Origin of the sequence: Hassallia byssoidea VB512170, from assembly GCF_000817785.2 — a bacterium.
GTDB classification, from domain to species: Bacteria; Cyanobacteriota; Cyanobacteriia; order Cyanobacteriales; family Nostocaceae; genus Hassallia; species Hassallia carrinoi.
This window is the reverse complement of record NZ_JTCM02000034.1, coordinates 1-57,671: the sequence shown is the minus strand read 5'-3', so window position 1 is coordinate 57,671 and position 57,671 is coordinate 1. Positions and strand designations below refer to the sequence as shown.

At 41.4% G+C, this 57,671-nt stretch carries 61 protein-coding genes (1 of these 61 running past the window's edge); 22 read left to right on the top strand and 39 right to left on the bottom strand.

All coding sequences use genetic code 11. The features are described 5' to 3' along the window. Positions 1-268, bottom strand: the 5' portion of a protein-coding gene (locus PI95_RS16515; protein ID WP_039741269.1) for a helix-turn-helix transcriptional regulator. The gene continues 422 nt to the left of window position 1, outside the view; 268 of the gene's 690 nt are visible here — the first part of the coding sequence; the start codon lies at positions 266-268; its stop codon lies off the left edge, out of view. A 400-nt stretch (positions 269-668) separates the two neighbouring features. Here PI95_RS16515 and PI95_RS16510 point away from each other — a divergent pair, with 400 nt between their 5' ends. Next, the gene (locus tag PI95_RS16510) at positions 669-1,094 is read left to right on the top strand and encodes a DUF6220 domain-containing protein (RefSeq protein ID WP_039741640.1); all 426 of its coding nucleotides are present in this window, start codon (positions 669-671) and stop codon (positions 1,092-1,094) included. After that, entirely contained in the window at positions 1,091-1,918 is an 828-nt protein-coding gene (locus PI95_RS16505; RefSeq protein ID WP_201280479.1) for a sulfurtransferase, read from the top strand. Before PI95_RS16510 ends, PI95_RS16505 begins: the two co-directional genes overlap by 4 nt. A 189-nt stretch (positions 1,919-2,107) precedes the next feature. Here PI95_RS16505 and PI95_RS16500 read toward each other — a convergent pair whose 3' ends face one another. The 3 genes from PI95_RS16500 to PI95_RS16490 form a co-directional block, all read right to left on the bottom strand. Next, positions 2,108-4,444: a molybdopterin oxidoreductase family protein gene (locus tag PI95_RS16500; protein ID WP_163518948.1), complete on the bottom strand. Its 2,337-nt coding sequence runs from the start codon at positions 4,442-4,444 to the stop codon at positions 2,108-2,110. 438 nt (positions 4,445-4,882) lie between these two features. Beyond that, the gene (locus PI95_RS16495) at positions 4,883-6,385 is read right to left on the bottom strand and encodes a NarK family nitrate/nitrite MFS transporter (RefSeq protein ID WP_039741275.1); all 1,503 of its coding nucleotides are present in this window, start codon (positions 6,383-6,385) and stop codon (positions 4,883-4,885) included. A gap of 205 nt (positions 6,386-6,590) precedes the next feature. Further along, positions 6,591-8,159, bottom strand: a complete 1,569-nt coding sequence (locus PI95_RS16490) for a ferredoxin--nitrite reductase (protein ID WP_039741277.1) — start codon at positions 8,157-8,159, stop codon at positions 6,591-6,593. 360 nt (positions 8,160-8,519) lie between these two features. Between PI95_RS16490 and PI95_RS16485 the strand changes: the two genes are divergently transcribed. From PI95_RS16485 to PI95_RS16475, 3 genes are all read left to right on the top strand, one after another. Beyond that, positions 8,520-9,815 (top strand): HEAT repeat domain-containing protein, encoded by a 1,296-nt coding sequence (locus tag PI95_RS16485; RefSeq protein WP_336507234.1) that lies wholly within the window; start codon positions 8,520-8,522, stop codon positions 9,813-9,815. A gap of 114 nt (positions 9,816-9,929) precedes the next feature. After that, complete coding sequence (locus tag PI95_RS16480; RefSeq protein WP_039741280.1) at positions 9,930-10,829, top strand: permease-like cell division protein FtsX; 900 nt, start codon at positions 9,930-9,932, stop codon at positions 10,827-10,829. A 129-nt stretch (positions 10,830-10,958) separates the two neighbouring features. Next, positions 10,959-11,774, top strand: coding sequence for a DUF3598 family protein (locus PI95_RS16475; protein WP_039741282.1), 816 nt, complete (start codon positions 10,959-10,961; stop codon positions 11,772-11,774). A 386-nt stretch (positions 11,775-12,160) separates the two neighbouring features. Here the strand turns inward: PI95_RS16475 and PI95_RS16470 are convergent, their stop codons facing one another. Beyond that, a complete protein-coding gene (locus PI95_RS16470) occupies positions 12,161-13,519 on the bottom strand; it encodes a pentapeptide repeat-containing protein (protein WP_039741285.1) in 1,359 nt (452 codons plus the stop codon). Between the two features lie 557 nt (positions 13,520-14,076). Then, entirely contained in the window at positions 14,077-14,652 is a 576-nt protein-coding gene (gene aat, locus PI95_RS16465; protein ID WP_039741287.1) for a leucyl/phenylalanyl-tRNA--protein transferase, read from the bottom strand. Positions 14,653-14,713: 61 nt separating this feature from the next. On the opposite strand from aat, the gene PI95_RS16460 reads away from it, so the two are divergent. Further along, entirely contained in the window at positions 14,714-15,043 is a 330-nt protein-coding gene (locus tag PI95_RS16460; protein ID WP_039741288.1) for a DUF8822 family protein, read from the top strand. Between the two features lie 161 nt (positions 15,044-15,204). Here PI95_RS16460 and rpsN read toward each other — a convergent pair whose 3' ends face one another. The 4 genes from rpsN to serS form a co-directional block, all read right to left on the bottom strand. Next, complete coding sequence (gene rpsN, locus PI95_RS16455) at positions 15,205-15,507, bottom strand: 30S ribosomal protein S14 (RefSeq protein WP_039741291.1); 303 nt, start codon at positions 15,505-15,507, stop codon at positions 15,205-15,207. 175 nt (positions 15,508-15,682) lie between these two features. After that, a complete protein-coding gene (gene nth / locus PI95_RS16450) occupies positions 15,683-16,363 on the bottom strand; it encodes an endonuclease III (RefSeq protein ID WP_039741293.1) in 681 nt (226 codons plus the stop codon). Next, the gene (gene rseP / locus PI95_RS16445; RefSeq protein WP_039741295.1) at positions 16,339-17,427 is read right to left on the bottom strand and encodes an RIP metalloprotease RseP; all 1,089 of its coding nucleotides are present in this window, start codon (positions 17,425-17,427) and stop codon (positions 16,339-16,341) included. The genes nth and rseP overlap by 25 nt, the downstream gene beginning before the upstream one ends. A gap of 287 nt (positions 17,428-17,714) precedes the next feature. Further along, entirely contained in the window at positions 17,715-18,995 is a 1,281-nt protein-coding gene (gene serS / locus PI95_RS16440; protein WP_039741298.1) for a serine--tRNA ligase, read from the bottom strand. A 60-nt stretch (positions 18,996-19,055) separates the two neighbouring features. Between serS and PI95_RS16435 the strand changes: the two genes are divergently transcribed. Further along, the gene (locus PI95_RS16435; protein ID WP_163518940.1) at positions 19,056-19,319 is read left to right on the top strand and encodes a hypothetical protein; all 264 of its coding nucleotides are present in this window, start codon (positions 19,056-19,058) and stop codon (positions 19,317-19,319) included. Here the strand turns inward: PI95_RS16435 and PI95_RS16430 are convergent. Then, positions 19,303-19,887, bottom strand: a complete 585-nt coding sequence (locus PI95_RS16430; RefSeq protein ID WP_039741300.1) for a DUF3611 family protein — start codon at positions 19,885-19,887, stop codon at positions 19,303-19,305. The two genes, PI95_RS16435 and PI95_RS16430, sit on opposite strands and share 17 nt — an antisense overlap. 555 nt (positions 19,888-20,442) lie before the next feature. On the opposite strand from PI95_RS16430, the gene PI95_RS16425 reads away from it, so the two are divergent. Together PI95_RS16425 and PI95_RS16420 are read left to right on the top strand one after the other, a co-directional pair. Beyond that, positions 20,443-20,790: a PadR family transcriptional regulator gene (locus PI95_RS16425; RefSeq protein WP_039741302.1), complete on the top strand. Its 348-nt coding sequence runs from the start codon at positions 20,443-20,445 to the stop codon at positions 20,788-20,790. 52 nt (positions 20,791-20,842) lie between these two features. Next, positions 20,843-21,370: a cofactor assembly of complex C subunit B gene (locus tag PI95_RS16420; protein WP_039741310.1), complete on the top strand. Its 528-nt coding sequence runs from the start codon at positions 20,843-20,845 to the stop codon at positions 21,368-21,370. A gap of 410 nt (positions 21,371-21,780) precedes the next feature. On the opposite strand, the gene PI95_RS16415 is transcribed toward PI95_RS16420, so the two are convergent. Further along, positions 21,781-22,098, bottom strand: coding sequence for a DUF3155 domain-containing protein (locus tag PI95_RS16415; protein WP_029633439.1), 318 nt, complete (start codon positions 22,096-22,098; stop codon positions 21,781-21,783). Between the two features lie 285 nt (positions 22,099-22,383). Here PI95_RS16415 and PI95_RS16410 point away from each other — a divergent pair, with 285 nt between their 5' ends. After that, entirely contained in the window at positions 22,384-23,712 is a 1,329-nt protein-coding gene (locus PI95_RS16410; RefSeq protein WP_039741314.1) for a GAF domain-containing sensor histidine kinase, read from the top strand. Here the strand turns inward: PI95_RS16410 and PI95_RS35260 are convergent. The 3 genes from PI95_RS35260 to PI95_RS16400 form a co-directional block, all read right to left on the bottom strand. Then, positions 23,681-23,824, bottom strand: coding sequence for a hypothetical protein (locus tag PI95_RS35260; RefSeq protein WP_201280477.1), 144 nt, complete (start codon positions 23,822-23,824; stop codon positions 23,681-23,683). The two genes, PI95_RS16410 and PI95_RS35260, sit on opposite strands and share 32 nt — an antisense overlap. Before the next feature lie 6 nt (positions 23,825-23,830). Continuing rightward, complete coding sequence (locus PI95_RS16405) at positions 23,831-25,072, bottom strand: S-layer homology domain-containing protein (RefSeq protein WP_039741316.1); 1,242 nt, start codon at positions 25,070-25,072, stop codon at positions 23,831-23,833. 755 nt (positions 25,073-25,827) lie between these two features. Beyond that, positions 25,828-26,496 (bottom strand): TraB/TrbI/VirB10 family type IV secretion system protein, encoded by a 669-nt coding sequence (locus tag PI95_RS16400; protein ID WP_039741320.1) that lies wholly within the window; start codon positions 26,494-26,496, stop codon positions 25,828-25,830. 888 nt (positions 26,497-27,384) lie between these two features. Between PI95_RS16400 and sbcC the strand changes: the two genes are divergently transcribed. The 3 genes from sbcC to PI95_RS16385 all read left to right on the top strand — a co-directional run bounded on the left by sbcC (position 27,385) and on the right by PI95_RS16385 (position 34,908). Further along, complete coding sequence (gene sbcC, locus PI95_RS16395; RefSeq protein ID WP_039741324.1) at positions 27,385-30,408, top strand: exonuclease subunit SbcC; 3,024 nt, start codon at positions 27,385-27,387, stop codon at positions 30,406-30,408. A gap of 610 nt (positions 30,409-31,018) precedes the next feature. Next, a complete protein-coding gene (locus tag PI95_RS16390) occupies positions 31,019-33,352 on the top strand; it encodes a sensor domain-containing protein (RefSeq protein WP_163518947.1) in 2,334 nt (777 codons plus the stop codon). Between the two features lie 287 nt (positions 33,353-33,639). Continuing rightward, positions 33,640-34,908: a WG repeat-containing protein gene (locus PI95_RS16385; protein WP_039741326.1), complete on the top strand. Its 1,269-nt coding sequence runs from the start codon at positions 33,640-33,642 to the stop codon at positions 34,906-34,908. Positions 34,909-35,178: 270 nt separating this feature from the next. On the opposite strand, the gene PI95_RS16380 is transcribed toward PI95_RS16385, so the two are convergent. Together PI95_RS16380 and PI95_RS16375 are read right to left on the bottom strand one after the other, a co-directional pair. After that, on the bottom strand, positions 35,179-35,970 hold the full coding sequence (locus PI95_RS16380; protein ID WP_039741328.1) for a hypothetical protein: 792 nt from the start codon (positions 35,968-35,970) through the stop codon (positions 35,179-35,181). A gap of 186 nt (positions 35,971-36,156) precedes the next feature. After that, the gene (locus tag PI95_RS16375; protein ID WP_039741329.1) at positions 36,157-37,698 is read right to left on the bottom strand and encodes a peptidoglycan-binding domain-containing protein; all 1,542 of its coding nucleotides are present in this window, start codon (positions 37,696-37,698) and stop codon (positions 36,157-36,159) included. 98 nt (positions 37,699-37,796) lie between these two features. Here PI95_RS16375 and PI95_RS16370 point away from each other — a divergent pair, with 98 nt between their 5' ends. Then, the gene (locus tag PI95_RS16370) at positions 37,797-38,054 is read left to right on the top strand and encodes a hypothetical protein (protein WP_039741331.1); all 258 of its coding nucleotides are present in this window, start codon (positions 37,797-37,799) and stop codon (positions 38,052-38,054) included. Between the two features lie 9 nt (positions 38,055-38,063). Here the strand turns inward: PI95_RS16370 and PI95_RS16365 are convergent, their stop codons facing one another. The 5 genes from PI95_RS16365 to PI95_RS16345 all read right to left on the bottom strand — a co-directional run bounded on the left by PI95_RS16365 (position 38,064) and on the right by PI95_RS16345 (position 42,000). After that, positions 38,064-38,294 carry a hypothetical protein gene (locus PI95_RS16365; RefSeq protein ID WP_163518946.1) on the bottom strand — a complete coding sequence of 77 codons (231 nt, stop codon included), beginning with the start codon at positions 38,292-38,294 and terminating at the stop codon, positions 38,064-38,066. A 171-nt stretch (positions 38,295-38,465) separates the two neighbouring features. After that, complete coding sequence (locus tag PI95_RS16360; protein ID WP_039741657.1) at positions 38,466-38,990, bottom strand: SH3 domain-containing protein; 525 nt, start codon at positions 38,988-38,990, stop codon at positions 38,466-38,468. Positions 38,991-39,083: 93 nt separating this feature from the next. Beyond that, positions 39,084-40,601, bottom strand: a complete 1,518-nt coding sequence (locus PI95_RS16355; protein ID WP_039741333.1) for a Ycf46 family AAA ATPase — start codon at positions 40,599-40,601, stop codon at positions 39,084-39,086. Between the two features lie 100 nt (positions 40,602-40,701). Further along, complete coding sequence (locus PI95_RS16350) at positions 40,702-40,893, bottom strand: hypothetical protein (protein ID WP_039741335.1); 192 nt, start codon at positions 40,891-40,893, stop codon at positions 40,702-40,704. Between the two features lie 729 nt (positions 40,894-41,622). Continuing rightward, positions 41,623-42,000 (bottom strand): hypothetical protein, encoded by a 378-nt coding sequence (locus PI95_RS16345; protein ID WP_039741336.1) that lies wholly within the window; start codon positions 41,998-42,000, stop codon positions 41,623-41,625. A gap of 117 nt (positions 42,001-42,117) precedes the next feature. Between PI95_RS16345 and PI95_RS16340 the strand changes: the two genes are divergently transcribed. The 3 genes from PI95_RS16340 (at position 42,118) to PI95_RS16330 (ending at position 42,996) form a co-directional block, all read left to right on the top strand. Further along, entirely contained in the window at positions 42,118-42,327 is a 210-nt protein-coding gene (locus PI95_RS16340; protein WP_039741339.1) for a hypothetical protein, read from the top strand. Between the two features lie 50 nt (positions 42,328-42,377). Continuing rightward, positions 42,378-42,590, top strand: coding sequence for a hypothetical protein (locus PI95_RS16335; RefSeq protein ID WP_039741341.1), 213 nt, complete (start codon positions 42,378-42,380; stop codon positions 42,588-42,590). A gap of 103 nt (positions 42,591-42,693) precedes the next feature. After that, positions 42,694-42,996 carry a hypothetical protein gene (locus PI95_RS16330; RefSeq protein WP_039741344.1) on the top strand — a complete coding sequence of 101 codons (303 nt, stop codon included), beginning with the start codon at positions 42,694-42,696 and terminating at the stop codon, positions 42,994-42,996. Between the two features lie 378 nt (positions 42,997-43,374). Here PI95_RS16330 and PI95_RS16325 read toward each other — a convergent pair whose 3' ends face one another. The 8 genes from PI95_RS16325 to PI95_RS16290 all read right to left on the bottom strand — a co-directional run bounded on the left by PI95_RS16325 (position 43,375) and on the right by PI95_RS16290 (position 47,662). Continuing rightward, a complete protein-coding gene (locus PI95_RS16325; RefSeq protein WP_039741660.1) occupies positions 43,375-43,881 on the bottom strand; it encodes a YceD family protein in 507 nt (168 codons plus the stop codon). A 208-nt stretch (positions 43,882-44,089) separates the two neighbouring features. Continuing rightward, positions 44,090-44,608, bottom strand: coding sequence for a Jag family protein (locus tag PI95_RS16320; protein ID WP_039741346.1), 519 nt, complete (start codon positions 44,606-44,608; stop codon positions 44,090-44,092). Beyond that, on the bottom strand, positions 44,608-45,753 hold the full coding sequence (yidC, locus tag PI95_RS16315) for a membrane protein insertase YidC (RefSeq protein WP_039741348.1): 1,146 nt from the start codon (positions 45,751-45,753) through the stop codon (positions 44,608-44,610). The genes PI95_RS16320 and yidC overlap by 1 nt, the downstream gene beginning before the upstream one ends. 91 nt (positions 45,754-45,844) lie before the next feature. Further along, positions 45,845-46,081 carry a hypothetical protein gene (locus tag PI95_RS16310; protein WP_163518945.1) on the bottom strand — a complete coding sequence of 79 codons (237 nt, stop codon included), beginning with the start codon at positions 46,079-46,081 and terminating at the stop codon, positions 45,845-45,847. Next, complete coding sequence (locus PI95_RS16305; protein ID WP_039741350.1) at positions 46,038-46,430, bottom strand: PH domain-containing protein; 393 nt, start codon at positions 46,428-46,430, stop codon at positions 46,038-46,040. The genes PI95_RS16310 and PI95_RS16305 overlap by 44 nt, the downstream gene beginning before the upstream one ends. After that, a complete protein-coding gene (rnpA, locus tag PI95_RS16300; RefSeq protein WP_039741353.1) occupies positions 46,420-46,836 on the bottom strand; it encodes a ribonuclease P protein component in 417 nt (138 codons plus the stop codon). Before rnpA ends, PI95_RS16305 begins: the two co-directional genes overlap by 11 nt. 27 nt (positions 46,837-46,863) lie before the next feature. Continuing rightward, positions 46,864-46,998: a 50S ribosomal protein L34 gene (gene rpmH / locus PI95_RS16295; protein ID WP_163518944.1), complete on the bottom strand. Its 135-nt coding sequence runs from the start codon at positions 46,996-46,998 to the stop codon at positions 46,864-46,866. Between the two features lie 151 nt (positions 46,999-47,149). Further along, positions 47,150-47,662, bottom strand: coding sequence for a DUF2808 domain-containing protein (locus PI95_RS16290; protein WP_039741355.1), 513 nt, complete (start codon positions 47,660-47,662; stop codon positions 47,150-47,152). Between the two features lie 764 nt (positions 47,663-48,426). Here PI95_RS16290 and PI95_RS16285 point away from each other — a divergent pair. From PI95_RS16285 to PI95_RS16275, 3 genes are all read left to right on the top strand, one after another. Next, positions 48,427-49,587 (top strand): Re/Si-specific NAD(P)(+) transhydrogenase subunit alpha, encoded by a 1,161-nt coding sequence (locus tag PI95_RS16285; RefSeq protein WP_039741663.1) that lies wholly within the window; start codon positions 48,427-48,429, stop codon positions 49,585-49,587. A gap of 116 nt (positions 49,588-49,703) precedes the next feature. Continuing rightward, on the top strand, positions 49,704-49,994 hold the full coding sequence (locus PI95_RS16280) for an NAD(P) transhydrogenase subunit alpha part 2 (protein WP_039741666.1): 291 nt from the start codon (positions 49,704-49,706) through the stop codon (positions 49,992-49,994). Between the two features lie 117 nt (positions 49,995-50,111). Further along, positions 50,112-51,518 (top strand): NAD(P)(+) transhydrogenase (Re/Si-specific) subunit beta, encoded by a 1,407-nt coding sequence (locus PI95_RS16275; RefSeq protein ID WP_039741357.1) that lies wholly within the window; start codon positions 50,112-50,114, stop codon positions 51,516-51,518. Positions 51,519-51,573: 55 nt separating this feature from the next. Here the strand turns inward: PI95_RS16275 and PI95_RS16270 are convergent, their stop codons facing one another. From PI95_RS16270 to PI95_RS16250, 5 genes are all read right to left on the bottom strand, one after another. Further along, on the bottom strand, positions 51,574-52,539 hold the full coding sequence (locus PI95_RS16270; protein WP_039741359.1) for an SPL family radical SAM protein: 966 nt from the start codon (positions 52,537-52,539) through the stop codon (positions 51,574-51,576). Between the two features lie 85 nt (positions 52,540-52,624). Next, on the bottom strand, positions 52,625-53,914 hold the full coding sequence (gene tcmP, locus PI95_RS16265) for a three-Cys-motif partner protein TcmP (protein WP_163518943.1): 1,290 nt from the start codon (positions 53,912-53,914) through the stop codon (positions 52,625-52,627). A gap of 203 nt (positions 53,915-54,117) precedes the next feature. Beyond that, positions 54,118-54,405 carry a type II toxin-antitoxin system VapC family toxin gene (locus PI95_RS37180; RefSeq protein ID WP_336507232.1) on the bottom strand — a complete coding sequence of 96 codons (288 nt, stop codon included), beginning with the start codon at positions 54,403-54,405 and terminating at the stop codon, positions 54,118-54,120. A gap of 168 nt (positions 54,406-54,573) precedes the next feature. After that, entirely contained in the window at positions 54,574-54,897 is a 324-nt protein-coding gene (locus PI95_RS16255; RefSeq protein ID WP_039741365.1) for a hypothetical protein, read from the bottom strand. A gap of 102 nt (positions 54,898-54,999) precedes the next feature. After that, positions 55,000-55,158, bottom strand: a complete 159-nt coding sequence (locus tag PI95_RS16250) for a hypothetical protein (RefSeq protein ID WP_163518942.1) — start codon at positions 55,156-55,158, stop codon at positions 55,000-55,002. Positions 55,159-55,237: 79 nt separating this feature from the next. On the opposite strand from PI95_RS16250, the gene PI95_RS16245 reads away from it, so the two are divergent. Both PI95_RS16245 and PI95_RS16240 read left to right on the top strand, forming a co-directional pair. After that, complete coding sequence (locus PI95_RS16245) at positions 55,238-55,456, top strand: type II toxin-antitoxin system HicA family toxin (protein ID WP_336507236.1); 219 nt, start codon at positions 55,238-55,240, stop codon at positions 55,454-55,456. Further along, a complete protein-coding gene (locus PI95_RS16240) occupies positions 55,443-55,661 on the top strand; it encodes a type II toxin-antitoxin system HicB family antitoxin (protein ID WP_039741369.1) in 219 nt (72 codons plus the stop codon). The genes PI95_RS16245 and PI95_RS16240 overlap by 14 nt, the downstream gene beginning before the upstream one ends. A gap of 91 nt (positions 55,662-55,752) precedes the next feature. Here the strand turns inward: PI95_RS16240 and PI95_RS16235 are convergent, their stop codons facing one another. The 4 genes from PI95_RS16235 to PI95_RS16225 all read right to left on the bottom strand — a co-directional run bounded on the left by PI95_RS16235 (position 55,753) and on the right by PI95_RS16225 (position 57,637). Next, positions 55,753-56,694: a hypothetical protein gene (locus tag PI95_RS16235; RefSeq protein WP_039741371.1), complete on the bottom strand. Its 942-nt coding sequence runs from the start codon at positions 56,692-56,694 to the stop codon at positions 55,753-55,755. 185 nt (positions 56,695-56,879) lie between these two features. Beyond that, complete coding sequence (locus PI95_RS35255; RefSeq protein ID WP_089125199.1) at positions 56,880-57,038, bottom strand: hypothetical protein; 159 nt, start codon at positions 57,036-57,038, stop codon at positions 56,880-56,882. A 7-nt stretch (positions 57,039-57,045) separates the two neighbouring features. Further along, the gene (gene petN / locus PI95_RS16230) at positions 57,046-57,135 is read right to left on the bottom strand and encodes a cytochrome b6-f complex subunit PetN (protein ID WP_012408302.1); all 90 of its coding nucleotides are present in this window, start codon (positions 57,133-57,135) and stop codon (positions 57,046-57,048) included. A 115-nt stretch (positions 57,136-57,250) separates the two neighbouring features. Then, positions 57,251-57,637, bottom strand: a complete 387-nt coding sequence (locus PI95_RS16225) for a transposase (RefSeq protein ID WP_336507235.1) — start codon at positions 57,635-57,637, stop codon at positions 57,251-57,253. Positions 57,638-57,671 lie beyond the last annotated feature (34 nt).

Here is a 57,671-nt window from a genome sequence, read left to right as displayed (position 1 = left end):
AAATACCAGAAGGTAATAACAATTCTTCATGAACTGGGGCATGATGCTCGATTATGTAGCGCAAGACCGGATTATGTTCAATAGATAAAGCCAATTTCATCATGCCCGGAATATTTGTCTCGGTAGAGGGAAGCTCATTAAATAAAAAAAGCTTGCAACGTTCGGCAACAAAATACTCACTAACTTTAACCATGACGTGCAGTCGTAATTCTTGCTCATCACTAGCATCAGCTATTGCTTCAAATAAAGACTGCAAGGAATTTGTCATCATTACTGCTACCAAGAGTACTCGTTCGAGGACTAGCCGTTATAACTAACTGTTCTTAGTATAGATTTTGTTGCGATCAAAACATTGACGGAAACATCAGGCTTATACGATTTTAGATTTTGGATTTTAGATTTTGCGAAAAGTTTGAGCGGAGGTTTCCTCCGTTCCCCGTTCGCGGAGCGTCTTTGAAGGAGAAGGGGTTGCCGTTGGCGTTCGCGAAGCGTCTCGTTCGCGAATTTCGTCTCCGAAGGAGAAGAGAAGCCTCTCCGACAGGAGAAGGCATCAAAGCTTTTAAAGACGGATTGTAAAGTTGTTGCTATGCAAGGGTTTCAACAATCCATTTGTCGCAATCATTTTTGAAATTGGTATTAGTCCTAATTTCCCCCAAGAATCATCAATCATGACCATAGATTTTAACTCTGATAGCGTACAGCCATCTGTACGCAAGTTTCAGATTGGCTTTTATTGGGTAGCCACGCTTTTCAATCTCTGCTTAATTGCCCAAGTGTTGACGGTAGGACTAGCATTCTTCCACAACCCTGAGTGGTGGAATATCCATGTTTGGCTAGTACGCGGATACGGTGGACTGACAGCGATTCTGCTTTTATGGGTGTTCTTGATTGAATTTCCCCGACGAGTGCAAAGCCTTACAGCTAGTATGGCAGTACTACTGGGACTGCAATTTCTCACAATTCACCTAAATTCGCCTTTTCCTTTGGCAGTATTCCACCCACTTATCGGATTCACGCTGTTCTCTGTTTCCACAACTTTAGTTCATCGCGTGCGGCAGATGCTGTTTGCATCAAATAAGGAGTCATTATCTTGAATTACGCTCATCCTGAAGTTCTCGTAGATACTCAATGGGTTGCTGAACATTTGAGCGATCGCAAAGTGCGTCTTATTCAAACCGATATGGATATCACAGCTTATAACTCTGGTCATATTCCAGGTGCCGTCTTCTGGAACACATTTATCACCATCATGCAACCCGATTACCGTTTCAATTTCGATTCTTCGGCATTGTCAGAACTGCTTGCACGCTCAGGTATTGCAAATGATACAACCATCATTATTTATAGCAATCATAATGCTGGTGCTAATTGTGCCTTTTGGTTGCTAAAAGTATTCGGGCATAACGATGTACGAATAATGAATGGTGGTCGCAAAAAATGGCTTGTTGAAAAACGCCCTGTTTCTACTGAAATCCCCACTATCACGCCAACAATATATACAGTGCAGAATTTTGATACAAATATCCGAGCGCTACAAGACCAGGTGCAAGCAGCAATTAACACAGATTCAGTTCTGGTGGATGTACGTACACCCCAAGAGTATTGCGGTGAATTATTTCTGATGAACCCACCAGAAAAAACTGAGCGTGCCGGTCACATTCCCAATGCAGTTCATCTTTTTTATGAATTAGCTTTGAACGAAGATGATACTTTCAAATCAGCGGAAGAACTGTATACTTTCTACCACAGTAAGGGCATCACTCCTGATAAAGAAGTGATAACCTACTGTGCAGTTGGGGCACGCTCTTCTCATACTTGGTTTGTCTTAAAGTATTTGCTGGGCTACGAAAATGTACGCAATTACGACGGTTCTTGGAATGAGTGGAGCAGATTACCCGACACGCCAGTTGAGACTTGACAATATTCTGTGGGTGCTTTAAGTAACAACTCCACTAGTTAATGACAAAGAGGGGAAAAGGGGAGCCACTGCGTTGGAAAGGCTGTGCCGACAGCCGCGCATGTGGCGTTAAAGGGTCTGGGTGAAAGGGGTAAAGAATCTTGTTGGGGGCTTTAAACCCGTATAGGGGAAAAGAATCATATAAAAGTTTTATGCGTGCATCTTTATAACTTCTTCTCCCTTTACCCTTTTTTCCTTTCTCCTTTCCCCCTCCTGTCTGGTAATTGGCACTAGTTGTACAGCACAAGCTTTTAATTCTGGTTGCAGTGAGTCGGGGCAAGATTCTGGATGAGTGAGAGCGTTTGCTTCGGAATTTTCTGCCCACAGCGCACCCCAATGCATGGGGACAAAGACTGTACCGGGTGCGATCGCTCTGGTAATTTTAGCCGGAAACTTGGATTTACCCCGACGCGATCGCACTTCTATCCACTCATTATCTTTAATATTCAACCCAGAAGCATCACGGGGATGAATCTCAATAAACGGTTGGGGATGCATCGAGCGAATCTTTTCAATCCGACCGGTGCGCGTTTGAGTGTGCCAATGTCCGTAAAGTCTCCCAGTTGTAAGCACAAAGGGATAATCGGGATCGGGTGGTTCTGCTAGTCCTCGTGAATGATATGCCCCAAATCGAGCGCGTCCATCAGGAGTGTGAAAGCGGAAATCGGTGTAAAGCCGTTTGGAGGGAGTAGGGAGTAGGGAGTAGGGAGTAGGGGTAGAGGAGGATTTATCCCCACTCCCCATTCCCCATTCCCCACTCCCCTTTTCTCCTCCTTCTTCTTCAAAGCTGAGAACACCTGTATCAGAATCGATAAATATCGGCTCACGTTTCTTTTCTGGATGGGGCCATTGAGTCGCACCTTCGGCTTGTAATTGCTCGTGACTCATACCTGTCATATCGCAGGGACGGTTGGAAGTCAGTTGCGCGAACTCAGTATATACTTCAGCGGAGTTTGTAAAAGAAAATTCTTTCTCAAAACCTAATCGCCGACCAACTTCAGCGAAAATTTCCCAATCTGCTTTCGCTTCCCCAAGCGGTGCGCGGAATGCTTGAGATAACGTGACTACTCGTTCGGAGTTTGTCATCACGCCGGTTTTCTCACCCCATTGTGCCGCTGGTAACAAAACGTGAGCGTAAGCAGCAGTTTCTGTGGGATAGTAGGCGTCTTGATAGATTGTAAAAGGCGATCGCCACAATGCTTTTTTTGTCCGTTCCAAATCTGGCATACTCACAGCCGGATTAGTCGCCGCAATCCACAGTAAACCGACGTTGCCATTTTCTAACTCAGTAATCATATCCCACACCGACAAACCGGGATTTGGGGAAATTTGCCCTGGTTTGAGTCCCCAAAATTCCTCAACTTCCGCTCGCTGCTGGGGATTTTTCACCGTGCGATAACCGGGTAACAGATGCGCTAAACCTCCAGCTTCTCGTCCTCCCATCGCGTTTGGCTGACCGGTCAAGGAAAAAGGTCCTGCCCCAGGCTTACCTATTTGTCCGGTCATTAAGTGCAAATTTATGATGGTTCTGACTTTAGCCGTACCTTCCGATGATTGATTTACACCCATTGACCACATCGATAGCACCCGCTGTGATTCACCCCAGTAGCGAGCTGCTGTTTCTAAATCTTCAACGCTGATACCGCATCGATGAGCTACCACGTCTGGGGAATAATGGCGAATCACTTCAGCGTATGCAGGAAAGTTGCTGGTACAGTCTTCGATGAACGCGGGATCAAAGTAATTCCAGCGCATCAATAAGTGAGCGATACCATTTAACAAGTCGATATCTGTACCGGGACGAATCGCTAAATGTAAATCTGCGGCTTCTGCGGTTGGTGTGCGTCGGGGATCGACGACAATCATTTTCACTTTGCGATTCTTTTTGTGGTATTTCTCGAATCGGTTGAAAATGATCGGGTGACATTCAGCCGTATTAGTGCCAATTAAAAAGGCACAGTCGGTTAACTCCAAGTCATCGTAGCAGCAGGGGGGACCATCTGCGCCAAAGCTTTGAATGTAGCCAGCTACAGCACTAGACATGCACAAGCGAGAGTTGGCATCAAAGTTGTTAGTACCCAAGCAGCCTTTCATCAGTTTCTGAGCGATGTAGTAGTCCTCAGTTTGAAACTGACCGGAACCGTACATGCATATGGCTTCTGGTCCTTGGGTAAAGCGCACAGTTTGAATGCGCTTGGTGATGATATCAAAAGCTTCATCCCAAGTAGCGCGGCGAAATTCCTGTTCTAAGGAGTCTCGTACCATTGGGTAGCGCAATCTATTTTTATCTAAAGATTCGGCGATCGTTGCGCCTTTGACACACACCATACCTTGACTTGATGGATGCGCTTTATCCCCCCGCACCCGCCAAATTGGAGTTCCTTGGCTATCTCGATTAGTTGGTTTGCCATGTTGGGCTGGGGGCGAAACTTCTAGTCCACAGCCGACACCACAGTAAGGACAGACGGTTTTGGTAATTTCAGTCATGGCATTTGCACCGTTTTTACCGATTGTCTAAATTTTGAACAAGGTTTGTAGAGACATAATTAAGAGCAAATAACCGTGTTTCCAAACCTTTGATATTTAATTCGCATCCGAGAAAATCTGATGGCTTCTGTTAAGAAAATTTCTCAAATTCGCTTTGAAAACTTTCGGAAGTTTTATCAATAGTATTTTTACTCATTGAATATCAATTACAACAAATAAAATGTGTTGTCTGATACTTTTTATTCATTTATTTTTGTATTTTTTGTTATGTAATTTTGACAATTTCATAACTAAATTTCAACAGAAAAATACAACATTGAACCGCAGATAAACATAGATACACACAGTTTGATTTTCTGTGTGTATCTCAGGTTTGATTTTTAGGAGTTTATTAATAGTAATCCAAACCCAACTAACTACTAACTACTATCTCGCATCTTATTCTTCCGCTAAGATGGGAGATTTTCGGGTTGCAGTTTCTGGTGATTCACCTTCGTAAGCGCCAGCAAAAGAGCCTTTCGGTTCTTTGAGGAAAAAGGCACACATAAAGGCGCAGATTAAAGCAGCTATACCCATTGTGGCAAAGAGTGTTGGTGGATTGGTTAAGCTGTAGATTGTTAGATAAACCACACCGCCGAAGTTACCGTAAGCGCCGACATTACCGGCAATTTGTCCTGTGGATTCTTTTTTAATTAAAGGTACGATACCGTAAGTTGCACCGCAGCCAGCTTGAGCAAAGTAAGCAGCTAAAACTGTGACAGCGATCGCTACCGGAATGGGCCAATTTTTGTTAATGAAATGTGCCATCAAATAACTGACACCAATTCCCATAGAAATAATTGTCATTGTCCATTTGCGAGAGCCAAATTTATCAGAAATTAAACCACCGCTAGGACGAGAAATTAAGTTCATGAAAGGATAGATAGAGGCAATCATCCCCGCTACCACATGCTCTAAACCAAAGGTTCTCTCAAAAAACGCCGGCAGCATGGAAACCGCAGCAAGTTCAGAACCAAAGTTAGTTATGTAAGTGAATTCGAGTAAAGCTACTTGACCAAATTGATAGCGTTCTGAAGGAGCGTAAATTTTTTTACCAGTTAACAGTTCTCGGTTGACTTTATAAGCTTGATAGCTTTGGTAAGCAAATAATCCGGCTAACGCAACCCAAACCAAATACATTTGGCTGAGAGTTAAAAAGTGAATGTTCTTTTGTTCTAAGCGCCAAGCTAATAAACCTAAAGCGAAAATCAAACCAAAGTTTGAGACAATCATCGCCCAGAAACTTTTGACACTGGTTACTTCTAAAGAACCATTTTTCTTAGGACGTTTGTAAGTTTTGCCAGGAGGTGTATCTTGAACGGTATTGAAATAAATTACACCGTAAATCGCCGCAATGATACCTGTAAGAGCGATCGCCAAACGCCAGTTAGAAGCACCACCAGTCATAAAGCTAGCTGCAACCGCAATCAACGGCAGGGCAAACTCAGCCCCAAAAGCCCCAAAGTTACCCCAACCGCCATAAAGACCTTGGGCTATACCGATATCTTTCGGGGGGAACCATTCCGCCACCATGCGAATACCAACCACAAACCCAGCACCGACAATTCCCATCAGCAAACGACTGATAACCAATTGGCTAAAGTTTTGCGACAGCGCTGTAGCCATACAGGGAACCACAGCAAACATCAGCAGCATTGAGTAAGTTTTTCTCGGACCAAAACGATCCAGAAGCATTCCAATAATAATCCGCGCCGGAATTGTCAGCGCCAAATTGCAGATACCCAAAGTTTTAATTTGTTCGGGCGCCAGATGTAGCTGCTTACCTATAGTTGTTGCAAAGGGAGCAAAGTTAAACCAACAAACGAAGGTGAGAAAGAAGGCAAACCAAGTCTGATGTAAGATGCGGTAGCGACCGGTAAATGAAAGTAAACCTTTGAGCATTGAGCTTTCCTAAGTAAAAACTGAATAATTGCGTAAAGAAATCTGTGGACAATTATGTAATTGCCCAAAGATATTGATTGATAGTTGATAGTTGATAGTTGTTAGTTGTTAGTTGTCACACATTATTCTTAACTCCAAACTTTTAGTACAGACGTTCGGTCCGGAACGTCTCTACAACTCCTAACTCCTAACCACTATCCACTAACTAATAACTAATAACTGCTTCTTTTGCGCGTGCGCCGAAGTTTTCAATTAGCAGTTGGCGTAATACTGGCTGTAGGTCTTCGCAGGGTATGCCTTTGGTGACACAAGTTCCCAAATGTGCTTCTTTACCAACTTTGCCGCCCATATAAATGTCAACTCCTTCTAGAGTTTTGCCATTTTTGCGGACTTTGGTTCCCATTAAGCCGATGTCTGCAACTTGCGGCTGTCCGCAGGAGTTAGGACAACCTGTCCAGTGAATGCGTACAGGAAGAGTGAATGTTAACTCGCTTTCCAATTCTTTAATCATTGCCAAGGCGCGGTTTTTGGTTTCGATCAGGGCAAAGTTGCAAAATTGTGCGCCTGTACAAGAAACTAGCGATCGCGTTAGCGTATTAGGCTCAATTTTAAATCTTTCTAACAACGACTCTGTTAAAAATGTTGCCAATCTTGTATCAGCAATATTGGGGATAATCACGTTTTGCTCAACCGTCAGGCGGATTTCACTGCTGCCGTAAACTTCTGCCAGACGTGCGATTTCAAACATATCGTCAGCAAACAAGCGACCGACGGGAACGTTTAACCCTACGTAGTTTAATCCGGGTTGCTTTTGTTTATATACGCCGATGTGGTCGCGTTTTTCCCAGTCGATTTCGTCTTTTGCGGCTGCGCTTATTAATGACTTACCCAAACGGTTTTCAACTTCTAAGCGGAATTTATCTAAACCCCATTCATCAATTAGCCACATTAGACGCGATTTTTGGCGATTAGCGCGTAAACCGCGATCGCGAAAAACTTCCAAAATGGCTCTACATACAGCGACTACATCCTCTGGTGGCACCCAAGCATTTAAAGGAATCGCCGCATCGCACCGTTTAGCAGAGAAAAAGCCACCGACAAGGATATTAAACCCGAATTGGCGTTCAGATTCTCCTTGTCCTTCTTTGAAAGCTGGAACAAAAGCCAAATCATTAATTTCCGCATGAACTGAGTTATCGCGTCCAGCGGTGATGGCGATGTTAAACTTGCGCGGCAGGTTGGTAAACTCTGAGTTACCAGCGCCATTGTTGGTAATCATGTCTTGAATTTGCTGTACCAACTCTCGCGTGTCAAACAACTCATCCGCATCCAAGCCAGCTACGGGATCGCCTGTGATGTTGCGAACGTTGTCCATTCCTGACTGGACGCTGGTCAAGCCAACAGCCTCGAATTTATTAAAGATATCTGGTAAATCTTCAATGCGGATGCCCCGCAATTGGATATTCTGTCTGGTAGTGATGTCAGCGTAGCCGTCTTCGCCGTAGCGCTGCACTACTTCAGCTAACACACGCATTTGATGAGAAGTAAGAATACCGTTAGGCATCCGCAACCGCATCATAAACTTGCCGGGAGTGACTGGGCGAAAGAACACACCCACCCACTTTAGCCGATGGTCGCGGTCGGTTTCGTCCATTGCTTCCCAACCCAAGGAGGCAAATTTTTCGATTTCCGCTTTAATGGCGAGTCCATCTTTTTCTGCTTTGAATTTCTCGAACTTGTTTAAGCTGGGTGTGGTAGTTGCTGTGTCTGTCATGAGTTGACTTCCGTTGCTTTGTTTCTAACTTCGCGCTTGAATATCTGAATGTAGTTTTATCGGTTTGTGGATCTACGATTTTTTTAAAGTAAATTTTTGAGCTTTACGAGATTGGAAATTTGTTAAAGCTGTTTTTTACCAGACATTTAACGATTTGCTTACTACTAAGGTTAAGGTTGGATGAATCTAAAAATCGTATAAATAGCTACGAAATTTTGGTAAAATTTAGGAAAAGGTATCAAACTGATGCTTAAAATGTATCAATGTGATGCATTTTCTGCATGAAACAAATTTGATACGAGCGATCGCATTTCATTAATACAATAGAGCTTGCTACTAACAACCAAGAACCAATTAATTGTGAATAACATCAACCAGCTTTTGGAAAAAGCGCGGGCAGCACATGATGCAGGTGATTGGTCACGAGTCTTGCAATGCCTGCAAAAGTTGATTCAAGAAGAAAATGCACTAGACCCAGAGATAGTTAAAAATCAAGCATATTTGCTGGAATTAGCACTCTCAATTCTAGAAATGGGGGATTTTCAGCAACGCTGGGAAATTGCTAAGGTGTTTGTCCGTTTGGGAAATGTTGCTATAACCCCGTTGATTGACATCCTCCAAGATGAAGATGCATCAGAATTGCGGTGGTATGCAGTTCGGATTTTAGGCGATCTGAAAAATCCCAAAGCGATCGCCTCTTTGGTAGAATTTCTCCAAACCACTGACGATGAAGAACTCAAAGCGATCGCCGCTGCCGCATTAGGACAAATTGGACAAAGTGCGATCGCTGCTTTATCAGAACTTTTAACTTCAGTTGATACACGAATTTTGGCAGTGCGATCGCTTTCTTACATCCGCCAACCAGAAATTATTACACCTCTATTAAACGTGGTGCAAGATCCGCTAGTTGAAATACGCGCTATAGCGATTGAAGCCCTCAGCAGCTTTCACGATTCCCGTATTCCACCGATTCTTTTAAACGCTTTAACTGATGTCGCTGCTGCTGTCAGACGTGAAGCTGTGTTAGGGTTGAGTGTTCGCACTGACTTACATCAAGAATTAGATTTGCTGGCGAAACTGCAACCCAGACTTTATGACTTTAATCTGGAAGTTGCCCAAGCAGCAGCTATTGCACTTTCGCGCATCGGTAGTGATGAGGCGGCAAAACACTTATTTATAGTGCTGATATCGCCTCCGACACCAATAAAATTACAACTGGAAATTATCCGCGCCCTGAGTTGGATGAAGACATTATCTGGTTTAGAATATCTCCAACAAGCATTTAATCAACTTTCATATACGACACTGTGGTTAGAAATTGTCACAGTTTTAGGTCGAGTCAGCGATTCGACATTAACCGCTTCTTCGACAGAAATTTTGCTTTCAATAGTGCGATCGCAACATCCAGCAGTTGAGATTGCCTCAATTAAAAGTGCGATCGCTTTATCTTTGGGACAATTAGGCAATATCGAGGCAATTGAACCGTTGATTTCTCTACTAGCAGATAATAATCAAGTTGTCAGACTCCACATCGTCGCTGCACTAAAGAATCTTGCACCAGAAACCGCTTATCAACAATTGCAACAATTATTAAATAATCCCACACTTACACCAGATTTACGAAAAGGAGTTACCGCTGCTTTGGCGGAATGGTAACACGTAGTAAGCACTTTAGTGCTTATTTTAAGCACTTCAGTGCTTACTACGCTAGCCACATTTACGATCAACATGCCAAAATGTTGACGCGAAACTAATACATCGGTATTTAGTGTGTTTAAATTTTTTACTAAACTTGATTACTTGCTAAAAGAAACTTTCCTCGGTTTGCTGCGGGGAGGTTGGATGAATTGGGCGGCGGTAAGTACTGTTACCGTGTTACTATTTTTATTCGGGTTGAGTCTGCAAAGTTCTTGGCAATTAGAAAAGCTGCTTAACCAATTTGGTAGCCAGCTAGAAGTATCAGTTTACCTGAATGCGGGTACGCGCTTGGAAGCGATCGCTCCAATAGTTGAGAATTTACCTGATGTCGCAGCAATGCAAACAATCACCAAAGAGCAAGCTTGGAATAAACTAGTTAAGGAACTAGGAATTTCTGATATTGAAGGTGCTACCCAGCAGTTAGGCGATAATCCTTTAGTTGATGAGATTAAGGTGAAAGCGCGTAACTCGCAAGTTGTTCCGACTTTAGCAACGCAACTTGCTAAAATACCTCAAGTTAATGCAGTGCAGTATGTAGATGAAGCTGTGCAACGCATCGCTCAGTTACATCAAGGGTTGAATTGGATTACTTTAACAATTACTATCATCTTGACTTCAACGGCGATCGCTGTCACTTCCACGACAATTCGCTTAATTGTTCTTGCGCGACGTCGAGAAATTGAAATTATGCAACTTGTGGGTGCAACTTCGACTTGGATTTATCTACCGTTTATTTTACAAGGAATTGCTTTTGGTTTAGTTGGTGGTGCGATCGCTTGGAGTTTCATTTCTCTAATTCAGCAGTTTATCACTAAATTGCTCACTAATCAACCTGAGTTTATCCAATTTCTCACCAACGGTTTGCAACTCACTAGCGCCCAAACTTTATTATTACCTTTGATTCTCCTTGGTTTTGGCACCACAGTCGGATTATTAGGAAGTTTATTTGCAGTGCGTCGATTTGCTAGATAATGGGGGATAGGGCACGCTCGCATTGGGCACGCTCGCATTGGGCACGCTCGCATTGGGCACGCTCGCATTGGGCAAAAGCTTATTTTTAATCACCAATCCAAAATCTAAAATCTAAAATCCAAAATCGCTATGCGATCGCAATGGGAACGTTTGCTGCAAAATATCGGTGTCTGGTCTGGTTCATTTACCCGTTTCTCTCCCCAAGGTGAATTGGTGAATGATACTCCCTCGGTTGTCTCCTTGGAAGGTTTGAACAATAATCAGACTATTCGCCAAATTATCCGTCTGCGGGAAGATGAAAAAGTTTTAGAATATAGTTCACTAGGACGAAGTGTTCTATTTTTTGAAAATGGCGAATTTTCTCAAGGTTCGATTCAGTTAGCACCGTATTCGGAATTTGGCGCAGAATTTGGATTTATTCAAAAAAATCGCCGTTTACGCTTGGTGCAGTTATTTGAGAAAAATGGCGATTTAGACCAACTTACCTTAATTCGCGAACATTTTGCGGGAACTGAACCAGCACAACGTCCACCTTTAGCAATAGATGACTTGTTAGGAGAATGGCATGGCGAAGGTGTAACAATATATCCTGATTGGCGATCGCCTGATACTTTTTCTTCTACTCTACAATTACGACTTGATGCTGGGCGATTAATTCAAAGTTTAACCTTTGGCGATCGCACAATTACCTCAACTGCCACGATTAAAGGCTCTATAATTCACTTTGATCAAGATCCCCAAAAGCAGGTGCAAGTATTACTCTTACCTGATGGTGCTTCTGCTAATTGTCCAGTGAAAGTGCAATTACGTCAAAGCTTTATCTTAGAAGCGGGTTGGTTAATCGAACCTAACTTACGCCAGCGGATGATTCGCAGTTACAGCGATAAAGGCGAATGGGTTAGCCTCACCTTAGTAACAGAAAAGCGAGTTGAAGTAAGTCGATGATAAAAATTCAACTTATATGAAGAAATATAAACTTTAGGTAGGTAGGGTGTGTTACGCCGAAGGCTAACGCACCCTGAATTATCAATGGTGCGTTACGCTGAAGCGATAACACACCCTACGATTTAAATTTATTAACATAGTGCGTTGCCTGAAGCGATAACACACCCTACGATTTAAATTTATTAACATAGTTATAAATATTGCCGCTTACCTACTTAAGAGTTTTATATTATAACTCGTAGTCGGCGCTACTCTGCGAGAAGCCGCTAGCCTGCGGCTTCTCCAACAAAGTACGCATCTACAGCGCTGAAAAAATCCCCAATTTTACGAATTAAATATTATAACTCCTAGTCAGTATAAAAGCGCTCTTTGCGCTTACTACGTTCTTAAATCTTAATCTTCGACAACGGATTAAACAAGCAGGAAAATTCACCCTCTTTAAATGTTTCATCCCAATTTGGGGGTAAACGATGAGGATTAGGATTTTCCCGTGTGGGTATCCGCATGAAGATGTACTCACACTTAACATTATCTAACTTCGTTTGGGAAGTAATTAACCAATCTTCGATGTAAGCACCTGTAAGAGTCGCACCTCTCAAATCGGTTTTGTTTAATTGCGTTTGTCCGAGGTTAGCTCTAGAAAAATCTGCATCTTGCAAGTTAGATGCACTAAGATTCGCTCCTATTAAGCTAGCATCCTTGATATTCGCGGCACGCAAATTTATATTTTGCAAGTTCCAGCCATTCAAATTTTTGTTTTGTAAGTCTTTCGTAATCAACAATTCTCGTAATTGCAGATCGTCAAGATAAGTTGTCCCCACAGCCGCAAGATGCAACTTTTTCGCTTGATACCAGCAGGTGCGTGTCAAAATAGCTCTGATGAAGCTGGTGTTTTTCAGTCTGGCTTGGGTAAAGTCCGCATCTGTTAAATCGCAGCCTTGAAAACTAGTTCCATATTTTGTCACAAAAGCGATCGCTAAATTTCGAGTTAAGCTTTGCTTTTCATCTCCAAATAAGGCATGACAGCTGACATAAGCACTCAGCAATACTACGGCTACTGCCACTAGTAATGCTACACCCCCAGCTGTCAAATTGACCATTGCTGCTGCCACAGCCACAGCTCCAGCTATTGCCCCCGCTACTGACACTGTTACTGTTACTGCTAGCAATCCAGCAATAATTCCGGCAAATGCGGCGGCTCCAACTATAACTACGGCTCCTGCTGCTACAATTACTACTGACATTGATGCAGTCACAATTACTGCTACTACAGCCGCTAATTCCATTACGCTTGTAACTGCTACTCCAGCCCAAGCTACTGCTACTATACCTGCCCAGGCGATCGCCGCCAAACCTGCCCATATCATCGCCATTACCAAAAATCCACAGGCTGCTGACAAGGAACGGCGGATAATAATGATAAAAAACACTGACAAAACTATCAAGCTAACTACCACAACATAAATATTTTCGCGGTGATTGTTAACCAGAATAAATCCTAGCAGCGAACCACCAACGGCTGATAGCAGTCCGGATATTGCCGATAGCAGTAATGCAAATATTACCAAAGCGATCGCCCAACGGCGTTGTAAACCTGCTTTGGCGTTGCTAAAGTTTGCACTTTTTAGAATGGCACCAGTAAAATCTGTACCTCGGATATCAGAATTAGAGAAATCTGCGCCTGTTAAGTCTTGCCCTTTAAAGGATTTGCCTCTGAGCTTCGCACGGCGATAGTTTTGGGCCATGTTCAATTTCAACAGAGTGGGACACTTTTTGCTACAGGTTGTAGGATATCAGGTTTTGGTGAGTTTATTTCTGTAATGTATTTAAATTTTGTTGTTACTTTCTTCTCAGTGTAAATGAAGTGAATCAATGAACGTTCATCTTAGCCTTTTTTCGATCTGAAGGTAGAAAAATCACCTTTAACAGACGCGAGTTGACATTAAATTAATTTTGTGGTTATGCGATCGCTTTTCCTGTATTATTTAACAATGGGGATATTTTAACTTTTACAGTGATAATTTTAAAATTGAAAATTTATTAGATTTATACACATAAAAAACATTATCACCATTTTTGCTAATTTGCAAGCAACATTACCTTTAAAGACCAAAATTAGCCAAATTTTTGAAAAAACAAATTTTATTGGTTTTATTCGCATTAATAATGATAATTTTTGCAATATTATTAGCAATGAAGTCAACAATATTGAGAAAAATCGATATTTATTGACAGCCATCTCACAATGCTTAACTATTGAGAGATATTAATTTTTGTATATGTATGGCAGTAATTACTAAGACTAAATTAGAGAACAGCGACAAAGCAAAGCTTGATTGAGTAAGATTTGATATTCATCATCATCAACTCGATAAGCGCCAAACCTTTCCAAATGAGGATTCATCATTTGGGCATCAAACAGCACAAATTTTCTTTCTCGCAATCTTTCTACCAACTTCACCATTGCGACTTTAGAACCTTCAGGAATGCGGTAAAACATCGACTCACCAATAAAAGCACCGCCGATCGCAATTCCTAAAATTCCTCCGGCAAGTTCATCACCCAGCCAAGTTTCAAAACTATACGCCCAACCAGCTTGGTAAAGTTCCCAATAAATATCTTGTAACTCAGGTGAAATCCAAGTTGTTTCGCGGTTAGCACACCCCAACACCACAGCTTTGAAATCGCGGTTAATCGCCACAGAAAAACGCTCTTGATTGAGAACACGTCGCAAAGACTTAGGGTAGCGGAATCGGTCATCCAAAGGAATTAAAGTGCGATCGCGACTGCTGTACCACTCCAAGCCATTGCTATCATCAGCCATGAGAAAATAGCCTTGAGCATAGCCTTGAATAATAGCAGCGATATCATATTGCATACGTTAAGCGCAAAATAAAAAAAGCCATCCTCCGCGTCACTCTGCGTATAAGATAAAGAAAATGACTGAACCCATTCGATCAATCACCCTGCCACCGTCAAAAAATCCCCAACAAGAGGGAGAATGGTTGCGAGAAAGCCTGTTGCGGTGGCTAGATACAGAGTTTATCCCCGAAGCCGTCAATCAAATTATCGCCCAACGTGCAGCACAAATTTTTGTCCGCCAACGCATGGAAGGAGAAAATGACCTGGGTTCTCTGGTAATTGCCATTGTCACAGAGATGCAGGCATTTGATTTTTCCAAAAGTTTCTATGGAGAGTTTGCGATCGCCAACGCCGTCAGCGATCTACTCTTAGAAAGTCTCGGAATTGATAAGTGTTGCGGGGAATAAGATTTTGTTAGTGGTTAGTGGTTAGTGGTTGGTGGTTGGTGGTTAGTGGTTAGTGGTTAGTGGTTAGTCGTAAACAACTATCAACTATCAACCAACAACTATCAACCATCAACTATCAACTATCAACCAACAACTATCAACCATCAACTATCAACCAACAACTACCAACTAGACTTAACCACACCAGGCAAAAGACCTTCGTGTGCCCATTCGCGCAGCACGTTGCGAGACAGCCCAAAATCGCGGTAAACTCCTCTAGAACGACCAGTTACCCAACAACGGTTGTGCTGACGAATACGAGCGCTATTGCGGGGTAGCTGTTGAATTTTCCGGTGAACTTCCAACTTATCAAGGGGAGATTCGGTATTGTGGAACTCTTCCAGCAACGCTTCCCGCTTTTGGGCATACTTTTCGGCTATTCTGACGCGCTTTTTCTCGCGCTCAATCATGCTCTTTTTTGCCATATACTTTTTACTTATTTAAAGACAGCATTTTCCATTCTATCAACAAATGGGGCATTGGGCATTGGGCATTGGGCATTGGTAATGAGAGATTCGTTCCATTCCCCATTACCCATTACCCATTACCCATTCCCCATTCCCCATTACCCATTCCCCATTCCCCATTACCCATTACCCATTACCCTTCCTCCCCAGCAGACGGGCATAATTCAGCCAATTGACATGCAACGCAGGCAGGCGATCGCGCTTTACAAATGGCTCGACCATGATAAATTAGTCTAATTGACCAATTTTCCCAATCTGATTGTGGTAATAACTCGATCAAATCTAGCTCAATGCGAATCGGGTCTGTATGTTTAGTTAAGCCCAAACGCTGGCTGAGGCGTGTAACATGAGTATCTACCGTCACCCCAGCATTAATACCATACCCATGACCCAGTACCACATTAGCCGTTTTCCGTGCCACACCTGGAAGCTTTAAAAGCTGTTCCATCTGGTTTGGCACTTGCGAGTTAAACTCGTTGACAATCATCCGACAAGCAGCTTGGATATTCTTCGCCTTATTGCGATAAAAGCCAGTTGAACGCACCAAATTTTCTAACTCTGTCAAATCGGCGTTTGCCAAACTAGCTGCATCCGGAAATCTACCAAATAAAGCTGGTGTTACTTTATTCACGCGCTCATCTGTACATTGAGCAGAGAGAATAGTTGCGACTAGCAACTGTACAGGTGTCGAGTAGTTCAACGAGCAAGTCGCATCAGGGTATAAAAGCTTCAGGCGCGAAAGAATTTCTTGCGCCCGTTGCTTTTTAGATAGCCTTTTGCGAGTAGTGCTTACTGGAATAATTTTTGTACCCACTCCAACTGCGTAGTTTCTTTAACTATCAGAAAAAGTCCTAAACCTAAAAGTAGCACCAAACCAGTTTGCATCACACCTTCTTGAATGCGAGACGGCAGAGGTTTACCGCGCACACCTTCAATCAGCAGGAAAGCCAGTTGTCCTCCATCCAAAGCCGGAAGAGGCAAAATATTGATAATAGCCAGGTTAATGCTGATAATTGCCGCAAATGAAAGCAAATTTGCACTGTCATTAGCAGCCAATTTTGCACCGACTTTGACAATATTAACCGGTCCAGAAACTTGTCCGGCAGTTTGTTGAAAGTTAGTAATCAACTGTCCAAAACCACTCAGCGTACCCACAACTAATTGTTGAAATCTTTTAGCAGCAATGCTAAAAATTTCTAGCGGATTGCGGGGACGACGATAAATGGGTGTACCATTAGCACCAAGTTGAATACCAATCAAACCTTTGCCGTCAGTTCCTTTTTCTGGCGTTAATTTTAGGGTACGTTGTTGATTTTCATGCTGAACTGTCAGTTCAATTGGCTGATTTGGATGATTTTGAATTTCTTTTCTCAGCAAAGTGCTGGAATTTTCCGAAGCTGGGAGTTCTTTACCACCGACAGCAAGAATAATGTCTCTTTCCCTAATTCCCGCTTGGTAGGCGAGGGACTGTTCATTAACAGGCTGCACAAGTACACCAGGCTGGTAGTTGATTTTCTCCGGAATACCAACGATACCCAACTGAAGAACTAGTACTAAGTAAGCAAATATTAAATTTGCTATCACACCCGCACTGATGACGATCGCCCGATCTAAAATTGGACGGTTACGCAGCAGATTCGGGTCATTCGGCGGAATATCACTATCTGGGTCATCATCGGGAAAACCGACAAAGCCACCCAAAGGAAAAGCGCGGACAGCATATTCAGTTTGTGAACCTTGGTATTTCCAAATAATTGGACCAAAACCTAAAGAAAAACGGTTGGCGTAAATACCTTGAGACCGTGCTGCGATAAAATGTCCCAGCTCGTGTACCAAGATGAGAACAGCCAAGACTGCGATCGCTGCTAAAACTGGCATAGAGAAAATTAGTGAACCTATTCAGCTATATATACCTCTATTTTAAAATCTGTCAAAGTTTAGCACTTCTCAAAAGAGGCATATTTTCTCGCTTTGTTGGGAATGGGTAATAGGTAATAGGGCAATGGGCTTTTTTAAGAGGGGGAAAGGGAAAGGGGGAAAGGGAAAAAAATATCCCAGGAGTGATTTAAATCACTCTTTATTTCCATACCTTTACCCTTTACCCTTTAACCTTTTCCCCTCTTAAAATCCCCATTCCCCATTCCCCATTCCCCATTCCCCAACAATCACAACACCTCTCTCCCCAAAAACGGTTGCAGTGCTTTTGGTATACGCACCGTCCCATCTGGTTGTTGATAATTCTCCAAAATAGCTGCCATTGTTCGTCCCACAGCCAAACCAGAACCGTTTAAAGTATGTACGAACTGAGTTCCCTTCTTACCCGCTTCTTTAAAGCGAATATCACCCCGTCGCGCCTGGAAGTCGATAAAATTGGAACAGCTAGAAATTTCTCGATACTTGCCAGATGAAGGCAGCCAAACTTCTAAATCATAAGTTTTGCAAGAAGAAAATCCCAAATCCCCAGTGCATAACTCTACAACTCGGTAAGGTAATTGCAAAGCTTGTAAAATCGCTTCGGCATTTGCCACCAATTTTTCTAATTCCTCAAAGGAAGTGCTGGGTTCAACAAATTTCACCAATTCAATTTTGTTGAATTGATGCAGGCGAATCAATCCGCGCATATCTCGTCCATAACTACCAGCCTCTCGGCGAAAACACGGAGTATAAGCACAATGGTAGATCGGCAAATCAGCCGAATCGAGAATTTCACCTCGGTAAAGATTAGTTACAGGAACTTCTGCTGTAGGTATTAACCACAAATCATCATCAGCACATTTAAAGCTTTCTTCCGCGAACTTAGGTAACTGACCCGTAGCCGTCATCGAATCAGTATTAACTAAAATTGGCGGACTAATTTCTATATAACCAGCTTGAGTCTGGCGATCGAGCATAAATTGAATTAATGCTCTTTCCAATGCTGCACCAGCTCCTATCAGCGTCACAAAGCGACTTTGAGCCACTTTCACCGCTCGTTCTACATTCAGAATACCTAACTTTTCGCCAATTTCCCAATGCGGGAGAATATTCGGGTTTTGAGGAATATAATCATCACCCCAACGGCGTACTTCTACATTCTCTTCCTCACTCTTACCAATGGGTGTAGAGTCGCTTGGCAAGTTAGGAAGCGCAAGTACAAGTTCTTCAATTTTCGCTTTGAGTTCTTTTTCCTGCGGTTCCAGTGGACTCAATTGCTCTTTAATAGATTTGCCCTCTTCCCGCAATGCGAGAATTTCTGCTCCTTTGGGGTCAGAACCAGCTTTGATTTTTTTTGGAATTAAACCTGCAATTTCATTACTACGTGCTTGGAGTTGATTTCGCTTTCCCTCCAATTCTCGCTGTTGCCGATCCAACTCTGAAATAGGCTGAATGTCATACTTATTACCGCGACTATTCAACCGTTCTTGAACTACTTCGGGATTTTCCCGTATTTGCTTAATATCCAGCACAGATTTTCTTAATCTCTAGTCCTATAATCTTCCAGTCCAACACATCAGCATATACTGATTTTGGCTTGCTATGACCGGAAAAGCAAGGGGAGACAAGGAGACAAGGAGAGGGGGAGACAAGGGGGACAAGGGGGACAAGGGGGCAGGGAGCAGGGGAGCAGGGGAGCCAGTGCGGTCTTGGGGTTTCCCCAAGTGGAGCATCTGGCGTGGCAGGGAGCAGGGGGACAAACAGGAATTTCTTCCTTGTCTCCCTTGTCTCCCTTGTCTCCCTTGTCCCCCTTGTCCCCCTCTCCCCATCCCCCACTCCTCATTGCGGTTTGGTAACGCGATTAAGTAGCCAAATCGTCCCCATCAGCCCGATAAAGTGAGCCACAAGGGTTTGGGTATTTGCCTGTACAACAACAATATCCAGGGCACTAATAATTTGAGAAGGATTAATTTGTAAAAGTCCTGAACCTTGTTGCGGTAAAGTTAATGCCTTCGCTAACAATGCCCCAACGATCGCTTCGGCGCCCACTAGCGCTAGAATCAGTCCGACTAAATTGACTATTAACCCCGTCCGTAAAAGTACCATCGTCTCTGCCTTCCGGGGACGGTTGTTAGGATTGCTCGATTGCAGTTGTCTGGCAATTCTGGTATAACGAAAAGCCCAGAATATCGAGCCTGCTAAATTAATTACCGCAGCTACTGCAAAAAATATACCTAAACCAGTTCCCACAGCTGTTTGATTGGCATTCGTGTTGCGAATCAAACTGGCAAACACCAAAATTCCGCTAGCAATTACCCCCAGTACTAACTGCGACCAAAAGCTAATCCATCCTGTGAGACGAAATGCTTGGGCTATTTCCTCTAGGGGTGAGGAAGAAGATTGCGATCTGGGCTTTTGTGACATACCGATCACCAATGTGCGCTTACGCTTGCTAAATTTACTATCACACTTACCAGAAAGGAATTGTGTATCTCAAGTACACAAGTTGTGTATTTAACGCGATGTGCCCTCTCAAGAGCGTATTTCAGCTTTGAAGGCGAGTATCTCACATAGCTTAAATCTTTAGGATTGACACCGGGATAATCACCGGAAAAAAAAGTGTTTATTAAGTTTTAAAAAAAAAACGCATTTTGCCTTTAAAATTGCTTAGATGGCATCTTATGCTTAAGCAGTTCTAACTAGCTCGGCATCACTTGACACAAGGATGGCGGTATATTCGTTGTCTCATCGCTTTTCACCACACCGCAAGCGGGCTTGGGTAGAGGTGTAATTTATTGCGCCTCTAAAACTAGCATACCCGCCCTACGCTTAACCGTAGGAATTGGTGTAATGTTTGCGTTTTGGCAATAAAGCCTTAGTAGCGTTAAATACTTACTAGTCAGGAGGGTAGCACTATATACTAACGACCAAAATTGTAGGTTCAACAACTATAAGGCATTTTTTAGCCATTCACTAACTATGAAACTTGAGGATATATATCAATTCTTTGAGAATCCTCCGCCAACTTACCTCTGTCAGGAACTAGCAGTTTGTTACATTTTGCATATTTTGCTAGAAGGTGAATCCTACGGTACTGAGTTGATCCAGAAATTAGAAAACGAATATCCTACTTATAGGCTTTCGGACACTGTGCTTTACAGTGCGATTAAATTTCTGGAAGACCAAAAGGCAATCACTGGGTATTGGAAGAAACTCGAAGGACGCGGACGCCCTAGACGGATGTACCAAGTTTCCCCAGAATGGCTTTCTTCGGCGCAGGATTTAGCTCGTTTGTGGCAAGAATACATACAGCGGAGGACAAATTAACCAATAATTAATAATGAATAAGTCTCCTCCTCTACAAAAGTAACAATTTCCTATGGATACTACTATTCTGCCATCCACGTTGCTGCTAACTTTGCTGTTGTCGGTCGGGCTATTTTTCTTTATCCGTGCCTCGACTAAAGACCGCATAGAAAAAGCGCAACTAGTGTCCACTCTCGACGAAGATACTTTAATGCCGAAAATAAAGGAGTATTTTCGCTCGCGGTCTTACCGAGTGGCAGCGGTAGACTCTCAACAAAACCAAGTAACGTTTGAAGGGTTTGTCAGACCCAGCTGGTTTTTGGCTTTGTTTTTAACTTTTTTAGCAGCGGCGGGTATTGTTTCTCTATCATTAGTGTTGTCGCTGCTTTTTCCTAACCTGAGTACGGTGTTTCTAGGGATGGTACTGCTTTCACCCTTGAGTGGTATTTATTATTGGAAAAAAGCCGGAAGACTTGAGAAGGTATTGCTCAAACTAGAACCAACTCAAAGCGAAAAAGACTTCTCAAGTAAAATAACTGTAATTGCCCATCGAGATGAACTCAGTGAGTTAGTTCGGGAATTACAGCTAAAATCTGAATAACCGAAGTTTTGAGCATATGAAGATGATTTCGATGTAAGCTGGTGACAAAAAAAGACTTTACCTGGGGGAAAAAGCTATTCAATTTCACTCGTAATGTCGTTAAAAGTTTCTTCTTGTCAAAGCAATAAACTTTCACGCTTGAAACACAACTCACACTTTGTCAGTACGCGCTACTTGTGTTTTGCTTTCGCTTTATTCCCATTACGAGTGAGATATCTAATAATACAAACAATCAACCCTGGCAAACAAGCGCAGTTTGATAGGAGTTGATTGTTTGATATCTTAGACTAGCTCGACTGGCAAATCAGTTGCATTCCTTAAAAAAATTCAAATTTTTAAATAACTGAACAATTTTGCCAGTTAATAATTGTCACAAGCCCCACGAAATCTCTAAGACAACTATTGCTTTTTTAACGGCTAGCCAAAGCTAGAGTTTCTTGACCTGAAGGATTTTCTAATACCCTCAAGCTAGGAAACAGAAAATGGTTCTCTTCTACGTATTGAGCACCAAACAGCCCCTTTTCTGCCCAGAAATAACGGTCTGTGGTGTGTTCATTCCGCTTTACGAGTAGCAAGGCGGGCGGCAATATACCTTCAGCTTGAATGAATTTTCTCGCTGCTGTTACAGGCTTTTCTTCGCCGCTTTCGATGCTATATTGAGGCACATGCTCCAGGATACGTCGCCCTTCTTGGCGACGACGACTCTTCCGTTTGCGTCTCCTTGCCAACCTATTTTCCTCCTCTTTCAAGCTACACAGATTGTAGTTATAGCTACAAAATCCGTCGTCATTATATAAGTTCTAGTTAAAAAAATCAATAGTTTCTTAAGATTTAATACAATAAAAGTAATATCTGTGAATGTAAAGAAATTAAAAGCAGTGAAGTATATAATCCCAAAGAGCAAAGCATTACTTGCAAGTTTTAGTTAAGCTTTATTAAATGAATGAGGGAAAAACTAAGCTGTGTAACTTAATCATCCCTTATATTCTGTAATTTTAAGCAAGATGTGAAAAATGTTAATGTCTGCCAGTTCTGAGTTTATTACTCTGTGCCAAGAGCAAATCGCACTCTTAACCCAAGGGCTGGGAGCAACTTTGAGTGTTGTGTATTTGACGCAAGAATTGGCAGAGGCAACGACAGGTGAAGCAAAACTGATTCCGGTAGTGGTTTACCCGGATACGGCAGTAGTTCGGCGAGAAGACACTGCACCGGCATCAACACGCAAGTCCTTTACAGTAAGAAATGCTTTAGCATTACCGAAACTGAAGCAGAAGTTATTGACACCATCAGCATCGGGAACGTCAAATAACGCACAACCGCCTTTACAAGAAGAATACGTATTAAATGGCAACCAAATCGTTTTACCTCTAATCCACGAGGGTGTAATGATGGGATTGTTGGTGACAGCCAGAGAAGATAGAGGATGGGATGAAAAGGAACGCAGTGAAATTCAACGGATAGCCCAAACTCTGGCGATCGCAATCATTTTAGATCAGCGTCGAGCCTGGTTAGAACACTCGTTGCATCAACAACAAATTATCCAAGAAAAGCAACGAGATTTACTCGATAATCTATTGCACCAGTTTCGCAACCCGCTTACAGCTTTGCGGACTTTTGGTAAACTACTTCTCAAGCGACTGCGATCGGGCGATCCTAACCGGGAAGTAGCCGCGAGTATAGTTCGAGAAAGCGATCGCCTTCAAGAATTGCTGCAACAGTTCGATAAAGTCATTGATTTAACAGCAGCAGATTTAGCACCGTTCAAACTTCCAGACAAACAAGTATTTGTGGAAGCAGCTGTGCAAAACGAGCCGAAACCAGCGCTATTATTACCCGGAAGCGAAGACAAAGAAGCTGACTGCGCTTTAGTCGATATCTTAAATCCATTATTAGCATCAGCTAAAGCGATCGCCCAAGAAAGAAAACTACAACTAATTTGGGAAATTCCACCAAATCTACCTTTAGTCCGCGTCAATTCCAAAACATTACGAGAAGTATTAAGTAATGTTATCGACAACGCATTGAAATACACTTTTGCTGGTGGTAAAATTTTAATTCAGGCAGGACAAGAAAAACCTGACTTTTGCGGAATTGCCATCAGTGACAACGGTCCAGGGATTCCCCAACAAGATTTAGAACATCTTGGAGAACGACATTATCGCGGTGTACAAGCCGAAACAGAAATTCCTGGTTCGGGATTGGGATTAGCGATCGCCAAACAATTAATAGAACAAATGCAGGGCGAAATTGAAGTTTTCAGCCCTGCAATTAACTCAGTTATTAAATCACCCTCAGCACCGGGAACTACTTTTATAATTTGGTTGCCGATTGTTGAGGGTTAGGAGTTGGGTAATGGGTAATGGGTAATGGGTAATGGGTAATGGGTAATTGGTAATTGGTAATTGGTAATTGTCCCCCTGCCCGATGCCCGATGCCCAATGCCCAATGCCCCATGCCCCACTATTTAAGTGAAACTTGAAAGTCTTGATTGATTGTCATTTGTAAATCGGTGTCTGGGTCGATTGCGATTAAGTCAACGCTCTTCTTACCAAAGAATAGACCAACCAAGGCGCCGATACCAGCACCACCCAAGACTTCTTCTGCACGGATAGCACGATCGCCTGTGACAGCAGAGACGGCAGCAGCGGCACCTGCGCCTAGTACGGTATTCTTAATAATTGCCGAAGTACTAGTGCCCTTTTTAACTGTTTCAGTTTTGCTAATTACTTCAGAAGTAGCGTTAATTTGATACTCTTGACCTGAAGGTAAAACCAGTTTCTGAGCAACGAATTGAGAACCACCTTTAACTGGTTTCAGTTGACCGACAACCTGACTACCAGCGGGAATTACAATAGTTCCTTCTTGTGTTACCACATTTTGCGCTACTGTGAGTGTCAAAGGTGCTGTTTCATCCTTGGTGACGAGGATTTTTTCTGCTTTGTCGTACTTGATAGGAATAGCTGTTCCTTGAGGAATTTTTACAGCTACAGGTTTGGGAGTAGTCGATTGACCAGCGACGATGTAAGGTGAGTTAATTGCGGAAACTTGATTGGTGCTAACCAACGCTTGATAGATAAAAGCTGCTACTTGTGCTCGTGTGGTGGTTTGGGTAGGATTGAGGAAGTTAATATTAGGATAGTTGACAACAATTCGCTTTTCAGTTGCTGCTGCGATCGGACTGCGGGCATAACCAGCGATATTAGAAGAGTCGTTGTAATATTGCAGAGTGCTTTGAATATCACTGCTAGCAGAATATTCTAAACCGTTGGCGAGAGAAACTAAAACTTGTTGCCGAGGAATAGCTTGGTTAGGCTCGAAGCGATTGCCGGGATATCCTGATAAGAAACCAGTGGTATAAGCTTCTTGAATGGCGGTGTACGCCCAGTAATTGCTAGCTACATCGTTAAATCGAGTTGCTTCCCGTTTCGGCGCTTTTTGGAAAGCTTTGCGAACCATTGCGGCGAATTGAGCGCGGGTTACTGGTTCTTCTGGGCGAAATGTACCATCAGGAAAGCCTGCGATGACACCTCGCTCTGATAATTTTTGAATAAACTCTCCTGCCCAATAGTTAGAGTTAACATCAGAAAAAGTTGTTTGAGCAAATGATGGAGCAGGTAAAATGAAGGGTGCTACAGTACCTGCTGTTACGCTCAAAGTCATCAGTGCAGCTGTGCTTTGTTTCCAGCTATTTAAACTAAACATTGAATCCGTTCTCCCCACCAATTCTGTTTTTTTCTGTTAATTAGTAAGACAATTCGTCAGAGAAATAGTTCCAAGTATTTCCTGAGTTTTCCCAATAGTTTTAGCTGGCTATAACGGTTATTAAATTGCTATTTTGTAGCCAACTTACAGGCTATTTGCACCCTGTTAAATCAAGTTTATTTAATTGCTTTTTGAGATAGTCACGTTTAAGCATGACAAACTACTCAGTTATGAGCAGTCTCAGCAATGACATAAGTATTTAAACAATCCTTGATATTCAGTAAGACGTGTTGTTGAAAAAATAGTTGCGGAAAAAATTAAATTTTTTTTACTCTTTATGAATTTGGATTCAACCTCCGTGCAAACGTCGTAAAAGCCAATAATATCTAGCTTTGGGAACAATCGGGTATTCAGCGGCATAAATATCATTGTTATATATTAGGTCGCATAAATGACTGATTGCATCCCGTAATATACTTAAATTAGCAGTACAAGTGCGCGGTGAAAGTGGGAAGAAAAAGATACATCGAGTTGCAGCTTTGCAGCTAAGTTCTTCCGGGGGATAGACAATACAAGAGAGTCGCTGATAGCTTGGATAGTGGCAAAGGGTAGTTCGTTGTGCGAGAACCCCGGTTTCTCAAAGAAACCGGGGTTCTGGGTTTGTGCTGAAGTGAAAAAATTAAGCGATCGCCACTTCAACATGTGTGTGCGGCTTATTACAAATAATTAAAGTCACGGCTTAACTAAACTCAAGCCTAGTAATTGCTGCGGGATAGTACCAAATTAGAACGCAGAGTCACATTTAAATCTTGTTCTGGCTTGAGGACGAAGACATCAGTTTGCTTTTTCCGCAACAGTACACTAGCTGCCGCACCAGCTGCCGCACCACCAATTGGTTCTAAGGCTTGAATTCTGCGATCGCCTGTAATTAGTGAAATCGCACTCGCAGCACCCGCACCAATCGCTGCATCTGTTAAAATTCTACCTGTATCCGCTCCTTTGCTGATTTTTTCAGTTCTGGTAATTACCGGAGAAGAAGCATTTATATACTGACGCTGACCAGAAGCAAAAACTAACTCTTGAGCAACGAATTGAACAGCTTTTTGACCGTTTCTAGTTACTGGTTGCAACTGTCCGACAATTTGAGTTCCCGCAGGAACTAATACGTTTCTGCCGCTATCAATAATGTTGGTTGCAACTGTCAGTGTTAAGGGTACAGTTTCCCCAGGAGTAACAACAACTTTATCTTTGTCGTAAGCTACAGGAAATGTTACTCCCGGAGGAATAGATACCGATCTTGATTGACCATAAATGCGTTGTGCGCTAGCAGGTGTGGATACAAACATGGGGACAATAGCACCCGTGCTAATTGCCATTGACATGAGTGCAGCCGTTGCATACTTCCAGCGATTAAGGCGAGTCATAAGAGGGTTTCCGTTTGTTTTTATCATGTGTTTAATGACGTCGATTTACTGAGATTGTTTCTAAAACTTTTTAAACCTGTCTATAGGCATATTCCGAAAGTAAAAGAGTCGCTTTGACGGGAATTTGAGTTTATTGTTCCTTGACACATTTATACTGCTGATAAGCCGAAATAAATCAAGGGCGAGACTTATCAATGACGCAACGTTACCGAAATTGTTCCTGAATGTTTTTTTACTGTCTATGTCCACATATGTATGCCATTGAATAGAGGCGAATCGGCTTACTGCGAACTCTTATTTATATTGTAGACAAATTTGCAATCTTATGCATGAATATTTTGTTTTTACTTTAGATTCTCTACTCAAACATTAGCAGTAAGTACAGATATTGTCTTGATACCTCGGTCAAGGTAAAACGCAAGCGTTCCCGCTTCGGGTTGCCGTAGGCATCGCTTTTCTTGCAATTTGATTTTTTTAGATTATCCAAAAATAGCGTCTGCGTTGCTTGTGCTTTCTTAAAGCCTAATATATATAAACTGTCATCGGAAATATAATTTCCCATTTTTATTCAGAGTGCGATAAGAAAGCAAGCATTTGCGAACAAAGCTTCCGCTACTACTGTAGGATAAAGTTTTTCTCTTGTCTGCTTTATTTATCCCCCCTGCTTTCTTCTCGGTTAACAGTGAGTGCGAAAGCCAGCGGCAGGTTAATTTTTATCTCAAGAAAATAAAAAGTTTTTGCATAACAAGAAAAATATGACGATTAAGATTGTTAATTTTTGTAAAATTAAAGTCTTCAATACTAGAAACATGATTTCCAAATAGCTAAACTATCTTAAGTGCATCTGTACTGTTTTTTATAAAATGTAGATGTGGCGCTATAGCCTCGATGATCCCAGTACAACTAATCCTCAAAAACTTTCTCAGTTACCGTGATGCAACTTTAGATTTTCGCGGTTTGCATACGGCTTGTATTTGTGGTTCCAATGGCGCTGGTAAATCTTCGCTTCTCGAAGCTATCACTTGGGCGATTTGGGGTGAAAGCCGCGCCGGTGTTGAAGATGATGTGATTCATTCTGGCGCGAAAGAAGTTAGAGTTGACTTCACTTTTCAAAACAACCAGCAAATTTATCGAGTTATTCGCACCCGCCCTCGCGGTGGTACTGGCGTTTTAGAATTTCAAGTGGAAACACCTTCTGGGTTTCGCGCACTTACCGGCAAAGGAGTAAGAGCGACTCAAGATGTAATTTTAGAACATATTAAGCTCGATTATGAAACTTTTATTAACTCCGCCTATTTGCGTCAAGGTCGTGCAGACGAGTTCATGCTCAAGCGTCCGAACGAACGCAAAGAAATTTTAGCAGAGTTATTGAAGCTAAATCAATACGATGAATTGGAAGAACGAGCAAAAGAATCGTCTCGTCAGTTTAAAGCAAAGGTAGAAGAATTAGAGCGCTCTTTGGAGTCGAGCAAAACTCAACTGCAACAACGTTCTGCTACACAGGCACAACAAGCAGAATTAGAAGTTGAACTCAATCAACTGCAACAAATACAAGCTTTTGATAATATTCAATTACAAAGTTTGCAAGTTGTCCAGCATCAACGCCAAAATTCAACTGAACAACTGAGCTTTGTCAGGCAACAATACCAAAATCTGAGTTCTGATTGCGATCGCCTGCAACAAGAACAATCAGCAATTAAAAGTCAACTTTCAGATTTACAAACAATCTTAAGTCAAGAAACCCAGATAAAAGCCGGTTACGCGCAATATCAAACGCTGCAATCTCAAGAAGAATCTTTCAGCGCAAAGAGTGCCGAATACACACAGCGAATACAACAGCGTCAACAACTACAACAGCAATTAACCAAACAAGTTAACGAAATCGAACGCCAATTGCAACAAGCGATCGCTCAATTAGAGGTTTTGCAGCAACAAGAGCGAGAAATTCAACATACTCTCACCAATAAAAGCGAAGTTGAAGCCGCTTTAGCACAGCTAACAAAAGCGCGTAACCGAGTTGCTCATTTAGATCAACTACAAATGCAAGTGTCTCCCTTATTGCAACAGCAAGCGACTTTGCAAAGCCAATTAGATCGCTTTGGTGCCACTTTGATAGCGCGTCTCGAACAACTGCACGCAGTAGAAAATCAATTGCAACGCACTTCACGACGCCAACCGCAGTTGCAACAAGCGGTGATGGATGTAAAAACGCAAATTGAAGAATTAGAGAAAAAGCGAGTTTATCTGCAACGAGTGCAGGAAAAAGGACAAGAAAGGCGTCACTTTATCGAACGGTTACAAGCGCAGCAACGAGAATATGAAAGAGTATTGGGAGAACTAAATCAAAAACTACAAATGCTGCAAAATCCGAATGCGCTTTGCCCGTTGTGCGAACGTCCTTTGGATGAACATCACTGGAATCGAGTTGCAGATAAAACTAAAGCAGAGTACAAGGATACCGAAGATCAGTTGTGGGTATTTCGAGAGCAAATGGCATTTTCGGATAGAGAAATTCAGGTACTCAGGCAGGAATACCGGGAAATATCGCAAAAATTGGCGAGTTATGATGCTTTGCGCGAACAAAGAGGACAATTAGCAGCACAACTTCAGTCTACCAGTGATGCGGAAACACAACTACAACAAATTGCCGCCGAAAAACAGCATTTAGAGCGATCGCTTGAAGTTGGCGATTATGCTCCAGAAAAACAACTGGAATTACAGCAATTAAACGAATATCTTCAACAACTAAATTACAACGAACAAGACCACGCTCTCGCCCGCAGTGAAGTTGAGCGTTGGCGATGGGCAGAAATTAAACTTCAGCAGATTAAAGACGCAACCAAGCGAAGTTCGCAAATAGCAGCACGAAAACCACAAATTGAAGCGCAAATTGCCGAATTACAAAGTAAAATTCAGCTTATTCAAACTAATTCTGAATCTGCCAAACAAATTGCGGCTCTTGACCGCCACATTGCCGAAATTAATTACAGTTCCGAGCAGCATAATAATATTCGCACAAGTGTACGCAAAGCGCAATCTTGGGAATTACGCTATCAACAACTGTTGTCGGCTCAACAGCAGTATCCGCAACTTCAAGTCAGATTTCAAGACTTAGAAGCGTCCAGACATGCGAGAATGAGCGAAAAGCAAACAATTGAGCGCCAACTCGAAAGCATCGTTGCCCAACTTGAACAAACAGCAAACCCAACTGCTCAAATTGAAACCCTACAGCAACAAATTGCGGCACGCAGACGAGAACTTGATGAAAAAATCGGGCAATTAGGACGTTTAGAACAAGTTGCTCACCATCTGGAAATGCTGCAAACTCAATTCCTACAACAGCAGCAAGAACTGCAAGAAGCCAAGCGACAACAGCGCGTTTATCAGGAATTAACGCAAGCTTTTGGTAAAAATGGCATCCAAGCACTGATGATTGAAAATGTCTTGCCTCAACTGGAGGCAGAGACAAATCAATTGCTTTCGCGATTGAGCGCGAATCAATTGCATGTGCAATTTGTTACGCAGAAAGCGGGAAGAAGTAGTAAAGCTAAGAAAAATGCCAAGTTGATAGACACTTTAGATATTTTAATTGCTGATGCCAGAGGAACGCGAGCTTATGAAACTTACTCTGGTGGAGAAGCTTTTAGAATTAACTTTGCGATTCGTTTAGCTTTGGCGAAATTATTAGCGCAACGGGCAGGAGCGGCGTTACAATTGTTAATTATAGATGAAGGCTTTGGTACACAAGATGCCGAAGGATGCGATCGCCTGATTGCCGCGATTAATGCGATCGCCTCTGATTTTGCCTGCATCCTCACTGTAACTCATATGCCCCATCTGAAAGAAGCCTTTCAAGCTAGGATTGAAGTCAATAAAACGAAGCTTGGTTCACAGTTGCATTTGTCGATGTAATCATAGCTGTTTTTATCGCTGTCATAAGTTCCGGCAAGCAATTGATTGTATTTGAGTTTATAGCTATAACTCTTGTACTCTGTACATCCAGAAAATTTATACATTTAGATAACAACAAAATGCAAATTTTTATAACAATTTTCAGGCATAAATATTAAGAAATGTCAAGTATTAAAAATTAAAGGTTTTGATATTACAGATTGTATAAATTTTAATTACAGGTAATTAATAATATCAATATAAAATAGACAAATAATAATATAATATTTTCTTATTTTTAACTGTTACCAAAATACAGGTATGGTTTTTGATATTAATTATGTACAATATTATTGAAAAACAGAAAATTCTCAATCAAAATTGGTCAATAATCGGGAATAAAAAATTGATTAAGCTCTGATAATTTCATTTATCCAACTTGCATCTTTGTTTTATTGAGACATAATTGACGGCAAATACATTGGATAAAATTGCTCTGAAATAGCAGAAAATCAAATAAACAATGAAATACAAGATAAAAATATTCGGCAAATATATAAATTATTGGTTGTGGGAACTAAAAATATTTTTATAAAAAAATCAAACACTATCTATTATAGCAGAGACTGCCATGATAACTTTGATGGTTGGTTTATTCACCTGCTTAGGAGCAATCTTAATTATCTTATGTATCTCAAATTCTCTTTTGGCAAAAATCAGAAACATACAAGCGGTTAATCAGATAAACACCAACAATGTAAGTAAAAACATCCCGCTAGATAGTAAGAAAAACGAGTGCGAAGTTATTAACAGCAACAAGCAAATATTGTTTCAAACAGATAATTGGGGTAGGTGGACATTTCTCAATCCGGTATGGACAGAAATAACTGGATTTACAATTGCAGAAAGTATTGGTACGAGTTTTTTAAATTATATTCATCCAGAAGACCGCCAACGCAACTTAGAATTATTTGAAATTATTAAGATACAGCAAATAAAAGACTACGTATATGAAACTCGTTACATAAGCAAAGATGGTGATTGTCGTTGGTTAGAAGTTGATATCGAAATTACATTTGATAGTGAAAGTCAAATTGTCAGTACTTTTGGCTTCTTAAAAGATATTAGTTCTCGCAAACAAGATATAAATGCTTTGCTTTCAGCAGAAGATGCACTTGAAACAGTGATTAAAGAAAAGTATACACCCGAATTGCAAAGGGAAATTAGCGAACGCAAGCGTGTACAAAAAGAATTAGAAAAATCCCTTTCTTTGCAACAAGCAACACTAGAATCCACCGCCGATGGTATTTTAGTGGTGGATAATAAAGGTAATATTACAGGTTTTAATCAAAAGTTTGTGCAAATGTGGTGTATTCCAGACTCGTTGATGGTGTCAGGAAATTACAGAAAAGCTCTGAAAATGGCGATAAAAGAGTTACAAGACTCCAGACAGTATCTTGCCACAGTCAGAGAATTATACCTTAACCCAGACGCACAAATTTATGATGCGATCGCCTTCAAAGATGGCAGAGTATTTGAGCGTTATTCGCAACCGCAGCGTATAGCAGGCAAAATCGTCGGCAGAGTTTGGAGTTTTCGTGATGTCACCGCTCACAAATTAGCAGAAGCCAAAATTCGTCATCAAGCTTTGCATGACCTTTTGACTGATTTACCTAACCGAGTACTATTCAATGAAAGGCTTTCTGAGTCATTGGCACAAGCGCGTGAAAAAAAAGAAAAACTAGCTGTGTGCTTTTTGGATTTAGACCGCTTCAAAACTATTAATGATACACTAGGTCATGCCCTTGGCGATAAATTGTTGCAAAGTGTGGCTCAACGTCTCACCAAATATCTGCGTTCAAGTGACTTTATTGCGCGTTGGGGAGGTGATGAATTCACCTTACTTTTCCCGGAAATTAATGATGCTAAAGAAGCAGCTTATATTGTCCAACATATATTGGCAGCATTAAAACCAGAATTTGATATAGAAAATCATCATTTGCATATCAGCGCTAGTATTGGAATTGCGCTGTATCCGATGCATGGAGAAGACGGAGAAACCTTAATTAAAAATGCCGATGCAGCATTATCTCGCGTTAAGTCACAAGGACGAAATAATTATCAGTTTTATCACTCAGCTATAAATTCTCAAGCATCCGAATTATTAAGTTTAGAAAATAGCTTGCATTATGCTTTAGAGCGGGAAGAATTTATAGTTTATTATCAACCGCAAATTAACATCAGTACAGGTGAAATAATCAAGATGGAAGCCTTGCTGCGTTGGCAACACCCAAAACTAGGTTTAATTTATCCAGAAAAATTTATTCCACTTGCCGAAGAAACTGGACTGATTGTCACAATTGGTGAATGGGTTCTCAAAACTGCCTGCGCTCAAAATAAAGCTTGGCAAGATACTCTTGGTCTACCATCATTATCTATAGCCGTTAATCTATCTGCACGGCAATTTCAGCAATCTAATTTAGTTAAGTTAGTAACGCAGATATTATTAGAAACTCAATTGAATCCTAAATATTTAGAGTTAGAAATTACCGAAAGTATTGCAATGCATAATGCTGAATTTACAAAAGCAATTTTGAATGAAATAAATAATATGGGTGTTTATATATCCATAGATGATTTTGGCACTGGATATTGTTCTTTCAATTATTTAAAAAAATTTCCCATTCACGCTTTAAAAATTGACAAATCTTTTGTGCGCGATTTGACTAAGAATAGTAATGATGCCGCAATAATAACTGCGATAATCGCTTTGGCACATGGACTGAATCTTGCAGTTGTTGGCGAAGGAGTGGAAACTGAAGAACAACGTAATTTATTACGAATTTTAGAATGTGAATTAATGCAAGGATATTTTTTCAGTCGTCCTGTATTAGCTGAAGATGCTACGAAACTATTACGAAAAAGCAAATCTCGCCGATTAAGTGCCTCTCGTTTAGTTGCATGAGATTAGAGAGTTATACCATTTATATATAAAGATGCGCCTAATTAGCCCACCTTCGTGGGCTTTGTTTGTAGAGCCAGCGGCTTCCAGCCTGAGGGCGATAAAGGGCAACCTCACATAGAATTGGTATTAGGAGTTAGCAATTTTGAATCGCTCTTGAGATTTCAGTAAGGCAGTCAACAGCCAAGAGCCAATGATCAACAATTAAGAATTTTGGACTGTGGAATTTATAAACATTATTTCAGTATATTTACAGTAGTATATTGAAAAATAATCTTGTTATAAGTTAAATGAAAGCTATATTAAAATTAAAAATCAGTAACATGCTAAAGCTTGAAGATGGCGGATATTTTTATCAAGGACTGGCAAAAGTCAAACTAAACGGTAAATGGAGTTTTATTAACAAAACAGGAAAATTAATATGTCAAGCTCAGTTTGATGAAGTTCGTGATTTTTCAGGAGGATTAGCAGCAGTAAATATTGGAGGTTCTGACGCACAAAAGTGGGGGTTTATTAATAAAACAGGACAACTAATAGCGAAACCTCAGTTTGACGGTATTGATAACTTTTGTGAAGGTTTTGCAGCCGTAAACATTGGAGGATACGAAACAGGAAAATGGGGTTTTATTGATCATAATGGTGAATTAGTAGTTCAAGCAAAGTATGATAGAGTTATGAAATTTTCACAAGGGTTAGCAGCCGTAAAATATGATGGAAAGTGGGGTTTTATCAATCAATTAGGTGAAGTAGTTTTATCACCACAATTTGTAGATGTTCAGGATTTTTCTGAAGGATTAGCACCAATTTGTGTCGAGAAAGATATTGACAATAAAGGAAAATGGGGATTTATTAATCACAAGCTAGAAAATGTCATTTCTCCATCTAATAAATTTAGAGGAGTAAGACCATTTCAACAAGGACTAGCACCTATTGAAACGGGTTTTCAGGAATATGGTTATATTGATAAATCTGGAAATATAGTAATACCACCTATTTTTAGTTTTACCAGAAACTTTGTTGAAGATTTAGCAATAGTAGGGTACACAAGAAAAATCAATGGTCAGTTATTAGGAACTTTTGGAGAAGATGATTATGGAGACCGGAGCTTAATTTTCTACGAACGACCTCAGTCAGTTACAAATACTATTCAACAAAAGGCTATTATTAATAAAAAAGGCGATATAGTTAAAACTTATGAATATAATTGGGAAAAAGTTGACGATTTCAAAGAAGGAATGGCTGTATTATGCGTTAAAGATGGATATTCATATAAATATGGTTTTGTAAACAAATTAGGAAATTGTATAATTCCTTGTAAATTTAGTTATGCTCTTTACTTCTCCGAAGGTTTGGCAGCAGTTAATACATCACGCAATTTTAATGATACCCCTAAATGGAAGTATATAGATAAAGTAGGAAATGTTGTTATTAATGTTGAAGCATCTCAAGCCTCCCCTTTTAGAGAAGGATTAGCAGTGATAAAGTGTAAAGATACAACTAATAGTTCCTATAATTATGCATACTTTATTGATAAAACAGGCAAGAATGTCTTTGAATAGAAAACTAAATCTATTTGATTCACCCTTTTTCGTCTTCTGAAGTGCCAGATGACGGATTTTTTTCAATATTTGAGGATTAAGGATTTGTAGTCGCCATGTTTATTTTTTACTTTTTCTTATAAAAATATACAGTTACTATTGATAAAAATGCGAAAAAAACGATTGTGATACTTGTCAAGTCGAAATATTGAATTCCCTATATTTTGAATCTTATATTCTGTACCTTGTAGTGTCTTAAACAACAATATCTAACTAATTAAAAATAATTTTTTAAATTTGATTGAAGCTTGAATAAAAATTTTCATAATTACTACTAATGTTAATATCAATGTTGTAAGTTAGCAGTATCCACTTCTGAATTGCAAGTCTCATCAGATTTTCTGCCTCTTCAATATTCATTGGATTTGTAGGTGGTTGATTATTTGGTAGTATTCCGTGCCGTGCAGCATCTCCTGAAACTTGAGGATGATTTGCTGTATGTTTAAATAATTGCAATTTATTTTTAGATGCAATTTGTTTGAAATTAAACTCTAAACCTGTTTCAATTATTTCGTATATTCGATACAAATTAACCCAATCTTGAAGTGGAGATCCCTTTCCCATTAAAAATAATATTTGATAAAAGTATTTATTGTCTTGTGCTATTAGGATACATTTATTAATGTCGTCTACATTTGAATTTGTTACATTTTTTTTGAGACTTGTTTGTAACATGTTATTAGAAAAGGTTGGAATATCAATTGTTGAGTTATAAGACTTTAATTTATTAAAGTCTCCCGTGATTGTACGTTCATATAAATCACGTATTTGAAGCGGATGTCTCGTCATCTTACTAAAATAGCAAGCTCCATTCAAAAGTAAAAGTAATTTTTCCCCTCGATTTGATACTTCATTAGACTTCTCCAAATCATTTAAGTGTTTGGAAGAAAAATAATATTTTTCCGATGGATGATGTTGCTGATTTTTAAGAATAATTATTTCATCTCCATTGAGATTACTTAATAGGGAATATAGGTCATTGTTATACCCAGGAATACATACATCGAATAACCATCTAAACATAAAATATTTCTTGACGCTGATATCTAATTAGTAGCAATGCTATCAAAACAGTAAAATGTGATTAACAAATCCGGACACTTAGCTAAGTTTGCTATTAAAATTACAGTAAAACAGTCAATAGTCATTAGTCAAGGTAATATATTTAGACTCTATACTTCTAACTTTGGACTATTGACCTTTTACTCATTAAAAGTAATCTACCCGTGCATCTAAACCGCGCGATCGCAAATCTCTAGAAAGCTGTTCTGCTTGGGTGCGATCGCTAAATGCTCCCGCATTCACATAATTACCCAATCTCGATTCAGCAGGGAAAGCGTTAGGTACATATTGACGCACTATGTTGAGGGTATTGTTATTGGAAATTGGCACCACTACCACATAGCGATTACTGTTAGGACGATTCGCTACCGGCGAACCATTCAACCCTAATACTTGCCAAGTTTGCGAATCGACAACCCCAGTCGGATTGAGTCGATAATATTGCTGGAATGCAATTACAGACGATCTGGTGTATTCGCTGAAATAACCGTCAGGATAGCCATTAAAGTAACCTAACTGCGCTAAACGCTCTTGGAGCGCTCTAACATTATCTCCCCTGTCACCTACAGAGATATAATTTTTGTTGGGTTGATTTTGATTAGCATATCTATCTTCCCAGGCTCTACGTACAGCTTCGAGTATTTGAATGTCGGCAATTCCATCAGCATAAAGCCTATAATCTTGTTGGAATCGACGCAAAGCATCTATGGTAACAGGACCTACATTACCAGTTGGATTGGTGTTAAAATAACCGAGATCGCGCAAACGCTGTTGCAGTTCTCTGATTTGCTCAGTAGAGATACTGACTCCTGGTGGAGTCGGTTCTTGAGAAGTTCTCAGTAATGCGTCCCAAGTTTGGCGATTTGCCACACCATTAGCAGGTAAACCGGCATTGCGTTGAAATGCAATTAGAGCATTTCTGGTAATCGATCCAAAGCGACCGGTGGGATTAGTATTAAAATAACCCGCCTGTTGCAATAACTGTTGTAGTCTGGTTACGGCTGGACCACTGCTATTTTCAGAGAGAACAGGATATTCATCATTTTCACCTTCACCACGACTGATGAGTATTGCTTCTATTGCTTGTTTGGTTCTAGAACCGACAACACCATCACCACGCAATCCAGAAGCTTGTTGGAATCTAATCACTGCTTGCTGAGTATCTAAACCAAAGTAACCACTAACTGGACCGTAAAAGTAACCTAGTTGGCGTAAATTTTGTTGCAGTCTGGAGACGCTAGCACCGCGACTACCTTGCCGCAAGTCGCCGGTGACTGTACCTCCAGGGTTTCTCGCTTGACATGCTTGTTGCAGCGATCGCTCAGTGCTGATACCCACAATTCCATCAGCAGGTAGTCTATTCGCTCGCTGAAACCCGATTACAGCCTTCTGAGTCAAGGAAGCAAACTTACCCGTCACAGGACCCTTAAAGTAGCCTAACTTTTTCAAACAACTTTGGGTATTTCTGACATCACTACCGCTACTTCCTAACTTCTGAAGTGCCATAGCTTGTCCAGCTATACTTAAAATACCCATAGTTAGCGCTACAGACAAAAAACGCATCGCGGCAACGCTCTTGAAGTTTCTCCAATTATTAAAAAATTTAAAATTCACGCCCAGAGGAACAACCTCGATGCTTTTAGATGCCTCGTGGGTTGAGACTACACCAAAATTACCAATGGTTTCCATAATTTTTCCAAGTTTTCGGGTTATAAAAATTTTTGTTACAGTATTTACCTTGCACGCTAACCTACGTTGTTGATGTCAGTTGACAAGTTTATGTCTGTATGCTGGCGACTGTTGGCTACAACAGTCAATCATCTACAAATGGTTTTGTAGTGATTAACAACACACCGATAGAGTTGCTTTCCGGTAAGGTTGCAATTTTTTTTGCTATTAGAATACCATGTATAACAAAAACTTTAAAACCACTTAATTGCACCTTGGTTAAAAAGTTATTTCTGGCAGATTTTAGTTGGTTAATTAAAATTGCCTTTTTGAATCAAGATACTTATTTTATGATAGAATTAAATGCTCTGATTTAGAATCCCGGTTTATTGATGAAACCGGGATTCTGGTTCGTTTTTTGCTTGGTGCGATCGCTTGTTTGTTAGACAAGATTGGATAACGAACCGCAGAGAAGCCAGCGCGTTGCGGAGCCAGTGCGTTGGGGAGGCAGTGCGTTGGTAAGGCAGCGCGGTCATGTTCGTTACCCCCATGAGCGACTGCCGCAAGGGTTTCCCGGCTTGAAGCACCTGCCGTCGGCTCTGCCGACAGTCACGCATCTGGCGTTGGGGTTCCCCCCGTTGTAGCGACTGGCGCGACGCAGAGTTCACAGAGAAAAAAGGGTTGCGTGCAGTTTTTCCGTAAGTCCTAACTTTTATTCATGAACGAGGTTCACAAAAAAGCGTGAAACCTCCTCTTTCCTACTTTCTACTCCCCACTTTCCACTCCCTTCATTGTTGCGTTGGTTGGGAATTATCTTGAGCGTCAACTTTTTGAGTATTACCTGCTTTTACCCAACCTTCTTTATCACTACCTTCAAGACGAATTTTTTGCCAGACTTTATCTGCGCTTTCTTCCAAAACGACAATTTTTTGATTAAAACCAACTCCACCAACACGTTCAGCATCCTGTTTTGCTTCTGCTCGCAAAATCAAGCCTTGAGACCAACTAACAATAGCAGGGTAAGCTCCTGGTGGCAATGGCTTTTTTGATTCAGTAGTATCGGGTGATAAAGTGGGAGTGGAATTTGGCTTGGGAGTTTGGGCTTCAACAGGGGTAGGGGTGAGTGCGGGTGATGCTCCTGGAGTTTTGGGAGCTTGTGCTTTTATCTCCGGTGAATCATTAGCAAAAATCGGTTTAGCAGGAGCTATGGCAGTTCGATTCATAAAATACAGCGCAATTGCAACGCCACCACCAATTAAAACAACGATCGCCAAGAAAATCCCAAGTATATACTTTAGTACGTTAGAAATTATCATATTTAGAACCTTTGCACCATAGAAGTTAAGAGTTAAGGGTTAAAGTGAAAAATTATAACTCATAACTCTTAACTCATCACTCCTGACTTATTATTGCAGTTGTCGTTGAATGCGATCGCTCAAGGGATTGTGTTTCGATGCCAAACGCGCTCTCCCCGATGCTGCCCATTCTTGCAGTTTTTGAATTTGCTCCACAGCGGTTCGCGCTAAGGGTATAATCTGACTGGCTGCTTCAAGAATATCGTCGGTAGTAAAGTCCCGATTTTGGCTAAAGCCGATATGCATCGCTTCCACTAAAGTTTGCTCAATCTCCGCACCAGAAAAATCCGGCGTTTCGTAAGCTAGCCTGTCTATGTCATAACTTTTCAAGTTATGCGGGCGCAGTCGGGATAAATGAACGTTAAAAATTGCTTTTCTTTCTTCTTGGCTGGGTAAACCAACAAAGAAAATCTCATCAAATCGCCCTTTCCGCAGCATTTCCGGTGGTAGCGCTTGAATGTCGTTCGCGGTAGAAACAACAAACACAGGTGAGGTTTTCTCGGCTAACCAGGTAATAAATGTGCCAAAGACGCGGCTAGTGGTTCCCGCATCACCTTTGCTACCAAGCCCGGAAAACGCTTTGTCTATTTCATCTATCCACAAAATGCATGGCGCGAGAGCTTCAGCAACTTGTATCATTTGGCGCGTGCGAGATTCAGATTCACCCACCAAACCACCAAATAACCGTCCGACATCCAAACGTAATAAAGGTAAATGCCAGTGATGTGCGATCGCTTTTGCCGTTAATGATTTACCAGTTCCTTGAATCCCCACCAACATTAAACCACGCGGGTGCGGTAATCCGTACTGACGCGCTCTATCAGTAAAAGAACCACCCCGACGCAGCAGCCAATCTTTCAGGTTATCCAATCCGCCAATATCAGATATTTGCTCAGTAGCGGGGTAAAAGTCCAAAATTTGCGTTTGGCGAATAGTTTGCCGCTTCTCCTCCAAAACCAAATCTACATCTTCTGGTTGCAACTCGCCATGAGTAGCGATCGCTCTAGCCAAAACCCGGCGAATTCTTTCCATCGAAAGCCCTTGACAAGAGCGCACCAAGTCATCTAAAACTTTACCAGAAAGTGAATTACCACCAGTCGCCATCAACAAACGTTCTATCTCTCCTTTGATTTCTGGAGCCGCCGGCAAAGGAAACTCCAAAACCGTCAAAACTTCAGTTAAATCGTCCGGGATGGCGATTTTCGGCGACAATAAGACGATATTTTTCGGTTGAGACTTGAGAAGACGGGCAAGATTGCGGAGTTTGCGAGCGATCGCCACATCTTCTAAAAAGCGATGATAATCTCTTAAAATCAACACCGCCGGCGCAGAAGCCGATAACTTCTCGATAAACTCCAAAGCTTGCAGCGGGTTGCGACGACCAAACCCCGCATCATTCGGATTGCCTTGGTAGCCATCCACAAAATCCCAAGTATACACCGGACGATTGCCCTGATTTGCCGCTTCTTCCCGAATCGCTGCTTCTACCCGTTCCTCCTCATAAGTAGGAATGTAGATTAAAGGATAACGAGCGCGTAGCAGCAGTTTAAACTCTTCACGGAAGGTCATGAACTTACTCCTATCAATCCTTATAAGAATACTCGTTGAAAACCCTTGAAGATGTGGCACGTCATAGTGCCACATCTGTACTTTAGGCAAGGGATGAAAGTTACGCCTTTGTGATGCAATGCCCTCTAATTAACTCTTCTAAATACTCGCTAGCGCTAACTTTTTGTTTTACAGCTAATTCTTGCACCGAGTACCATGCATCGTCTGTTAACCAAATCGTATGTTTTCTTTTTGGTTGGTCATACAAAACCGGAATATTTCTAACCCTTTTTTTTCCTTTTCCTGTTGCCATATATAGAATCAACTGCTATACTAACACTTTAGCACAGGTAGAATATCCGCTAGCACATGACTATACAAATCTGGAGTGTCTCCACATGACTGGCTAGAAAACAAAAATGCTAAGAGGTAGGGAAAGTCCTCTTTAAAAACCTAGTCGCTATCTAACCGATTGCGCGTGAACCTAGAAAAGACGAAATTTAATTAACAACATACGGCGTGCCCCGCCGGAATGTAGGGAAAAGAGAGGAACACGTTTTTTAAGGCACTCTCAACAAAGTACCTGAAAGCTTGGGAGCCACTGCGTTGGGCGGGTTTCCCGACTTGAAGCATGTGGCGTGGACAGATGCCCTCTAGGTCTTTCATAAACTGGCTAGACATTTTGTACAGTAGTAGCGGATGTTTAGTTAGGTATTACCCGTGTACCAATCGGCGATTGGGAATAGGGATATGAAGGTTTACGGCTTGCTGGATGAACCAAGAATCTCCGTGGCGTAGCGAAGGAGAGTGTCAAATTGTCACCATTCCTACTAAATCGCGTACCAAACCAATTTGAAACTTAAAAAACTTCTTTAACTTTAAACACTTACACAAAAACTCTTCTTAACCTCTTTCCTTCTCCTTCAAAGACGCCAAGGGCGAACGTGTTCTTCGTGTCTTTGCGGTTCGTTTTTCCACCTCTTGCCTAAGTCCAACTCCCAACACAAAAAACCCTCCCCGTAAGGAGGGTGCGAATTAAAGTTTACAAGTTTAACATATCGATCGCTTGTTCCAAGTGCAACTTCGCCTTATAGATAGAAAGCAGCATCTCCTGGTCAAAACCGCTAGGATAAGCCATCCTTCTGCCCTCCATCGTCATTTTAATCAGTGCTGACTGTTCATCAGTGGGTGTACCCATCTCATCCAAGCATTCCCCGATAGCTTCAAATTTGTTCCAGCTAGGTCTTTTTAATCCCCTAGCCTCTGTGATTTGCTTGATAGCTAACTCAGGAAATGTCATGAGGGAGGTGATGTAGCTGATTTTATAACCTGGGTTGCCTGTTGGTTTAATGCCGTACTTGCGGCATAAATCGCCTAATTCGTTGAGAGTTTTAATTTCGAGTTGCGATCGTGTAAACATAATATTGTCTGCTTCTCAAAGTGGATTTGGTGGCTATCCGCCGTGGAAAGTTGATAGCCACTAATTATTTATATATTGGTTAACCTGCTAATAAGTCAATATTCGTATAGTTTCTTAATGGCTCGAAAAGGCGGAAATCCAGATTTAAAAAATTATGGCTTTTCTCCCTCAGGAGATGAACCTTTAAATAAAATGCTTGCAGTTAAGGTTACAAACTCAATATATCAACGAGTAAAAAGCTTATCCGATCCCTCAGGATTTATGCGTCAAGCTATCCAAGATGCCTTAGACAAATTAGAGCAATCTGAAGATTCTATTGAAAAATAGCGGTTGTTTGCATTCATATGTTTCAAGTATTCTTTACATTTCTAAACCTCATGCCTAACCCTAGAGGCAACCCTGAAAGTTTAAAAAAATATAAATTAACCACTAAAACAGATAAACCTTTAAAAACACAGATTACTCTGAGAATCACCGAAGAAATGCTGGAGAAGTTAAAACAGCTAGATGATTACCCAGAATTTTGTCGTCAAGTCATCCAAGATGCGTTAAACACGTTAGAGCAATCTGAAGACTCGATTGAAAAATAGCGGCTGTTAAATAACCGACATCCTGAACGGTGCGGCGTTGTGCGTACAAAGGCTACCAAAATTAAAATTAAAGTATCCCCATGCCAGCTTAACAAATCAACTTATGACAGAAGGCGATCGCATCAACCGAATGGAAGATCAGCTAATTGACATGCGTTTAGCAGTTAGCGCTCTTCTGGAAACAGTTACCCAGCATCAACGCAATTTTGAAACGATTCAGCGCAATTTTCAGACTATGCAGGGCAATTTTGATACTGTTGTGGCGGAAATTAGAGACATTCGCATAGAAATGCAAGATATGCGAACAGATATGCTGCAAATGCAATCAGAAATTAGAGGTTTACAAACTGAAAATAGCCGCATTCTCGATATATTGCAAAATCGCAACACTGAAGGTGAATCTTGAACCCCACCCAACTTCTCGTTCCCAGTCTCAGACTGGAAATGCTATAAGTGAGGGTTGCTGTCTGACATATCATAGAATCTGTGGAGGCAGCAGCCCTCCAGCAAGGCGTTCCCAGCCAGAGACTAAAACGATAAACGAGAATATGGTGCGTTAACGCAGTAACGCACCCTACAAGCTGGGAACGAGAATAACTAGCCCGCGTACTGCTTCGCAGAAGCCGAAGGCTAGGCGGGCTTCGTTCGTTTAGCCGAGCCAGTGCGTTGCTGCGCCAGTGCCGTGGGCGGGTTTCCCGACTTGAGGCATCTGGCGTCCGGCTTTGCCGACTTGAAGCACCTGGTGTCCAGGCTTCGGTGGCTGCGGGCGTGGGAATGTGCGAACCTATCCCGGAAGCTCTTTCTTCAAAGCCTCTAACCCAGCCCAGCGCCGATCTACTGGTTTTTCCGAGCTACTAGCAGTACTTGGAATAATACCCGGACAGTTCTTATCGCACAACTGACGCTGAGGTATTGCTAAACACATTTGCTCGTACAGCCATTCACTAGGATAAAAATATCCCTCTGGCGATAAAGTTTCTAGCAAATCCTCCATAGGTACTTCTCGCTCTAAAGGCAAGTCTTCTGTTTCATTAGCGGATTCATCTAACCAAATAATTTCTTTTGTATCAAGCAGCACTCGATGATTGTAGTTTTGCAAGCAGCGGTTACAGGTACAGGTAATAATTGCTTCTGCTTGACCGGACACTTGCAGGTAATTTCCTAGATGCTGGACGCGGATGTTACCGCGAACTGGTGTCAACGTTTCTAAACCGGGCAGAAATTCTTTAACCTGAATCTCCTCTGTCCGCTCCGGGGCTTTAGTTAGCTGCGGAATGTAAATCGCGTCCATAGGATTGTGAGACATCAAGAACGAAAAGTTATCATTATCAGCATTTGTGCTGATTTTACATTATTTAGTTTAGCTTTTACTATATGCGCGTGCGATCGCAACTATTTACGGTTTTCCGAAATTTATTATTAAAGACGCGATGTTTTTCGCGTCCAATCAAAAATCAATCATGAGTTTAATAAACCACAGCCAAGATTTGGAAATAAAATTATTCCAAACGAGCTGGACGCACCACAAGCAAACGATGCGGTTCTTTGCCTCGGCTGTAGGTTTCCAAATCACTAAAATCCTGAAAAAAAGTGTGGATTTGACGACGTTCGGCGGAACTTAAAGATTTAATTTCCACTTCTCTACCAGTAGCACGCGCTTCTTCAGCCGCAGATAAAGCCAAATGACGAATTTCCGCTTGTCTTTTGACGCGGTAGCCGTTCAACTCGATTGTGTACGAGGCTTGCCGATCCTCTGATTGGTTCAAGTTGAGGACGGAGTTAGCTAAATACTGAATCGCGTCTAGTACTGAGCCATCAGTGCCAATTAAGATCCGAATTTGTTCTGGTGTTAAATTGCTTTCATCAATTGTCAACCAGTAGTTATCAAGTTCTTGAAACTCCCCATCCTGACCTTGAGTGGTTTCTATTCCACCCTGAATCTCAGCATTTACACCAGTTATGTGCAGCAGTGTTTTTAACCACTGCTGACCGCGTTGCATTGGTTCTGCTGCTTTCATCAACCTGTAGCCTTTTTCTTAGAACTTTTTGGCTCAAAGGGCAGCGCTTTTTGTCCGGCGCTTTCTTCCTGTTTTTTCTCAGATTCTACGATTTTTTGTAGTTCCTCTGGTAGCGGTTCGCGGGAAAGTATATAGGTTTGCAATGTCTGGAAAATATTACCAATCACCATATACATCAGCACCCCGGCAGGCAGAGGAAAGAATAAAAACATCCCAGAAAAGATAACTGGAGTGATTTTATTTACCGTGTCTTGCTGCGGGTTGCCACCACTGGAATTTTGCCCAGAAAGCATTTGGCTAACATAAAGGCTGATTCCAAAGAATACGATCATAGCGACGATATCCCAGTGGACTGTGCCATCTGGATCGGTTGCGCCTACTCTGCCTAAGGCATCAATGAATAGAAATCCTTTATTTGCCGCTAGTCCGGGAATCGTTCCTTGAATGGTGACATCTCCCGGCTGTAAGGCTTCTACGTTGCCTTCAGCATCAATTTTTATCCTATCTTCACCTTTAGTTATTTTCCATTCCGGAACTAACTTAGTTTGCGGGTGTTCTGCTGTAACTGCCTCAAATGGCTTGCCCTCAAGAGTTTGATATTGTATCTTGGTGTGTTCTCCCACCGATAATTTGTTACCAGCCGGCAGTATGGCAGTTACTTTGACGTGTTCGCCATCGGCTACGTAAATGTTTTGGGGAGGAGTGGCAAAGGCTTGAGGTTGAATTCTTTCTACTTGATCGGCAGGAAGGATTTGCAAGTTAACGTTATAGTTCGCACCTGCAAAAGGTGAACCCCTCAAAGTAGCAAACAACGCCAATAAAACTGGCATTTGCACTAGCAATGGAAAACATCCTGCTAGTGGGTTGCCAAATTCTTTTTGGACGTTCACCATTTCTTCTTGCTGCTTTTGCGGATCGTCCTTAAAACGCTCTTTGATTTCCGCCATTCGCTTTTGCATCAGAGGTTGTACAATCCGCATTTTCCGCATGTTGCGAATTGAACCAGCACTCAGGGGATAGAGCGCAAAGCGGACTATCAATGTCAAAGCAACGATCGCCAATCCATAACTAGGCACAATTCCATAGAACAAGTCTATGATTGGCAGCATCACGTTGTTCGAGAGAAAGCCGATACCAAAATCCATTATTGTGAATTCAACCTGAGTTACTGTAAATTGACTGAATCTAATTTATCGCTTTTATCGCTCATCATCATAGACGTGCGGCGATATTCCACTACGGATAGCCGCACAAGGGGGGAGATGGGGAGATGGGGGGACAAGGGAGAGGGGGGGATGGGGGGAGGGGGGGACAAGGGAGAAATTTTTCCTTGTCCTCCTTGTCCTCCTTGTCCCCCTTGTCCCCCTTGTCCCCCTTGTCCCCCTTGTCCCCCTTGTCCTCCTTGTCTCCTTGTCTCCCCCTCTCCCCGTTAATTGTTAACAGTGCCAGTAAAGTTAGGATTTTTGGCGGCAATTCTTTCTAAAATGTAGTCGTAGGTTTCCCGAAATTTGGGAACTGCTCGCATTTCCAAGCGACTACCGTTTCTAAGAGTTAGCACCATATCTCCCCACATGCCAATGCCACGGGGAACCTTGACTACTTTGACAATTTCTGAGTATATTACGTCGGTGCGATCGCGTCCTCTCCAACCTCCTGTTAGTGTCACTCGGCGATCGGTGATGCGGTAGCGCAGCCACAATGCTCGGACAATTGCCCCGACTGTCAATGGTAAACCCACAACTGTTAGCCCAATCAGCACGTTTATAATTAAATCCCCGATATGGGGACCACCTTCATAATAAACATCTTCTTTAATACCCATTTAATACCTCAGCTTGTGCCAACAACTGCTCTAATTCTTGCAGAAATTGTTCTCTTACGCACTCTTGTGCGGCTGTTGGTTTGACAATTACTACTAGTCGCCATCCCGGTAATAATTTGGGCAATAATTTATGCAAAGCCGCTGCAATCTGCCTTTTGAGCCGATTGCGAACTACTGCCCGTTTGCTGACTTTGGTGCTAATCGAAATGCCAATGCGGGTGCTGACAGGATTTGCCGAATCAGTCGGTTGTGTAGTTGTCGCGGCAACATCCTCATAAGGCACTCTTGAAGATGACGGTCGTAAGGCTCTCAATGTTAAATAAGAACCATGACGACGAGTTCCTTCTCGGAAGACTGCCTGGAAATCTTTGCGTGATTTTAGCCGATTTGCTTTAGGTAAAGCCACAGATAAATGCGATCGCCTTCAAATACCCTAAACGCTCAAACGATGACGCCCCTTTTGTCTCCTAGCCCGGATCACGTTTCTTCCATCCGGTGTCCGCATCCTGGCACGAAATCCAGAAGTTCTTTTTCTCTTACGGCTAGTGCCACCCAAAGTTCTCTGCATACTGTTCTCCTCTTAGGCTTCTATCAAAAGTCACAATCTGGTATTTTACCACATAATGGGGATTGTTAGTGGTTAGTTGTTGGTTGTTGGTTGACGGTTAAGAGTTATCCACTAACCACTATCCACTATCCACTAACCACTATCCAGTCCCCTAACTAACGTTGATAATCCAGGTTCCTACGTAACGCAGTAGTGGTACATCGCCTGGGGAGAGTACTTGACAATTAAAGTAAAATGTGCCACCGAAGGCTGGGTTTTGGACGTTAGACAATTCCAAGACAACGTTAGTACCTGCGGGAACTGGCTCTTCTGGGAAGATTTCAATTACCCGTCCTTCTTTATCCCACTTCACCTCAGATACGGCAACTTTTTTGTTATTGACGAGTACGTTAATTTTTTTGGGGTCAAAAGTCCCTTTGTAATAATTTGGATAGTTAACGACGAATTGAGCCACTGCCAATTTCATCTTTTTGGCGGGAATTCTCAGATTATAGCGATCCCATCCATTTGTTTGACCGCCAAAATCTAACCGGAAAGGCAGCTGGTTTTTGCCTTCAATCCCGCTAAAGAGTGTAAATCCAGGTAAGCTCTGTGCCAAGGTGACGGCTGGCAGCCCAGTCACCAAACAGCCAGTCACGGCTAAAGCCGAAAGTAAACGTCGCATTGTTAGGCTCCTCTGACAGATATAAGTCTTTTATCTAAATAACTGGGCGTTATTGTTCTTAACTAAACTTTACTACTGACTTGATGACAATGGACGTTAATTGGCAACCAAAAGTGCCGGAACAAGAAACGTCAACTGCCGGAAAATCAAAATATCACAGTAAGCTGCTTCACTTGATATATAAAGACTTTTCCGGGTTATTTCGGAGATTGTCATGTTTGATTTCGCTTATGCTTGGTTGCTCAAAGCGAGTCATTACGAGTTGAGTTTGAATTCTATGGAAAACACGCTCTCTTAAGTTGATTGTGTTTCTAAATATGTAGAAGTGTGTCTAAAATAAAGAAGTTTGTGATAAAAGTTGATTGACTAAGAGAGCGATCGCCTGTTGATTTGCGCTAAATTCATGGTTGATAAACTTTACTGCAAGCTGGAAGGATTCAGATTTTTCAGGAGAATAAGCAAGTTAAGAGAATATAATGAATCTTCCACAATGTAAAGAAAAAATACAAAAATTTTTCAATGCCTAAAAGAAGTTGAAGACAAAGATGCAAAATTAAGGGTTCAACATAGGATGTGCAGTATGTAGCTATGAATGCAATTGCCTGAAATGATGACATCTGCGATTCCCCAAGTGCAAAGGCTCCTTCCTATGCTTGACAATAGCTGATAGCCTGAACACACTTGCTATCTCCTGCGCTAAATCCGGAAATTGGCAAAACTTTGCACATCTTGCAGACAATAGGTATTTCTTTCAAGGAGATTTCATGAAAATAGCGGTTGCTAAAGAAATAGAAGTTTGTGAACGTCGTGTAGCATTAATTCCCGATACCGTAGCCCGATTGGTAAAACAAGGCTTGGAAATATGGGTAGAAGCGGGTGCGGGTGAGCGAGCATTTTTCGCTGATAGCGCTTATGAAGCAGCAGGAGCGAAAATTATCGCGGATAGTGCGACTTTATGGGGTGAAGCAGATATTTTGCTTAAGGTAAGTCCACCGCAAGAGCGAGAAGATGGACGTTCAGAAGTTGATTTACTTCATGAGGGAGCTGTATTAATTAGCTTTCTCAATCCTTTAGGAAACCCGGTAGTAGCGCAGCAACTAGCAAATCGCAAAGTCACAGCTTTGAGTATGGAGATGATCCCCCGTACTACCAGGGCACAAAGCATGGATGCTTTATCTTCGCAAGCGTCAATCGCGGGATATAAAGCGGTATTAATTGGTGCAGCGGCGTTACCAAAATACTTCCCAATGCTGACGACAGCAGCAGGTACGATCGCACCGGCGAAAGTATTTATTATGGGGGCAGGTGTAGCAGGATTGCAAGCGATCGCCACCGCTAGACGTTTGGGATCGGTTGTCGAAGCTTTTGATATTCGTCCTGCGGTGAAAGAAGAAGTGCAAAGCTTAGGCGCGAAATTCGTCGAAGTCAAACTCGAAGAAGAAACCGTTGCCGCTGGTGGTTACGCTAAAGAAATTTCCGAAGCTAGCAAACAGCGCACCCAAGAAGTTGTCACCGAACACGTCAAAAACGCGGATATCGTCATTACTACCGCTCAAGTTCCAGGGAAAAAAGCACCGCTACTGGTAACTGAAGAAATGGTAGCGCAAATGAAACCAGGTTCAGTAATTGTCGATATCGCTGCCGAACAAGGTGGTAATTGTGCTTGCACCGATCCCGGCAAAGATATTGTCTGGAATGGCGTTACTATCATCGGTCCGATTAATCTACCATCATCAATGCCAGTCCACGCCAGCCAATTGTACGCGAAAAATGTTACATCTTTGATGCAATTGCTGATTAAAGACAAAGCATTACAGGTGAACTTTGCTGACGACATCGTTGATGCAGCTTGTATTACCCACGCAGGCGAAATTCGTAACTCACGGGTGCAAGATGCGCTACAAGCTTTTAGCAGTGTTCGGTAATAGGTAATGGGTAATAGGTAATGGGGAGAAAGAACAATTACCAATTACCAATTACCCATTACCAATTCTCAATTCGCAATTCGCAATTCGCAATTCGCAAACGGAGTTTTTCATTGATGACAGAAGCATTAATTGCAGCTTTATTTGTATTCGTTCTCGCATCATTTACCGGCTTTGAAATCATCAACAAAATACCGCCAACGCTACACACACCCTTAATGTCAGGCTCAAATGCTATTTCGGGAATTGCGGTACTTGGGGCAATTGTGGCTAGTGGTGCGAGAGAGACGAATCTTTCGGTAATTCTCGGTTTGATTGCTGTGGTATTGGCAATGGTTAACGTGGTGGGTGGTTTCCTCGTCACCGATCGCATGTTGCAAATGTTCAAGAAAAAGGCAAATGGTTAGTGGTTAGTGGTTAGTAGATAGTGGTTAGCAACCAACAACTATCAACTATCAACCAACAACTATCAACTATCAACCAACAACTATCAACTATCAACCAACAACGAACTACCACTGATTATGAGCGATTTTCTTCCAACTGGGATTCAGCTTGTGTACTTGGTTGCTGCATCCTTATTTATTCTCGGTTTGAAAAAGCTGGGTTCACCTGCGACAGCGCGGAATGGTAATGTGATTGCAGCGGTGGGTATGTTGCTGGCGATTGTGGCAACGCTGCTGGATCGGCATGTGTTGAACTATGAGATGATTTTGTTAGGTTTGGCGATCGGCTCGGTAATTGGGGCGATCGTTGCTTACAAAGTCCAAATGACGGAAATGCCCCAAATGGTGGGTTTACTCAACGGTTTGGGTGGTGCGGCTTCTGCCCTGGTTGCTGTTGCGGAATTTTGGCGGTTGTTGCAACACGGTGAAGCAATACCCCTAGATGTCAACATCTCGATGCTGGCAGATGTGTTGATTGGTGGTGTGACTTTCACCGGTAGTTTTCTCGCATTTGCCAAATTGCAAGGTTTAATTAGCGGTTCTCCAATTACGTTTCCGTTGCAGCAACCGTTTAACCTTTTGCTTCTGGGTGCTTATATAGCAGGCAGTGCTTATTTAATTGTCTCACCCTACAACCTACCTGTATTCTTGGCAGTAGTTGCCGTTTCTCTGGTGCTGGGTGTGATGTTTGTCATCCCCATTGGTGGCGGTGATATGCCTGTGGTAATTTCCCTGTTAAACTCGTTATCGGGGATCGCTGCGGCTGCTGCGGGTTTCGTGGTGATGAACAATATGTTAATCATCGCTGGTGCTTTGGTGGGAGCATCTGGTTTAATCCTTACTGAGATTATGTGTAAGGCAATGAACCGCTCTTTATTTAGTGTGCTTTTCAGTGCTTTTGGTTCAGCGTCTGCGTCTGGTGGTGGTGCTGGTGGTGGTAGTGCGATCGACCAAACTGTCCGCAGCATCGATCCGGAAGAAGGCGCGATGATGTTGGGTTATGCTCGTTCTGTGGTAATTGTACCTGGATATGGGATGGCGGTTGCTCAAGCACAGCATAGCGTGCGCGAATTGGCAGATCAACTTGAGCGCATGGGTGTTGATGTTAAGTATGCGATTCACCCGGTTGCTGGGAGAATGCCGGGACATATGAATGTGTTGTTAGCTGAGGCGAATGTGCCTTATACTCAGCTTCACGACATGGAGGATATTAATCCTCAGTTTGAGCAAGCGGATGTGGCTTTAGTAATTGGGGCAAATGATGTAGTAAATCCGGCAGCGCGGAGTGATGCAAATAGCCCGATTTATGGTATGCCGATTTTAGAAGTGGATCGGGCAAAGCAGACGATTGTGATTAAGCGCGGTATGAGTACGGGTTTTGCCGGTGTAGATAATGAGTTGTTCTACAAGGATAAGACTACGATGCTGTTTGGTAGCGCTAAGGATATGGTGGCGAAGTTGGTTTCTGAGGTGAAGCAACTGTAAACGAACCGCAGAGGCGCAGAGAGCGCAGAGTGTAGAGACGCGACCGGTCGCGTCTCTACTTTTTTGAGGGTGTTAAGCTATCCCACTTTTCTACTGTTGGCTTGTACAACCAATAATCTAGCTTGACATCATCAACAAACCCTCTAAGTTCAGGATCGGGCCAAATGTGAAGCCGATCCTCACATCCAACCTCTCTTGCGGCTGTTTCAATGTCATTCCATTGCCTTTTAAAGCATTCTGCCCATGACTTTTTATGCCTTATAGAATCTGTAAAATCCAAACCTGCCGCTATCATACGTTTTCCATTACTTCCGCGAGCATTAATAGGCTCCCAAAATATAACTTCTGGATTGATACACATTATTTTTTCTAAATGTCTTTTGAAATCATCTAAAGTCATATTCGGAGGAGTAGGAGCAACTGCAACATACATCCTACACCCAGCTTTATGACCTGTCAGCATTGCTTTATAACGTTGTGAAGGAGGAGGAGCTTGAGGTTCAATCTGGCGACTGAGTTCATCATTTAGGTATGGTAAACTCATGCCAACGATCACGTTGGTACGATTAAGAATATCAATATCATTTACCCATAACAGACCACGAGTAAGAATCCGGACTTTTTTGTTATATCTCGATAAAGCTTCAACAACACCCCGCGTAACATTTGCAGTCTGTTTAGTTTGATACGGGTCAGTGCCAGAACAGACTAATACTACACCTTTTCCTGGTGGTGTTTCACGCCAAGTCCTTTTACGACTAAGGATTTTTTCTAGTTGCTCAGGTATCTCTTCTCTAACAAATAAATACTGTCCCCAATCCATTTGAGGATCGCTTACTCCTTTTGAATGCAATTGTGCTTGCTTTGTCCTAATTGCAGGCGTTGAGGGTACATAACAGAATGTACATCCATGCAAACACCCTGACGCTACATTAACCACATAGTCACATAGCCCTTTTTTGTTAAGAGCGCTCTGTTGCAGAGGATTAACAATTTTTTCAACGCCTTTAACAATAGACATAGCACACACTTTTATTTATATAGTTTATTATTAGTATTACAATCCTCACATCCTTAGTTTAGTTATTAAGATATGATAATAAAAATTAAAAAAGTGAAAGCTGTTTATATTTAGTTAATTTGATTATATCACTTTTTCGTAAATCAACTTTACGCCCTTTTACAATTTCACCTTTTCTCCAAATCTCTATTTCTTTTTCATTTCTAAGGAGATTTATATAATTTGTATAATGTTCTTTACTCGCTGGATTACGTTCCATAGTTTGATGACAAAGCTCACGGAAAATAATTCCGTCTTGATTGTTACGTATAATTCTGCCTAAATGTATATCTAATTTTTCCAAACAGAAATATTCGCTATTTTGGGTAACATCAAATTTTAATTCCAGTTGGTTGTCTTCATAAAAATCTGCTGTTCTGAACCCATGCCCATACAATTCAAAATAATATTGATAATCTAAGTTATTTTCTTGCCAAAAACTTTCTTTTATTACTTCTAAAGCCGTAAGCTTTTGAGAAAGATGCATTAAATAATATAAAACGCTAACATCCCCTCTAGGAATCATTGAAAAAGTAAATACATATTTAGCTTTACCTTTATCTCTAAATAATCTCATAGATTCATTTCTGAGATAACATTGACCTCCAATTCTATCAAAAGTATTAAAGTTGTCAAATTGATAGTATTCTTCTGCATCTAGAATTCTGTTAAATGTATCCTTATCTTTTCCATCCCGATCGCAAACAAATCTTTTAATATAATCAATCATATATGTATATAGTATTTCGGTTCGTTTTAAATCATTAATTTTTCTAATACTTTGCATTGAAACGTCAGTCCATCCAAAGGGGTCTAAAAAAAAGAATGAGTGTCCTTTACGAAGATCGATTTTGAATATAACTTCATTTACAAGGTTCTCAAATTCGCCACAGATAAATTCACATTCTTCTACTAAATTTCCAACTTCACCTTTAAATTTATGTGGTTGCCCATTAACTAACTCGCCAAAACCAGCCTTTGGCATGGAATAATTTTTAAGGCAAGCTAAATGGTCTCGCTTATTATCTATAAAAATAAATTTAACATTTAAATCATATTCGCGTTTTGATTTTTTATAGCCTGCGCGAATAGCTTCTATAATTCTAAGAGGTGAGCCTTTCCACTCACTTTTATTATCCCGATCACAATACATACCACCTCCACAAAATCCATCAACAAAAGTAAACGTTGTTTCTCCACGTCTACCTTTGCTATAAAGTGTGTAAATAAGATTTTCAAGATAAGTTTCGAGAATTTGATGTTTGGCCTTGGTATGAGGATTTATATCAGGAATATGGCTTCCATCAGCACTCCAATTTGCTTGTGATTTGCTCACGTTGATTGTCTCCAGAGTAATATTCAATACTAATATAAAATAAGTAGATTGAAAAGCGATCGCACGCGCCAAGTTCTCTCAAAAAGGTGACCGCCTAAAAAATCTCTAAGCGATCGCCCTCTTCCTCCTTTGCGTCTTTGCGCCTTTGCGTGAGACAAAAAAGCGTAGGCAAAGCCCAACCCAGGCATTACTAGGTTAATTTTCTAAATTTCTTGCCATTCTCTAGCATCAATAAAAATAGATAGATGTTTTTTATTGCTTGTGGCAATAATAACCTCATGCCCATAATTAGGGACTAAAATAGATTGAGATGCCAAAATTACATCACCATCTAAAGCTTTATTATCTGCTGTAGATTTACCTTGATTTCTGACTTCAGCCCATAACTCTGCTGCTTTCAACATCACCTCTGTTGTAATAGGAAGATAGATAATTTCTGACTTGAGTTGATTAAGTTTTCTAATTCCTGATAATTTATTTGCCCTTAACAATTCCCGTCTAATTTCATAATCTATAATTTCTGGAAAAATTACTTAATATCCTCTCTCAAAGAGCATATAAAACCATTCTTGACATTGCACAGCTAGAGGCGTTGCTTTTGGATTAGTAATTAATCCCACAGGTGCAGAATCTAAGATAATAACCTTACTCATCCGATTTTAAATAGAAATGCCTTTCATAGATTCAATAATTTCTAAAGTTGTTTGTTGTTCTTGTTGTTCATCTAACTCATTCCATGAATCGAATAATTTTTTCATGTTTTTTTTCCTTTTTTGTTGTTTAACGGGATCGCTATGATTAATTTCATTGATAGCATTTTGCCAGTGATTTAATGATGTCTTCATCGTCACACTTTGACGAAATAAACGTACAAATTGCAGTAATTCTGGTAAATATTCTTCTGGAGTTTGCTCAATCTCTAATAATAAATCAGCGCGGGGTGTAGTTGATGATTGTGCTGTGATAGGTTGATTATTGTTCATAAGTACCTTCCAAGTACATAGTTTAATAACACGAGTAGATATTAATTGGTTTTAGGATTGGTAGTTATATTATATTTTAGCTTGAATGGCTATTTTAGTTTCCTAATAAAGTCCCGACGCTTGCATGGTATCGAATAGATCAAGAATTGGTTCCCGATCGAGGTAAATATTATCAATTAAGCGATCGCCTAAAAAATCTCTATTAAGCGATCGCCAAGTGACTCGCTTGTTTTGTATCGAGCCTTTTGTTACACTCCCCATAAAGCATCGCCCCGATTTGCTGCTTAAGTACGATATTCTGGGATTACCAAGCGTCTACACCTGACAATGCCTTTATAAAATCAGGGAACTCAAACAAATGTTACGGCAAGCGAATTTTACACAAATCCCAGGTAAAGGAAGTCATACAAACTGGATACATCCTTTATATGTGGGAAAACTCACGGTTTCTGGTAAAGACAGTTCAGACGCTAAACGCTATCAAGAGAAAGACGTTCAACAAGCAATTCAAGAAGTAGAAGAAAAACAGCAGGGGAATCAGGAAGATGAGCAAATTTAAATATCAAATGCTGATTCAATGGTCTGATGAAGACAACTGTTTCTTAGTCGGATTTCCCGATTTCCCCGGACAGCCTTTTCGGACGCATGGTGATACCTATGAGTCAGCTGTTGCAAATGGTGCTGAAGCATTGGAGTCACTGATAATGGCTTATGAAGCCACCGGTGAAGCACTTCCAAAACCGACCGTTTTAATGGTGGCTTAAAGTTTATCGTGTGCGATCGCCTTACCAATTTATTTCAAAAAGGCGATACTCCGTAGGAGTCACTTTGCGATCGCCTAACACCAAACATACTTTACTCAACCGTTATAAATTGCTGAAATTCTCCCAGCGAACTAACAGTAACGGCTCTTTCTAAAAGCTGTTTTAATAACGATAAATCCTCAATATTATTTATCGATTCTGTTAATTCTGTAGGGACTTCTCCGAAGCGCGATCGCAAAACAATAATCACCGACTCCCGCGCATTTTGTCTAGTTCCCTTCTCCATTCCTCTTAATTCCATATTGCTCAGTAATGGCATAGTTCTTTCCTCTTCGTAACGATTTAATCTTTGCTCAAAGCTTTGTGCTAACTCTCGCGGTAATGTCATCATTCTGTCAATTACCTGAAAGAGTTTGATAATCTCTCCGCGTTCATAACCTTTCTCATACAATCCGCGAACAATATTCCATTTCCAACGTTCTCTTTCCTGAGGTTTACCTGTGGTAGATTTAGTTTTCAAATGTGCCATTACTATGATGGCAAAAGGATTATCGCTTTGTTCTAAATTTTCCCATGCGGGTTCGTAATCTAATAATTTGATGATGGGAAATTTTAGATTAACTTCACACCCACCGAATGCATAACCATAGGATGAGGGACGCCAGTTTAAACGCTCATCGCCTAAAATGGCTAAACTAATTACGGGTCGTTGGTAAAGGTCAAACGCCCGGTAATTATAAATATACATCCGTTTGCTAAAGTCAGATTCTTCTTGACTTTGCACTTCAGTATGAATTAACACCCATACTTCTTGATTATCGCGCAGCCAAACCTGAAATAACTTATCAGCATAGCGCGAACCGACATCAGATGATGCGGTGATTTGTTGTAATTCTTTATCAAGTGACTGTGGCGGTTTGCTCCAGTCTATTAAATCATGAACTTGCGGGAAAAAGAAGCCACAGAATGGCTGAAAATAATCGCTTATCGCTTCTTTCCACGGTTCATCATAGTTAGCATTTGGCTCGTTCATGCTCGTTTTGAAATGCGTATTTACCCGTATGTCAGATGTATTAAAGGTATTTCGCGTGTGATGCGATACTCCTGCGGAGTCACTTCTCTACTATCCGGCTTCGCCAACGTGAACGCCTACCATTACAAAAGCTAAGGGACACGAAATTATCGTGTCCCTCAAAACATATATTTAACGCTAATAAATTAGCGTCGCTTGGGGGTGCGTCGTGTTTCGCGTTTTTCTTGTTCTCGCAAACGGCGATCGCGCCATTCGGAAACCGTTAAATAACCAACACCGCCAGTTAGTGCCAACAATAGCACCAAACCAGATAAAGCCAAAATGCTCAAGAATGGACTTTCCACGATTTTCTTACAGTCCGTTGCGACCCCATACTACCATTGCAATTGACCAAGTGAACACAACCAACAGTGAAACCCAGCCTAATGTCAAAATCTCCATAGTCCTAATTCTTCAACTAATTTACAAAACGTCTCTAATATTTATGATACTGGGAAGTGATGGTTGATTTGAAAAACTCTCACCCACAAAGGTTATTGTCTGGCTCGTGTTTAGCTTATTTGGCATACCACAATTGTGGCGCATTATCAAGATTAGTTTCTTGCTCTAATGACGCGATCGCACTTCCATTCAAATGATGCGCTTTCTGATTTTGAACATAAGTTACGGCTGTGTCGAGTTGCTTACCGCCGAGAGAAAACACACCATACCCCTCAAGACAAGCAAATTTGTTTGCAGAAGTAGATAAAGTATGATTCACATGATGGGCGCTACTACCTTTAATATTTTTGACAAAATCAGCTAGGGATAAACTCGGAGGAATCGAAACTATTAGATGAATATGATCTTCGATACCGCCGATCGCATGGACAATACAAGCTAGGGTTTCACAAACAATAGACAAAAATGGACAGCCTTGTTTACTAGATCCTCGATCCCCCACGACATTTTCGGATGAAGGCTGTCCATTTTTGTCC

Coding starts and splice junctions, on each gene's coding strand:
- aat (WP_039741287.1), bottom strand. CDS start 14,652: ATGCAATATGATATCGCTGCTATTATTCAAGGCTATGCTCAAGGCTAT.
- petN (WP_012408302.1), bottom strand. CDS start 57,135: ATGGAGATTTTGACATTAGGCTGGGTTTCACTGTTGGTTGTGTTCACT.
- PI95_RS16355 (WP_039741333.1), bottom strand. CDS start 40,601: ATGACCTTCCGTGAAGAGTTTAAACTGCTGCTACGCGCTCGTTATCCT.
- PI95_RS16430 (WP_039741300.1), bottom strand. CDS start 19,887: ATGTCACAAAAGCCCAGATCGCAATCTTCTTCCTCACCCCTAGAGGAA.
- PI95_RS16275 (WP_039741357.1), top strand. CDS start 50,112: ATGAGCGATTTTCTTCCAACTGGGATTCAGCTTGTGTACTTGGTTGCT.
- PI95_RS16475 (WP_039741282.1), top strand. CDS start 10,959: ATGCGATCGCAATGGGAACGTTTGCTGCAAAATATCGGTGTCTGGTCT.
- PI95_RS16280 (WP_039741666.1), top strand. CDS start 49,704: ATGACAGAAGCATTAATTGCAGCTTTATTTGTATTCGTTCTCGCATCA.
- sbcC (WP_039741324.1), top strand. CDS start 27,385: ATGATCCCAGTACAACTAATCCTCAAAAACTTTCTCAGTTACCGTGAT.
- PI95_RS16410 (WP_039741314.1), top strand. CDS start 22,384: ATGTTAATGTCTGCCAGTTCTGAGTTTATTACTCTGTGCCAAGAGCAA.
- PI95_RS16325 (WP_039741660.1), bottom strand. CDS start 43,881: ATGGACGCGATTTACATTCCGCAGCTAACTAAAGCCCCGGAGCGGACA.
- yidC (WP_039741348.1), bottom strand. CDS start 45,753: ATGGATTTTGGTATCGGCTTTCTCTCGAACAACGTGATGCTGCCAATC.
- PI95_RS16335 (WP_039741341.1), top strand. CDS start 42,378: ATGCCTAACCCTAGAGGCAACCCTGAAAGTTTAAAAAAATATAAATTA.
- rpsN (WP_039741291.1), bottom strand. CDS start 15,507: ATGGCAAAAAAGAGCATGATTGAGCGCGAGAAAAAGCGCGTCAGAATA.
- PI95_RS16370 (WP_039741331.1), top strand. CDS start 37,797: ATGCTGGCGACTGTTGGCTACAACAGTCAATCATCTACAAATGGTTTT.
- PI95_RS16235 (WP_039741371.1), bottom strand. CDS start 56,694: ATGAACGAGCCAAATGCTAACTATGATGAACCGTGGAAAGAAGCGATA.
- PI95_RS16400 (WP_039741320.1), bottom strand. CDS start 26,496: ATGACTCGCCTTAATCGCTGGAAGTATGCAACGGCTGCACTCATGTCA.
- PI95_RS16495 (WP_039741275.1), bottom strand. CDS start 6,385: ATGCTCAAAGGTTTACTTTCATTTACCGGTCGCTACCGCATCTTACAT.
- PI95_RS16285 (WP_039741663.1), top strand. CDS start 48,427: ATGAAAATAGCGGTTGCTAAAGAAATAGAAGTTTGTGAACGTCGTGTA.
- PI95_RS16330 (WP_039741344.1), top strand. CDS start 42,694: ATGACAGAAGGCGATCGCATCAACCGAATGGAAGATCAGCTAATTGAC.
- PI95_RS16405 (WP_039741316.1), bottom strand. CDS start 25,072: ATGTTTAGTTTAAATAGCTGGAAACAAAGCACAGCTGCACTGATGACT.
- PI95_RS16320 (WP_039741346.1), bottom strand. CDS start 44,608: ATGAAAGCAGCAGAACCAATGCAACGCGGTCAGCAGTGGTTAAAAACA.
- PI95_RS16290 (WP_039741355.1), bottom strand. CDS start 47,662: ATGCGACGTTTACTTTCGGCTTTAGCCGTGACTGGCTGTTTGGTGACT.
- PI95_RS16490 (WP_039741277.1), bottom strand. CDS start 8,159: ATGACAGACACAGCAACTACCACACCCAGCTTAAACAAGTTCGAGAAA.
- rseP (WP_039741295.1), bottom strand. CDS start 17,427: ATGCCAGTTTTAGCAGCGATCGCAGTCTTGGCTGTTCTCATCTTGGTA.
- PI95_RS16375 (WP_039741329.1), bottom strand. CDS start 37,698: ATGGAAACCATTGGTAATTTTGGTGTAGTCTCAACCCACGAGGCATCT.
- PI95_RS16240 (WP_039741369.1), top strand. CDS start 55,443: ATGAGCAAATTTAAATATCAAATGCTGATTCAATGGTCTGATGAAGAC.
- PI95_RS16340 (WP_039741339.1), top strand. CDS start 42,118: ATGGCTCGAAAAGGCGGAAATCCAGATTTAAAAAATTATGGCTTTTCT.
- PI95_RS16385 (WP_039741326.1), top strand. CDS start 33,640: ATGAAAGCTATATTAAAATTAAAAATCAGTAACATGCTAAAGCTTGAA.
- PI95_RS16500 (WP_163518948.1), bottom strand. CDS start 4,444: ATGACTGAAATTACCAAAACCGTCTGTCCTTACTGTGGTGTCGGCTGT.
- PI95_RS16470 (WP_039741285.1), bottom strand. CDS start 13,519: ATGGCCCAAAACTATCGCCGTGCGAAGCTCAGAGGCAAATCCTTTAAA.
- PI95_RS16255 (WP_039741365.1), bottom strand. CDS start 54,897: ATGAACAATAATCAACCTATCACAGCACAATCATCAACTACACCCCGC.
- PI95_RS16305 (WP_039741350.1), bottom strand. CDS start 46,430: ATGGGTATTAAAGAAGATGTTTATTATGAAGGTGGTCCCCATATCGGG.
- rpmH (WP_163518944.1), bottom strand. CDS start 46,998: ATGCAGAGAACTTTGGGTGGCACTAGCCGTAAGAGAAAAAGAACTTCT.
- PI95_RS16420 (WP_039741310.1), top strand. CDS start 20,843: ATGGATACTACTATTCTGCCATCCACGTTGCTGCTAACTTTGCTGTTG.
- PI95_RS16270 (WP_039741359.1), bottom strand. CDS start 52,539: ATGTCTATTGTTAAAGGCGTTGAAAAAATTGTTAATCCTCTGCAACAG.
- PI95_RS16250 (WP_163518942.1), bottom strand. CDS start 55,158: ATGGGGAGTGTAACAAAAGGCTCGATACAAAACAAGCGAGTCACTTGG.
- PI95_RS16460 (WP_039741288.1), top strand. CDS start 14,714: ATGACTGAACCCATTCGATCAATCACCCTGCCACCGTCAAAAAATCCC.
- PI95_RS16390 (WP_163518947.1), top strand. CDS start 31,019: ATGATAACTTTGATGGTTGGTTTATTCACCTGCTTAGGAGCAATCTTA.
- PI95_RS16345 (WP_039741336.1), bottom strand. CDS start 42,000: ATGTTTACACGATCGCAACTCGAAATTAAAACTCTCAACGAATTAGGC.
- PI95_RS16350 (WP_039741335.1), bottom strand. CDS start 40,893: ATGGCAACAGGAAAAGGAAAAAAAAGGGTTAGAAATATTCCGGTTTTG.
- PI95_RS16425 (WP_039741302.1), top strand. CDS start 20,443: ATGAAACTTGAGGATATATATCAATTCTTTGAGAATCCTCCGCCAACT.
- PI95_RS16365 (WP_163518946.1), bottom strand. CDS start 38,294: ATGCGTGACTGTCGGCAGAGCCGACGGCAGGTGCTTCAAGCCGGGAAA.
- PI95_RS35260 (WP_201280477.1), bottom strand. CDS start 23,824: ATGGGGCATTGGGCATTGGGCATCGGGCATCGGGCAGGGGGACAATTA.
- PI95_RS16380 (WP_039741328.1), bottom strand. CDS start 35,970: ATGTTTAGATGGTTATTCGATGTATGTATTCCTGGGTATAACAATGAC.
- PI95_RS16510 (WP_039741640.1), top strand. CDS start 669: ATGACCATAGATTTTAACTCTGATAGCGTACAGCCATCTGTACGCAAG.